Origin of the sequence: Janthinobacterium goodfellowi (genome assembly GCF_051380695.1) — a bacterium.
GTDB lineage: Bacteria > Pseudomonadota > Gammaproteobacteria > Burkholderiales > Burkholderiaceae_D > Janthinobacterium.
The window spans coordinates 767753-823772 of the sequence record NZ_JBNYXN010000001.1 but is presented as its reverse complement, the minus strand read 5'-3'; the positions used below and the strand labels follow the sequence as shown (position 1 = coordinate 823772).

The following is a 56020-nucleotide window of genomic DNA, read 5'->3' as shown; positions in this document are numbered from 1 at the left end:
TCCCAGCTCGGGTCGCTGATGTAGACCTGGGCACCCGGCGCGAAGCGCTGCAGGAAGTCGGCACCGATCTTCAGTGCGCCCGTGCCGCCGATGGCTTGCACGGTGATGGCGCGGCGCTCTTGAATTACGGCGCTGTCGGCGCCAAATACGAGTTCTTGCACGGCCTTGTCGTAGGCAGCGAGGCCTTCGATCGGCAGATAGGTGCGTGGGGCGGCCTGTTCGATCAGGATGGCTTCCGCCTTGCGTACGCAAGCTAACAGAGGCACCTTGCCGTTGTCGTCATAATAGACGCCAACGCCCAGATTGATTTTGGCGGGATTCTGGTCCGCGTTAAATGCTTCGGTGATGCCCAGGATCGGGTCGCGTGGGGCCATCTCGATGGCGCTAAACAGACTGGCAGAAACAGTTGGGTTCGTCATGATAAGATTGGATTCGATTGGAAGCAGGTTCACAGCGGAGTTGTAGACAGCGCCCCAAAATACAACGCCAGGGCCGCCAGCAGAGCACTATTCTAACAAAGGTCTGATTCACATGCCCGAATTATCTACCGCCAGCGAGGCGGAAAGCGCAATTATCTCTTTCCCGGACTCCCCCTTCAAGCTGCACCAGCCCTTCCCTCCGGCCGGCGATCAGCCCACGGCGATCGCCCAGCTGTCCGAGGGGATTGCCGACGGACTTGCCTTCCAGACCCTGCTGGGCGTGACCGGTTCGGGCAAGACCTATACCATGGCCAACGTCATCGCGCGCATGGGCCGGCCCGCCATCGTCTTCGCGCCGAACAAGACCTTGGCGGCGCAGCTGTACAGCGAGTTCCGCGACTTTTTCCCGCAAAACGCCGTCGAGTACTTCGTCAGCTACTACGATTACTACCAGCCGGAAGCCTACGTGCCGCAGCGCGACCTGTTCATCGAAAAGGACTCGTCGATCAACGAGCATATCGAACAGATGCGCCTGTCGTGCACCAAGTCGCTGATGGAGCGGCGCGACGTCATCATCGTCGCCACTGTCTCGGCCATCTACGGTATCGGCAATCCGAACGAATACCACCAGATGATATTGACCCTGCGCGTCAAGGACAGGGTCGCCCAGCGCGACGTCATCGCGCGCCTGATCCAGATGCAGTACACGCGCAACGAGGTCGATTTCGGCCGCGGCACCTTCCGCGTGCGCGGCGACACCATCGACATCTTCCCCGCCGAGCATGCGGAGCTGGCCGTGCGCCTGGAAATGTTCGACGACGAGATCGAATCGATCCAGCTGTTCGACCCGCTGACGGGCCGCGTACGGCAAAAGATCCCCCGCTTCACCGTGTACCCGGGCTCGCACTACGTGACGCCCCGCTCCACCGTGCTGCGCGCCGTCGAGACCATCAAGGACGAGCTGCGCGAGCGCCTCGAGTTCTTCCGCAAGGAGAATAAGCTGATCGAAGAGCAGCGGCTCGAGCAGCGCACGCGCTTCGACCTGGAAATGATGGCGGAGATCGGTTTCACCAAGGGCATCGAGAACTACTCGCGCCATCTGAGCGGCGCGCTGCCGGGCGAACCGCCGCCGACCCTGGTCGATTATCTGCCGCCCGACGCATTGATGTTCCTCGACGAGTCGCACGTGCTGACGGGCCAGCTGAGCGCCATGTACAACGGCGACCGCTCGCGCAAGACGAACCTGGTCGATTATGGCTTCCGCCTGCCGTCGGCGCTCGACAACCGGCCCTTGAAATTCGAGGAATTCGAACAGAAGATGCGCCAGACCGTGTTCGTCTCGGCCACGCCGGCCGAATACGAAAAGACCCATTCGGACCAGGTGGTCGAACAGGTCGTGCGCCCGACCGGCCTGGTCGACCCGCAGATCATCGTGCGCCCGGCCAGCAGCCAGGTGGACGACCTGATGTCGGAAATCGTCGAGCGCATCAAGAAGGATGAGCGCGTGCTGGTGACCACGCTCACCAAGCGCATGTCCGAGCAATTGACGGAATACCTGGGCGACCATGGCATCAAGGTGCGCTATCTGCACAGCGATATCGAAACGGTGGAGCGCGTGGAAATCCTGCGCGACCTGCGCCTGGGCACCTTCGACGTGCTGGTGGGGATCAACCTGCTGCGCGAAGGCCTGGACTTGCCGGAAGTGTCGCTGGTCGCCATCCTCGACGCGGACAAGGAAGGCTTCTTGCGCTCCGAGCGCAGCCTCATCCAGACCATCGGCCGCGCCGCGCGCAACCTGAACGGCACGGCGATCCTGTACGGCGACCGCATCACGGACTCCATGCGCCGCGCCATCGACGAGACGGAACGCCGCCGCGCCAAGCAGATCGCCTTCAATACGGCCAACAACATCATCCCGATCGGCGTAAAGAAATCGATCCGTGAAATGATCGACGGCGTCTACAGCCCGCAGGAAGCGCGCGAGACCCTGCAGGTGGCGCAGGAAGCGGCGAAGTTCGAGGCCATGAGCGAAAAGCAGGTCAGCAAGGAGATCAAGCGCCTGGAAAAACTGATGGTCGACCACGCCAAGAACCTCGAGTTCGAAAAGGCGGCGCAGGTGCGCGACCAGCTGCACATCCTCAAGCAGCAGCTGTTCGGCGCGCCCGGCACCGACAATGTGGCGTCGATACTGGGCAAATGAATACCACGCCATGCGTAGGTCGGATTACGCGGCCTTGCCGCTAATCCGACCTACTTGAAAAGCCGCTCGGCACGAAGTCCTGGGCTGTGGCTTGACCGTACCAGCGAGTACAGGATTTCCGCCCATGGGTTTGCCCTACTCCGGCAGCGAATAGTCGATGTCGTAGAAATGCTGACCGTTTTCAATGCGAATGGCCAGGGTGCCGCTGATGCCCGTCAGCTGCCCCGTGCCGGAATGGGGCACGATCACGATGGACAGCTGCTGCTGGCCATCGGCCATGGTACCCGCATGCTGGGCCACGAAACTGCCCTCTTTTCCCTGCAGGACGCCCGTGATGGCTTCCATGGCCACATAACCGGCCGCGCCCTTGGTGTCGGTCACGGCGCTGAGCATCTCCCCCTTGGCCGTGGCGACCAGGTCGCCGGCATAGACTTTGTCCAGCAGTACCTTGCCCAAGGTCGTGCGCCCCGCGCGCTGCGGCGCGGCGGACGGCGTCATGGTGATGCTGAAACTTCCCGTAGCGTGCATAGGCATGCGATGATCCCCCTCTGTAGACGAAGCGGCGCCGGCTGGCGCCACCGATAGACAACATGCGGCCAGCACCAGGCCCGCCAGGCTGCGTGATTTCATGATTCCCTTTCCATCGATGCGAGAGTACCAGCTTAAGGCCGCGCAGGAGACAAATATTGGATAAAGCCGACAGCACGACAAATCTGCTCAAGACACCTGGGCAGGCGCCGAAAGGCATCGTCGACCCGCAGGCGGCGGCGCGCCGCATACGGCTGGCGACCTACCCGCCGGCTGGCGCGCTGGCGCCATTCGTCGAGTATTTCTGGGTGGTGGAATGGGACAGGCGGGGCTGCGCGCCGGAGACGCAGCGCGTGCTGCCGTATCCGAATGCCCACCTGGTGTTCGACCCTGGCCGCACCGCCATCCATGGCGTGGTGCGCGGCGCCTTCGACCGGCCTTTGCTTGGCGCGGGCAAGGTATTGGGCGTGCGTTTCGCGCCGGGCGGCCTGCGCCCGTTCATCACCCAGCCCCTGTCCACCTTCACCGACACAACCATCGCCGCCGATGGACTGCTGGGCATGCCCGCCGCGCAAGCCGAGGCGCTGGTGCTGCAGCAAGCCGGCGATGCGGCCATGGTGGCGCAGGCGCAGGCACTGCTGCTGGCCAGGCTGCCGCAGGTCGATGAGACCGCCTTGCTGGCCGCCAGGCTCACTGCCGCAGTGGCGGCCCACCACGGCCCGGCGAACGTGGCGCAGCTGTGCGCAAAAATGGCCATCGGCGAACGCCGGCTGCAGCGCCTGTTCAGCGATTACGTGGGCGTGCCGCCGAAATGGGTGATCCAGCGCTACCGCCTGCAGGAAGCGATCTGGCGCCTGGCGCAGCCCGATGCGCCCGACCTGGCCAGCCTGGCGCAGGAACTGGGTTTTTTTGACCAGGCCCATTTCAGCCGCAGTTTTACGGAACTGGTGGGCAGCACGCCGCTCGACTATCGCCGCTCGCAGCTACCCCCACCCGCCTAAGCGGCCGCCTTCGCGTCGTCCATGTAGGCGCGGATGATGCTGGCGAAATCCGCATCGGCCGTCAAGCCCAGCGCTTCGGCGCGGGCCGTGTCCCAGGCGCCGGGCCAGCTCTTGACGATGCGCTCGACGGCAGGATCGGGCGCATAGCTGATGCGGGCAACGACGTCCGCGCCAGCGACTTGTTCCAGCGCGGCGATCATCTCGCCCACGCTCACGCTCAAGCCCGGCAAGTTCACCGTGCGGCTGGCGCCAAAGGCCTCGCCCGCCAGTTCGTGGCCGGCGATCAGCGAGGCAATGGCGCCGCGCGGCGACAGCAACCACAATCGCAAATCGGTGGACACGGGGCAGACGGCCGCCTCGCCATTCAACGGTTCGCGGATGATGCCGCTGGCGAAGGACGACGCCGCCTTGTTCGGTTTGCCGGGACGCACGCTGATGGTGGGCAGGCGCAGCACGCGGCCATCGACAAAACCGCGGCGGCTGTAATCGTTGAGCAGCAATTCGCCGATGGCCTTTTGTGCGCCGTATGAAGACTGGGGATTCAAGGCCGTCGTATCCTGCACCACGTCCGGCAGCTTGCCGCCATAGACGGCCACGGAGCTGGTGAAGACCACTTTCGGCTTGTGCCCCAGTTCGCGGCAGATATCGAGCAGCAAACGCGAGGCATCGAGATTGATGCGCATGCCCAGCTCGAAATCGGCTTCCGCCTGGCCGCTGACGATGGCGGCCAGGTGGAAGATCGACGTGGTCTGCGCGTCGATGGTGGCGCGCATCAGGGCGCCGTCGGCGATGTCGCCCGTGACCACGTTGACGCGCGCATCGTTGAAGTCATGTGCGGCCACCACGTCGACCAGTACCAGCTCGCTGATGGTCTGCAACTGGCCGTGGCTGTCCGTCAGCTGGCCTTGCGCCAGCAACTGGCGCGCCAGGCGCTGTCCCAGGAAACCGGCACCGCCGGTAATCAGTACTTTCATTTCAATTCTCCTTGCGTGTTGTGGTAAGCGGCAAGCCAGCCCAGGCCATCCTCGGTGCGCCCGCGCGGACGGTATTCGCAGCCGATCCAGCCCTCGTAGCCCAGCTCGTCGAGCAGGGTGTACAGGTATGGGTAATTGACTTCGCCATCGTCCGGTTCGTTGCGGGCGGGGACGCTGGCGATCTGCACGTGGCCGATGCCGTCGAAGTTATTCTTGAACGTCATGGCGATATCGCCCTCGACGATCTGCGTGTGATAAAAATCCATCTGCACCTTGACGTTGGGCGCGCCCGATTCCAGGCGCAGCGCATGGCCCTGCGCCTGCGTGACGAGGAAGTAGCCGGGCATGTCGCGCCCGTTGATCGGTTCGATCAAGAGCTCGATGCCATGCTCGCCCACGGCTTTCGCGGCGTACCGCAGGTTGGCCAGGTAGGTGGCGCGGTGCAGGGCGAGGTCGGCGCCCACGGGCAGCAAGCCCGCCATCATGTGCACGCGCGGGGTGCCCAGCGCCAGCGCATATTCGATGGCGCGCGCCACGCCGGCACGGAATTCCGCTTCGCGGCCCGGCAGCGAGGCGATGCCCCGCTCACCTGCCGCCCAGTCGCCCGGCGGCAGGTTGAACAGCACGTTCTGCAGCTTGTTTTCGCGCAGCCAGCCGGCCACTTCCTGCGGCGCGTGATCGTAGGGGAACAAAAATTCGACGCCCTGGAAACCCGCTTGCGCGGCGGCGGCAAAGCGCTGCGGGAAAGGCACTTCATTGAACATCATGGTCAGGTTGGCGGCAAAACGGGGCATGCGGTATCTCCTTGAATCTTATATGTCGAGTTTGAACGTGTGCTTCAGGTCCGCGATCTGCGCCGCGTCGAGCGGGCGCGTGGGCACGTCGCGCAACAGCAGGAACAGCTTGGCCGTCTCTTCCAGTTCCTCGGCCGCATACACGGCCGCTTCCAGGCTGGAACCCGACACGACGGGACCGTGATTGGCCAGCAGCACGGCCGAGTGCTTGCGCGCCATGGCGCCGATCGCGCCGGCCAGCGCCGGGTCGCCCGGACGGTGATACGGAACCAGGGGCAAGCGCCCCACCTTCATCACAAAATATGGCGTGAGCGGCGGAATGCAGTCGTCATGGTTCAAGCCGCACATGCACGACACGGCGGCCGAATGCGTCGAGTGCAGGTGCACGATGGCGCCCGCGCTGCTCCGCTCTTCGTACATGGCGCGGTGCAGGAACGCCTCCTTGGACGGCGGCGCCCCGCTGATCAGCTTGCCGTTCCAATCGAGCTTGGACAATTGCGCGGGATCGAGCCGGCCCAGGCTGGCGTTGGTCGGCGTCAGCAGCCAGCCGTCGGACAGGCGCACGCTCAGGTTGCCGCTGCTGCCGGCCGTCAAGCCCCGTTCGAACAGCGACTTGCCGAAGTCGACGATCAGCTCGCGCTGGCGCGATTCGGTGGTGCTCATGCCAGCACCTGCCAGGCCTTGCTGAAGAAATCCACAGTACCGAAATTGCCGGACTTGAGCGCCAGCGCCAAAGGCGCCCTGCCTTCGTCGCCCGGCGCGGCCAAGGCTAGCGTCCACGGCACGCCGGGGTCGATCTCGGGGCCGATGCGCAAGCCCGCCACGCCCAGCGCTTTCACCACGGCGCCCGAGGTTTCGCCGCCGGCGACGATCAGCTGGCCGACGCCGAGGCGCACGAGCCCCTGCGCGATGGCGGCCAGGGTTTCCTCGACGAGGGCGCCGGCACGCTCCACGCCCAGCTGCGCCTGCACGGCGCGCACGGCGTCCGGCGTGGCCGTGGCATAGATCAAAATGGGGCCTTGCGCCAGGTGCTGATTCGCCCAGGCCAGCGCCTGCTCCAGCACGGCGTCCACCACCTCGCCGCCCGCGGCCAGCTGCAAAGGGTCGACGTGGAAGGACGGCGCCAGTTCGCGCAGGTGCGCCACTTGCTGCTGCGTGGCCACGGAGCAGCTGCCCGAGATCACGGCGCGCAATCCGGACGCAGGCGGCAAGCGCCCTGCCTGGCCCGCAGGCGATGGCGACAACTGGCCCCGCTGGCGGAAATTCTGCGGCAATCCCAGCGCGATGCCGGAGCCGCCCGTGATCAGCTTCAAGTCCGCGCAAGCGGCGCCGATGGCTTCCAGATCGCGGTTCGACACGGCATCGACGACGGCAAAATGGCAGCCCTGGCCGCGCAAGTCCGTGAAGCGCTGGGCGATGGCGGCCGCGCCCTTCTCCACCACAGCGTAATCGGCCAGACCGACCTTGGCCTGCACCTGCCGCTGCAGCACGCGCACCAGATTCGAATCCGTCATCGGCGTCAGGGGATGGTCGCGCATGCCCGACTCGGCCAGCGGCACGTCGCCGACGAACAGGTTGCCCTTGTAGATGGTGCGGCCATTCGCGGGAAACGCGGGACAGGCGATCGTAAAATCCGTGTCCAGCGCCCGCATCAGCGCTTCGGCCACGGGGCCGATATTGCCGCGCGGCGTGGAGTCGAACGTGGAGCAGTACTTGAAGTAGAACTGGCGGCATCCGGCTTGCTGCAGCCAGGCCAGCGCGGCCAGCGATTCGGCCACCGCCTCTTCCGGCGCATTCGTGCGCGACTTGAGCGCGATGACGACGGCATCGACGTCGGCTGGCGGCGGACCTTGCGGCACGCCGATCAGCTGCACCGTGCGCATGCCGGCCTTGACCAGCATGCCGGCCAGGTCGGTGCCACCCGTGAAATCGTCGGCGATACATCCCAGTAATACAGTCATGATGGTTCCTTTTGATTCAGTGACGCTTTCGCCGGCAGATCGATACCGGGGAAAGTTTTAATCACGGCCGAGTCGTCCTCGCCGCCAAAGCCGGCGGCCGACGCCTGCATGAACATCTGGTGCGCCGTGGCCGACAGCGGCAGTGGAAAGATGCTCTTTTTCGCGTAATCGAGCACGATGCCGAGGTCTTTCACGAAAATGTTCACGCTTGATAACGGCGTGTAGTCGCCCTTCAAAATGTGCGGCACCCGGTTCTGGAACATCCAGGAACTGCCGGCGCTGTTCGAAATCACCTCATACAGGGCCTCCGGATCGCAGCCGGCGCGCAAGCCCAGCGCCATCGCTTCGGCGGCGGCGGCGATATGCACGCCGGCCAGCAGCTGGTTGATCATCTTGACTTTCGAGCCCTGCCCCGGCTGCTCGCCCAGGCGGTACAGCTTTGCACAGATGGCGTCAAAAATGCCGGCGCAAGCGTCGAACGCATCGGGCGCGCCGGCCGCCATCACCGACATCTCGCCCGCTTGCGCCTTGGCTGCACCGCCGGAAATGGGTGCGTCGATGAAGCGCAGTCCCATGGCCGCCAGGCGAGCACCGAGCGCTTCGGCAAATTCGGGCGCCACGGTGGCGCAGGCGATGACGACGCTGCCCGGCGCCAGGGCGCCGGCCGCGCCGTGCTCGCCAAACAGCACGGTTTCCGTCTGCTGCGCATTGACGACGACGATCAGCAAGGCCTGCACCTGCGCCGCCAGCGCGGCCGGCGATTGTGCCGCATGGGCGCCCTTGTCGACCAGCGTTTGCACGGCTTCCGGGCGCACGTCGCAGGCATGCACTTCAAAGCCCGCGCGCAGCAACGATTGCGCGATGCCCATGCCCATGGCGCCCAGGCCAATTACTCCCACTGCGCCCACTTTTTTCATTTCTACGTTCATCTGCTACTCCAGTCTTATTTGTTCACCAGCTTGGCCGGCACGCGCATGATGATGAATGCGCCGATCACCAGGATGCCGGCCAGCAGGTAGATGGCGATGTCGGTCGATTGCGTCAGGTCCTTGATCGAACCGATCATGTACGGCGCCGCGAAGCCGGCCAGGTTGCCCACCGAATTGATGGCGGCGATGCCCGCGGCGGCCGAGACGCCACCGAGGAACGCCGTCGGCAGGCTCCAGAACATGGGCGAAGCGGCCAGGATGCCGCCGGCGGCGATCGTCAGGAAGAAGATGGCCCAGCCCGTGTTGTGGGCGCCGGCCAGCGCGCTGCAGACGATGGCGGCGGCGCCGACCACCAGCGGGATGGCCATGTGCCAGCGGCGTTCGCGGTATTTGTCCGAGCTTCGGCCCAGCAGGATCATCGACGCCACGGCCACCGAATACGGGATCGCCGTGAACAAGCCAATATTGAGCACGCCCGTCACGCCGGCCGCCTTGATCAGGCTGGGCAGCCAGAAGGTCAGCGAATACTGGCCCATCACGCAGCAGAAATAAATCAGGGCCATGACCCAGATGCGCGGGTCGGCGAACATGGCGCGGATCGACGGGTGCGATACCTTGCCCTGCGCTTCCGTGGCGATGCGCTGCTCGAGGATGACTTTCTCTTCTTCCGTCAGCCACTTCGCGGCGCGGATGCTGTTGTCGAGGTAGAGCAGCACGGCCACGCCCATCATCGCGGCGGGTATCGCTTCGAGCACGAACATCCACTGCCAGCCCGCATAACCGTGCCAGCCGGCGAAGGTTTCCATGATCCAGCCCGACAGGGGGCCGCCGATCAGGCCCGCCACGGGAATGGCGGCCATGAAGGTGCACACCATGCGCGCGCGGCGCTCGGATGGATACCAGTAGGTCAAATACAGGATGATGCCCGGGAAGAAGCCCGCCTCGGCGATGCCGAGCAGGAAGCGCATCACGTAGAACTGGGTCGGCGTGGTGACGAACATGAAGGCGCCCGAGATGATGGCCCACGTGGTCATGATGCGGGCGATCCACACGCGCGCGCCGATCTTGTGCAGCATCACGTTGCTGGGCACTTCGAACAGGAAGTAGCCGAGGAAGAACACGCCGGCGCCCAGGCCGTACACGGTTTCGGAAAACTGCAGGTCGGCCAGCATTTGCAGCTTGGCGAAGCCCACGTTGACACGGTCGAGGTAAGCGACGATGTAGCACAGCATGAGGAAAGGGATGATGCGCCAGGTCACCTTGCGATAGACGGCGTCGTCGATGGTTTTCTGGCTGGCGGCGGCGCCGGCCGCCTGCCCGGGCAATGCTTGTGATACATCCATGCTTGTCTCCTGATCGCTGGGGGATCGACCGTGCCGGGTTTTTATGGTCCACCGGAGGTGGCTGGCAACTTGTCTAAAATTTGTATGGATGTATATTATGTGTGTGTTTTGTGTGTGTCAAGCTGTATATTCCATATAATGGCAAGCAGGCAAGCCCGCATAAAAACCGCTAGCACAAGGATGCACCCGATGGACCGCACGTTCCGCTTTACCCTTCCCCCGCCGGAGCCCGACGCAGGCAGTTTCACCACCGGCACCCTGGGTGCGCGGGTGGCGGCACGGCTGCGCCAGCAGATTCACAACGATGGCCTGGCCGGCGGCACGCGTCTGCCGTCGGAGCAAGCCATGGCCAGCCACTTTGGCGTCAGCCGCACGGTGCTGCGCGAGGCCATCGCCCTGCTGCAGGCGGACGGCATCGTCGCCACGCGCAAGGGCAGCGGCACGTTCGTGTGCGCGCAGGATGGCGCGAAGACGGGCGAACGGGGCGACGAGCTGACGGAGCAGTCCGTGCAGTCGCTGCTGAACCTGATCGAGGTGCGCCAGGGACTGGAAGCGGAAATCGCCGCGCTGGCGGCCGTGCGGCGCACGCCGGGCCAGCTGGCCGACATCGAACACGCGCTGCGCCGCATCGAGGAAGCCGTGGCGGCCGGCGTCGACGGCGTGGAAGAAGACGTGCGCCTGCACCTGTGCATCGCCGAAGCGACGGGCAACCCCTATTGGCCGAAATTCGTCGCCATGTTCGCCGACCCGATCCGCGCAGCCGTGAAGGTGACGCGCGCGAACGAAGCGCGGCGCACGGACTTTTCCATCGAGGTGCGGCGCGAACATGAAAAGATCGTGCAGGCGATCGCCGACGGCGACCCGCAGCGGGCGCGCCAGGCGGCCATGGAACACATGCAGCACGCGGCCGAGCGCGTGCGCCTGGCCGACCGCGAATTCTGGCGCGGCGACGGCGGCGCGCTGGCGCGCACGCTGGGGCGCGATCCCATCATGCAAAAATAAGGTCCGGGCCCTCGACTCTCCTGCGCCGCACTGCAGCGCTCATGCCCGCCGCCCCTGCTTTCCTATGCTCGCGCTCATCATCTCGAACAGAGTGCGTGACGCGGGCGGCATCGCGTGCTGATGCCGGCTGATCAAGCCCAGCGTGCGCTTGACGGCGGGATTGACGAGCGGCACGCCGACCACCGTGCCTTGCCGCTCCGGCAGAATCGACAGGCCCGGCACCGCCGCCACGCCCAGGCCCGACTCCACCAGCGCCAAGATGCCTGACACGTGGTTGATCTCGCACGAGATCCACGGGTGCTTTTCCACACCGGCCAGCGCCGCGTCGAGCACGCTGCGGTTGCCGCTCGACTTGGCCACCGAGATATAGCGTTCGTCGACGGTATCCTTCCAGCTCAGCTTCTTGCGTTTGGCCAGCCGGTGATCGGCCCGCATCGCCAGCACGTAGGTCTCGACGTAGATGGGCTGGAAATGAATCTCCGGATTTTCCGCGCCCGTAAAGCTGATGCCGAAATCCGCCTCGCCGGCCAGCACGAGGTTAAGCACGTCCTGCGCGCTTTCGTCATGCACGCGCACGCGAATTTTCGGAAACTGCGCGCTGAAGCGCTTGAGCACGTCCGGCAGGAAATGCCACACGGCCGAAGGCACGCAGGCAAACGTCACCGTCCCGGTGCGGTGCGCGGCCAGGTCGGCCACTCCCAGCACGGCATCTTCCAGGCCGTTGAGCGCATCGCGCACGTTTACCAGGAACACCTGCCCGACGTTGGTCAGCTGCACGCGCCGTGTGGTGCGCTCAAACAGCTTGACCCCCAGCGCATCCTCGAGTTTTTCGATGCGGCGGCTGAGCGCCGGCTGCGACAGGAACAGGTCGGCCGCGGCCTGGCGAAAGCTGTTGCGCTCCGCCACAGCCACGAAGGCCTGCAAATCATGAAGCTCGTAATTGATGCGCTGCATGCATTAATCCTCGGAAAAATTGCAATTATCAAATTATGCCATTTCAACGATGATGGGGTCTGAATGCTGAGCCTCGCCAAGAAGGCCTGACCTGAAAAAGGAGACATGATGCGACACTATTCCACGTTCGCGCTTTTACCGGCGGCCGGCGGCGCAACGCTGCCGGCGTCACGGAAACACACCTCAACAACCGCCACGGCACGGGCTTGACACCCGGCCTCATGAAAAAATCTTAACATCAGGAGAACCATCATGCCTCAGCATATTCTGCTGCAAACCTCGCGCCCGCTGCTCGCGGCGCTGGTGCTGCTCGCCGCCGGCGCGGCGCATGCCGCCGACATCCGCGTGGTCAGCTCGGGCGGTTTCGCCCAGGCCTACAAAAACCTGGCCCCCGCCTACGAACGCGCCAGCGGCGACCATCTGCTGTCCGAATGGGGTCCGTCGATGGGCACCACCAGGAATGCGATCCCGGCGCGCCTGGCGCGCGGCGAGCCGATCGACGTCGTCATCATGGTGGGCGACGCGCTCGACAAGCTGATGCAGGAAGGCCGCCTGGTCCCCGGCAGCAAGGTGGTCCTGGCCAATTCGCCGATCGCCTGCGCCGTGCGCCACGGCGCGGCAAAGCCCGACATCAGCACCACCGAGGGCTTGCGCAGCGCTTTCCTGCAGGCGCACAAGGTGGCCTATTCGGACAGCGCCAGCGGCGAATACATCGAGAAGCAACTGATGCAGACACTGCACATCGCGGAGCAGATGCAGGGCAAGGCCGCGAAAATTCCCGCCACCCCCGTCGGCGAAATCATCGCGCACGGCGAGGCCGATTTCGGCTGCCAGCAGCGCAGCGAGCTGCTGCCGGTCGCGGGCATCGACATCGTCGGCCTGCTGCCGCCGGAAGTGCAGCGGATGACGCAGTTTTCGGCGGCGCTGGCCCCGGGCGGCAAGGAACCGGAAGCCGGACGCGCCCTGCTGCGCTTCCTCGCCGCCCCTGCCAACACCGGCGCGATCGAAGCGACCGGGCTGCAGCCGGCATCGGCGCCAGCGACAGCAACGCACTAGGCGACGTCACTCATCTTTCATCAATAGGTAAATCATGGCCACTCCATCGACCGCCGCACCCCTCGCCGAGCCGACAGCGCCGCGCGCACAGGCACGCCCTCCCTCGCGCATCGCCACCGTCATCCGGGTGACGAGCGGGAACTTCATCGAAATGTACGATTTTTTCCTGTTCGGCTTTTACGCGACGTATATTGCCAAGGCCTTCTTCCCCGCCACCAGCGAATACGCGGCCCTGATGATGACCTTCGCCACCTTCGGCGCGGGATTTTTCATGCGGCCGCTGGGCGCCATCATCCTCGGCAGCTATATCGACCGCATCGGCCGGCGCAAGGGACTGGTGCTGACCCTGGCCATCATGGCTTCCGGCACGGCGCTGATCGCCTTCGTGCCCGGCTATGCGACCATCGGCTTGCTGGCGCCGCTCCTCGTGCTGATCGGGCGCTTGCTGCAAGGTTTCTCCGCCGGCGTGGAGCTGGGCGGCGTGTCGGTCTACCTGTCCGAGATGGCGACACCCGGCAACAAGGGCTATTACGTCAGCTGGCAATCGGCCAGCCAGCAAGTCGCCATCATCTTTTCCGCGGCGCTCGGTTACTATCTCAACGAAACCTTGAGCAAGGAATTCATCGCGGACTGGGGCTGGCGCATTCCGTTCTTCATCGGCTGCTCCATCATCCCCGTGGTGTTCTACATCCGCCGTTCGCTGCAGGAGACCGAGGCCTATCTGACGCGCAAGTCGCATCCGACGTTCCGGCAAATGCTGGGGACCATCAGCCTCAACTGGCCGCTGGTCGTCAGCGGCGCGATGCTGATCGTGCTGACGACGGTGGCGTTCTATCTGATCACCGTCTACACGCCGACCTTCGGCAAGAGCGTGCTCAAACTGAGCACCGAAGACAGCCTGCTCGTCACCTTGTGCATCGGCCTGTCGAACTTCCTCTGGCTGCCGGTGATGGGGGCGCTGTCGGACCGCATCGGGCGCTGGCCCATCATGGCCGCGTGCGCGGCGCTGACGATGCTGACCGCCTACCCGGCCCTGTCCTGGCTGGTCGCCCATCCCAGTTTCAACCACATGCTGATGGTCGAGCTGTGGCTGTCCTTCCTGTACGGCAGCTACAACGGCGCCACCATCGTCGCGCTGACGGAAATCATCCCGGCCAGCGTGCGGACCACAGGCTTTTCGCTGGCCTACAGCCTGGCCACCGCGCTGTTCGGCGGCCTGACGCCGCTGGTGTCGACCCTGCTGATCGAGAGCACCGGCGACAAGGCGGCGCCAGGCTACTGGATGGCGGGCGCCGGCGCCATCAGCCTGCTGGCGACGTGGCTGATCTATCGCGGCATCGTCAGGGAGCGCCATCCCGTCCCGGCGTGAACCAGTCCGGCCTGGACGGACATCGCGTCATGGCCAGGCAGGCCGGCGCATCCGGAACAGGCTGTCGGGTCCGATCTCGAAATAATCGGCCGGACCGCCGCCGCGCAATATCGGCGCAGCGGCGGCCGTGTCGTACACGCCATCGGTCAACAGATGGCGCGCGATGTGCACGCCCACCACTTCCCCGAGCACCAGCCAGCTGCCGACACCGTCGCCATTGACGCCTTGCAGCTCGATGATCTGCGTGCGCCGGCATTCGAAGGACACGGGGCTTTCCGCCACGCGCGGCACGTTGACGATGCGCGAGGCGGCAGGCGTCAGGCCGGCCAGCGCGAATTCGTCGACTTCGGGCGGCGCCGGTGCGCAGCTGATATTCATCGCCTCGGCCAGCGGACGGGTCGCCAAATTCCACACGAATTCGCCCGTCTGTTCGATATTGCGCAAGGTATCCTTGCGGCCGATGCTGGAAAAGCCGATCAGCGGCGGATGGTAATTGAAGGCATTGAAAAAGCTGTACGGCGCCAGATTGAGCACGCCCTCGCTGCTGCGCGAGGCGATCCAGCCGATGGGACGCGGTCCGACAATCGCGTTGAACGGGTCATGCGGCAGGCCGTGGCCCTGCGCAGGTTCATAAAAGTGTATGGGGTCAAGCACGCGGATTCCTGAAGTCAAAGGAAGTCAAGGGCGCCCGGGATCGAACGCCTGGAACGACAGCTTACTGGAATTGCCGCCGTCGCGTTGCCAGCCCGCCGACGCGCCAGGTGCGCTCGCGCACGCAGCGCGACAATTGTATGGCGCGCCGCACCACGCCTCGCTTATGATGGGCCAACTCAACCCTTATCATTGCGCTACCGCCCATGCCTATCCTTACGCTGCACCAGAAAGTGTTCCTGCTCCTCCTGAGCATCGTCACCATCGGCTTCGGCTGGATATTGGCGCCGTATGCGGGCGCCATCTTCTGGGGCGTCATCCTGGCGATCCTGTTCGCGCCCGTCTACCGCTGGCTGCTGGCCAAAACCAGGGGCCGCGCCGGCCTGGCTTCGCTGCTGACCTTGCTGTTGATCATCGTCATCGTGATCCTGCCGCTGTCGCTCATTTCCGTGTCGCTCGTGAACCAGGCGGCCAGCGTCGTGGAAATGGTGCGTTCGGGCGAAATCACGGTCGCCATGTTCTTCGATAAAATCATGGCGGTGCTGCCGCACTGGCTGATCAACCTGCTCGAGCGCTTCCACCTGACCAGCCTGGCCAGCCTGCAGGACAAGCTGGCCGAGGGCGCCACGCAGGTAAGCCAGGTGGTGGCCGTCAAAGCCATCAATGTGGGCCTGTACACCTTCGAATTCCTCACCAGCCTGTGCATCATGCTATACCTGCTGTTTTTCCTCATGCGCGATGGCTCGACCCTGTCGGCCCGCATCAAGAACGCCGTGCCGCTGAGCCGCAAGTACAAGCAGCGCCTGTTCACCAATTTCACCACGGTGATCCGCGCCACGGTGAAGGGCAACATTCTCGTGGCGATCGCCCAGGGCGCCCTCGGCGGCCTGGCGTTCTGGTTCCTCGACGTGCCGGCGCCGCTGCTGTGGGCCGTGCTGATGGCTTTCCTGTCGCTGCTGCCGGCCGTCGGCGCCGCCCTCGTCTGGGCGCCCGTGGCCGCCTACTTCCTGGCCACGGGCGCCATCTGGCAAGGCGCGGGCCTGGCCGCTTTCGGCGTCTTCGTCATCGGCCTCGTCGACAACGTGCTGCGCCCCATCCTGGTGGGCAAGGACACCAAGATGCCCGACTACGTGGTGCTGCTGTCGACTGTGGGCGGCATGGCCCTGTTCGGCCTGAACGGCTTTGTCATCGGCCCCGTGGTGGCGGCCCTGTTCATCGCCTCGTGGGACCTGTTCGTCTCGGCCAGCGAATTCCAGGCCGAGGATTGATATCTGCCACACGATGGCGTTGAACGGGCCATGCGGCAGGCCGGAGCCCTGCGCGGGTCATAAAAATGCATACCGTCTGCCATGCGTCTTCCTGCCATCACGACGCTCACAGCAGCGCGCCTGGAATGACGGCTTAACAAATCATCGTACAGGCGCATTTTTCAGTACCTTGGGGAGCACAATCTGCGTTCTGCCCGAAACCTGTTTACAGCGCTGTTGCAAATTTGCATACTGGTGCCACCTTCATCACGAGGATCGTGGAACAGATGAGCATCGACCTTGCGCTACACGAGCATGATTTTTCTCTCGTCCGGCGCCCCCAGGGCCCGTACATCGCCGCGATTATCGTGCTGCACCTGGTGCTGTTCTGGATGGCGACACGACCCGTGCACACAAGGATGGAGCACGATGACCGGGTCTGGCTGCAACTGATGCCACCCCTGCCGACTATGAGAGGGTTCATTCCACCCGCCGGGCCCGCTCGAGCGCCTGCACGCCTGCCAGCCCTCCCCCCCCTTCCCGCTGGTGCGGCAAGCGCGTCGCCACCGAAGGAGGCGGCGCCCCCGACGCAAGACCGGCCGCAAGACAATGCACTGCTGGATGAACCGGCGCCTGCCGCAGGCAAGGCCGGCACCCTCACCTTGGCGCAACAGGCGCTGCAGGCAGCCGGCGCCATCGACCGCCAGCTGCGTGCCGAGCATCCGCAGGAATTTGTAGCGCCGCCCGATACGCCGCAGACGCGTCTGGCAAAAGGATTTGCGGAAGCGCATGCGGCGGTCAAGCCGAAGTGGTTCGAAGCGGCCCGCATCGAATTGTGGAGCGCGCCGAACGACCCCAAACGCATCTATCGCGTCATCACGGCGACAGGAGAATATTGCATCTATATGCCTGACAAGGGCAACATGACGCTGAACCTCAGCGCGCGATCCGGCTACGCCGGCTTCGGCGAAGGCACTGCAGCGCCTTGCCCCATCCGGTTTTAACAACGGGCGATGGTGTCTAACGGAAGGCGGCTCGTACCCGAGGGCATGCATCGTGTCGCCGTCCCATCGTGCAGAAATGAATCCTCCAGAACCTGGCGTGCCGTCGTTGCCACTTGCGCTTCCAGAAACAGACTGCGCAGCGTCATCACGCGGGGCGGCGTGTATTGCTTTTTCCCCAGCATCACGGGATTGCGCCATCTGACGCACCTCGGCTAGGCGGCGGGCGAGCCTCAGATGCAAGCGGGAACGGCCCGTGCCGCTTGCATTGATCCTGTCATTGCACTATCGTTGGCAACACGCGCGTGTTGCCAACCTTGCACAGGAGATCCTACCGTGTCGCTCAAACTCTACGGCCATCCCTTTTCCTCGTACACGCAAAAGGTGCTGATCGCCCTGTACGAAAACGCCCTGCCGTTCAACTTCCTCTGCCTGGCGCCGGACATGCCCGAGCACCTGCAGCAGTGGCTGGAGCGCTGGCCGCTGCGCAAATTCCCGCTGCTGGTGGATGGGGAGCGCAACGTCGCCGAAACCAGCATCATCATCGAATACCTGCAACTGGCCCATCCCGGCCCGCTGCGCCTGCTGCCGGACGACGCCATGCAGGCGCTGGACGTGCGCTTTCTCGACCGCTATTTCGACCTGCACGTCATGACACCGGTGCAGCATGCCGTCGGCGCCGCCCTGACGGGCGACCCGGCAAAGGCCGAGGAAGGCCGCGCGTTTGCCGCCAACAAGCTGGACCTCGCCTACGCCTGGCTGGAAACCCGCCTGGCCGGCAAGACGTGGGCGACGGGCGAAGACTTTACCCTGGCCGACTGCGCCGCCGCTCCCTCGCTGTTCTATGCGGACTGGACGCAGCCGATTCCCGCCACGCTGCCCCTGCTGCGCGCCTACCGCGCGCGCCTGCTGGCCCGTCCATCGTTCGCCCGCGCGGTGGAAGAGGCACGTCCGTACCGCCACCTCTTCCCCCTGGGGGCGCCGCAGCGCGATTGATCCTGTTCAGGCAAACACGGGGCGGAAAAAACTGCGCTCGTAGCTGACGATGCAACGCGTCTCCTCGGCATAGCGGAAGGCGGCCTGGCATTCGGCGTCCTGCATCGAATCGCTGCGGTACTGCTCGTACAAGGCCAGGCTGGGGAACGAGAACATGGCCAGGGCCACGTTGCTGGCGCCTTCCGATGGCAAAAAGTAGCCGTGGTGCTGGCCGCCGAAGCGCTCGACGAGCGGTATCCACAGCTTACCGTAGGCTTCGAATTCCCGCAATTTGTACGGGTCGATGATGTAACGCAAATAACAGGTAATCATGCGATTTCCTTGTGAATGTTCAACTCCATCAGCATGCCCGATTCCCAGGAACCGATGGCGGCCAGTGGCGAGCCAGGCAAAAAATCCAGCGCGCACGGATACGTAACATTTTCCTGCGCCAGCACGCCGAGACCGGGCCAGGCGTAGAACAGCAGCTTGCCCTTGCCGATGCGTCCCAGCGCGCTGCCGTCGGGCAGCCAGCGCAAGGCATTGTCCGTGCCGCCGCCCGCTTCCACGGGCACCATGGCCAGCAAGCGGCCATCGGCCAGCGCATATACCGACAGGAACTCCTCGCCGCCCGCGTGATGCAGTGCGGCCAGGGATGCTCCGTCCGGCGATGGCGCGCACGACCTCAGGCCTGGCAGCGACAGCACCTTGCGCCCGCCGCCCGCTTGCAAGGGCCAGTCCCATACGCTGCAGTAGTCAGGCGGCTGCTCCTGCCCCTCGTCCACCGATTTGACGCCATGCAGGACCAGCAAGCGCCGCCCGCCATCGATGGCGTAGACACCGCGCAGCATCTCGCCCGGGTGCTCCTGCATGAAGCGCACCTCGCCCGTCTGCGCGTCGCGCACCCGCAGGCGGCCATCCCAGCCGCCGTCGGCAAGATACTGCCCGCACGGCGACCACGCGGGGCCGCAGCCTTCGCCATCCTTCTTGTTCTGGAAATTGAACAGTAATTGTCCCGCCTGGGCATCCACCACGGCCAGCTGGCCCGTCGTGCTCTTGATGGCCAGCCGGTTGCCGTCGGGCGAAAATGCCATGCCCGACATATGCGCGATGAATTTGCCGCGCCACAGTTTCTGGCGTGCCGCCACGTCCCACAGGACCAGGTCGCGCCCCAGCACGGCCAGGCGCGTGCCATCGGGCGAAAACCGCACGCCGTAGCTGCAGCCCAGCTTCAGGGGTTTGCGCGTTACCGTCATGGGCGCGCCAGGCGATAGACGACGCTATCGATATCGTAATGGCGTTCCATGCCCGCGTACTGCATGCCCAGGCGCGTCATGACCTTGATCGAGGCGGCGTTGTCCGGGTGCGCTACGGCCACCACTTCCGGTGCGCCGACGACGTCGAACGCATGCGCGACGATGGCGGCCGCCGCTTCGCTGGCATAGCCCTGTCCCCAGCCCGTACGCGCCAGGCGCCAGCCGATTTCATGCGGCTTGTTTTTGTCGCCATCGAGATGTTGCAGGCAGGCCATGCCCACCATCTCGCCATCATCGAGGCGGATCAGCGCCCACCACGAATAGCCCCACTCGGCCCAGCGGCCCGTGATGCGCGTGACAGCCGCGCGTGTGTTTTCTTCCGTCTCGGGCTGGCCCGCGTTCAGGTAGGTCATCACTTCGGGATCGGTGTTGAGCGTGCGCATGCGCTCGTAGTGCTGCTCGGTGATCGGTTCCAGGCGCAGGCGCGCCGTCGTCAGTATGGTCATCGCATTTCCTTGGACGAAAAAAAAGACGATACACGATCGTCTTTTTTTTGCAAGCGTGCACGCAATTACTTGCCTGCTTCGCCCTTCTTGATCCACGCCGCCAGCTGGTGCGGACGCAGGCCGTCGTAGTCTTCGAACGGCTGATGGATCCACGGATTGTGCGGCAGTTCGTCGAGGAAGTAGTCGGGACGCACGACGGAGCAGCCCTTGAGCCAGATCACGGCCGATTTGACTTCGGTCACGTCGGGGAAGTTTTCCTTCAGGTGACGCGTGACCTTGTCCAGGGTGACGCCCGAATCGGCCAGGTCGTCGACCAGCAGGATGCGGCCGGCCAGCGGGCCCTTGGTCATGGTCATGTACTTGGCGATATCGAGGTCGCCGCGCACCGTGCCCGCGTCTTCGCGGTAGGAGCTGGTCGACAGGATGGCCAACGGCAAATCAAAGATGCGCGAGAACACGTCGCCAGGACGCACGCCGCCGCGCGCCAGGCACAATACCTGGTCGAATTTCCAGCCCGATTCGTAGACCTTGAGCGCCAGGCGCTCGATCAGGCGGTGGTATTCTTCCCAGTTGACCCAGAGGTGTTGATCGTTCGATTGTGGGGTAGTCATGATAGTGGAATCTTATTATTAGCGTGATTAAAAAAATCCGCCTTGCGGCGGATTGTGTCCAGCAGCTTACTCGAATGGGTGGCGCAGCACGATCGTTTCTTCACGATCCGGACCGGTCGAAACCATGTCCACCGGTACGCCGACCAGTTCTTCGATGCGCTTGATGTAAGCGCGCGCCGTTGCAGGCAGGGCCGCCAGCGATTTCGCGCCGACCGTGCTTTCCGTCCAGCCCGGCATTTCTTCGTACACGGGTACGCAACGGGCGGCTTCTTCAGCGCCCGATGGGAAGATGTCCGTGGCCACGCCGTCGATGGTGTAGCCGGTGCACAGTTTCAGCGTTTCGATACCGTCCAGCACGTCCAGCTTGGTCAGGCACATGCCCGTCACGCCGTTGATCTGCACGGAGCGGCGCAGCAAGGCGGCGTCGAACCAGCCGCAGCGGCGGGCACGGCCCGTCACGGTGCCGAATTCATGGCCGACTTGCGCCAGATGGTGGCCGACGCCCGCATCCGTTGGCAGTTCCGAAGGGAACGGGCCGGAACCGACGCGCGTCGTGTAAGCCTTGGTGATGCCCATGATGTAGTGCAGCATTCCCGGGCCCACGCCCGAACCGGCGGCGGCATTGCCGGCCACGCAGTTCGACGAGGTGACAAACGGATAGGTGCCGTGGTCGACGTCGAGCAGGGAACCCTGCGCGCCTTCGAACAGCAGATTCGCGCCGGCCTTGTGCGCCTTGTACAGCGCGCTCGACACGTCGGTGACCATCGGACGCAGACGCGGCACATAGGCCAGCGCGTCGTCGAGGGTCTTCTGATAGTCGACTTTCGGCGCCTTCAGGTAGTTTTCCAGCACGAAGTTGTGGTAATCGAGGTTTTCGGCCAGCTTTTCGGCAAAGCGCTTCTCGTTGAGCAGGTCGGCGATACGGATCGCGCGGCGCGCCACTTTGTCTTCATAGGCCGGGCCGATGCCCTTGCCGGTGGTGCCGATCTTCGCATCGCCACGCTTGGCTTCACGCGCCAGGTCGATCGCGGTGTGGTAAGGCAGGATCACGGGCGCCGCGTCCGACACTTTCAGGCGCGAGGCAACTTCGACGCCGACAGCTTCGAGCTTGTCGATTTCGCGCAGCACGTCCGGCACGGAAACGACCACGCCGTTACCGATGTAGCAGGCGACGCCTGGACGCATGATGCCCGACGGGATCAGCTGCAGCGCGGTTTTGACGCCGCCGATGACCAGCGTGTGGCCTGCATTGTGGCCGCCCTGGAAGCGCACCACGCCCTGGGCGTGATCGGTCAACCAATCGACGATCTTGCCTTTACCTTCATCGCCCCATTGGGTGCCGATGACAACAACGTTCTTTGCCATAATTTTCTTTGACATCACTCAACCTAAGTTTTTAAGAATCCAGCTACTACCATTATCGGCAAGTACCAGCACGCGATCGCACTCGAACTCGTCTTGTTCATTACTGTGACCCGGCATACTCTGGATCACGACCTCGCCCGCCTTGCGCAACTCGGCGATTTTTTCCTTCAATTCTGGCGCGCTGCCCCACGGCGCGCGGATCGAATGCTTCCGTTCCGCGGTCGGCAACAGGCGCGCCAGTTCGCGCAAATCGAGCGAGAAGCCGGTCGCGGGACGTGCCCGGCCGAACGCTTCGCCGACGTGGTCATAACGGCCGCCGCGCGCAACCGCGTTCGGCAAGCCTGGTACATACAGCGCAAACATCGCGCCGCTTTCATATTGGTAGCCGCGCAGGTCGGCCAGGTCGATCGCCACTTCGGCGCGGCCCAGGGCGGATCCTGCCAGCGCGGCCAGTTCGGCCAGCGCCTTGAGCACGCCCGGCAGCGGCGGCAGCACTTCGCGCGCACGCGCCAGCACATCGATGTCACCGTACAGGTTCGGCAAGGCCAGCAGCGCATCGCGCGTGACGGCATCGTAGGATGCGGTCAGGGCGCGCAGGCCCGGCGCATCTTTCGCGCGCAGCAAGGCATACAGCGCAGCTTCGTCGCGTCCGGCGGCGGCGTCTTGCGCAATGATAGCGCGCAACAGGCCGACGTGCGACAAATCCAGGCGGACCGCATCGAAACCGGCCAGTGCCAGCGAAGCGAGCGCCAGTTCCTGGATCTCGGCATCCGCTTCCAGGCCGGCGTGGCCATAGATTTCGGCGCCGATCTGCAGCGGTTCGCGGGTGGCGTGCAGGCCCGACGGACGGGTATGCAGCACGCTGCCGGCGTAGCACAGGCGGGTGACGGTGGCACGGTTGAGCAGGTGGGCGTCGATGCGCGCCACTTGCGTCGTCATGTCGGCGCGCAGGCCGAGCATGCGGCCCGACAGCTGGTCGACCAGTTTGAACGTGCGCAGGTCGGTATCCTTGCCAGCGCCGGTCATCAGCGATTCCAGATACTCGAGCAGCGGCGGCATTACCAGTTCATATCCGTACAGACGGAAATTATCCAGCATGAGGCGGCGCAGCTCTTCGATCTTGCGCGCTTCCGACGGCAGAACATCGGCAATATTTTCGGGCAAAAGCCAATTCGGCATGAGGGAGCGAGATACGGAAGAAAGTTGAAAAAATGCATCATGCGAGGCAGCGGCGGGCGCGCCAGGCAAGAGGCCGAACCTGATATTTTACGCGAAAACACGGGCCTTTAGGGATAAGTTGTCCGAAACGCTGCCGCACGGCCCCAAAAACACCGCATTTTACGCCTTCCCGCAACAGCTAGACGGGCACAAAAAAACGGGGCCGGCATCGATGCCGGCCCCGCTGCTGCCGCACCCGTCCTTGCGGCCGGGTGCAGTGTCGATGCTGCCTTACTTCTTGGCCGAACCGGCTGCGCCGCCGCCCTTGAAGTACTTGAAGAATTCCGAGCTCGGATCGACCACCATCACGTCGCCCTTGTCCTTGAACGTGGCGCGGTAGGCTTCCAGGCTGCGGTAGAACTTGTAGAACTCCGGATTCTTGCCAAACGCTTCCGCGTAGATCTGCGATGCCTTGGCGTCGCCCTCGCCGCGGATCTTCTCGGCTTCGCGGTACGCTTCGGCCAGGATCACCGTGCGCTGCTTGTCGGCGTCGGCGCGGATTTTCTCGGAGTCGGCCGAACCGGTCGAACGCAGCTCGTTGGCCACGCGCACGCGCTCGGACTTCATGCGCTCGTACACGGAGTTGTTGATCTGCTCGACGTAATCGACGCGCTTCAGGCGCACGTCGACGATTTCCACGCCGATGGCCTTGGCTTCCGCCGAGACCTTCGCCAGGATCGCTTCCATCACCTTGCCGCGCTGGCCCGAGATCACTTCGCGCACCGTGCGCTTGGTGATTTCATCGTTCAGCGCCGCCTTGACGATTTGCGACATGCGGTTGCGGGCCGGCTTTTCATCGCCGCCAAAGCTGCGGAAATACAGGCGCGGGTCGGCGATGCGCCACTTCACATACGCGTCGACGAGGATGTTCTTCTTCTCGGCCGTGATGAAGCGCTCCGGCTCCGGCGTGTCCAGGGTCAGGATGCGCTTGTCCAGGTACAGCACGTTCTGGAACGGCGGCGGCAGCTTGAAATACAGGCCCGGCGTGCTGATGACTTCCTTGACTTCGCCGAGGGCGAAGACCACCGCATACTTACGCTGGTCGACCACGAACACGGTCGAGGACAAGAGCATGATCGCGATAAAGCCCGCGATCAGGGCGGCTACGATACGGTTCATTAGCGGCTCTCCCGTTCACGCGAAGAGCGGCTGTCGCGGCGCTGATTGACTTCAACTGTCTGCATGGCTTCCTGTGGCAAAACGGTGTTGGCTGCGGGTGTCGCGGCAGCACGGGCGGCGGCAGCGGCGGCATCGGTGGCGGCCGTCTGGGCGATCAGCTTGTCGAGCGGCAGGTACAGCAGATTGCTGCCCGTCTTCGCGTCGACCATGACCTTGCTGGCACTGCTGAACACTTGCTGCATCGTTTCGAGGTACATGCGGTCGCGCGTGACGACCGGCGCCTTCTGATACTCGACCAGCACCTGCTTGAAGCGCGACGCGTTACCGGCGGCGTTCTCGGTCACCATCGCGCTGTACGCGGCGGCTTCTTCCATCAGGCGGAATGCGGCGCCGCGGGCTTTCGGAATGACGTCGTTGGCGTAAGCCTGGCCTTCATTCTTCTGGCGTTCGCGGTCCTGGCCTGCCTTGACGGCATCGTCGAAGGCGGCTTGCACCTGCTCCGGCGGCTGCACGGCCTGCATCGTCACGTTGGTGATGACGGCGCCGACCTTGTAGCGGTCGAGGATCTGCTGCATCAGCTGCTGCGTATCGTAGGCGACCTTTTCGCGGCCTTCGTACAAGACGAAGTCCATCTTGCTGCGGCCGACCACTTCGCGGATCGCCGTTTCGGCGACCTGGCGCAGGGTGTCTTCCTGGTCGCGCGTGTTGAACAGCCACGCGACGGGATCTTTCAGCGTGTATTGCACCGCGAACTGGATGTCGATGATGTTTTCATCGTCCGTCAGCATCAGCGATTCGCTGGCCTGCTTGTTGCGCAGCGACTGGCGGTAACCCACTTCCACCGTGCGCACCTGCGACACGTTGACGGTTTCGTCGGTCTGGAACGGGTACGGCCAGCGCCAGTTGAAACCGGCCGGCGTGGTGTGGCTGTATTTGCCGAACGTGAGCACGACGCCGTTCTGGCCCTCTTGCACGATAAAGGCGCCGCTGGCGAGCCAGATGAAGACGGCGATCACGCCAACGACGCCGGCGGTGATGCCGGCGCCCTTCATGTCGGGACGCGGGCCGCTGCCGCCGCCGTTGTTATTGCCGCCGTTGTCGGGACGGTTCTTCTGTCCGAAAAAGGCGTTCAGGCGCTGATTGAAATCGCGCCACAACTGATCGAGGTCCGGCGGACCTTCGCCGGGCTTTTTGCCTTCTTGGGCTTTCTTGCCGTCGTCCTTGCGATTGCCCCAGCGGGGATCGTTCAGGGACAACTTCAAGCCTGTTTTTTTGAGTAGGGAGACAAGCATAACTATCGTGTTCCGACTTGGGAGTGGGTGGAAATCCTATCGTCCTCGCCAGGCTCTTCGTCCTGGTCCGGGGCGGCGCCATCGTGCTGGTCGTACTGACCGTCAAACTGATCTTCCTGCGGTGCTTCGTCGTTCTGATACAGGTGCGCCGAACGGGGCGCCTTCCTGGCCATTTCGACGATCGCATCGCGCAACAGGTCGAGCCCGCTGCCCTTCTGCGCACTGACGAACACGCGACTGATCGTAGCATATTCGTCGCGTTCCACCGAAGGCTCCAGCCCGGCCGCATCGATCTTGTTCCACACGAGGATTTGCGGAATATGATCGGCGCCGATCTCTTTCAAGACCAGGTTAACCTGCTCGATCTGCTCCATGCGTACCGGCGACGCGGCGTCGACGACGTGCAGCAGCAAATCGGCATGGATGGTTTCTTCGAGCGTGGCGCGGAAGGCGGCCACCAGCTGGTGCGGCAATTCGCGCACGAAGCCGACCGTGTCGGAGATCACCACATTGCCCACTTCCTGGCCCAGGTAAACCCGGCGCGAGGTGGTGTCGAGGGTGGCGAACAGCTGGTCGGCCACATACACGCCGGCCTTGGTCACGGCATTGAACAGGGTCGACTTGCCGGCATTGGTATAGCCGACGAGGGACACCGAGAATGTGTGATTGCGGCCGCGCGCGCGGCGCTGCGTTTCGCGCTGCTTATGCAGCTTTTCCAGGCGCGCGCGCAAGGCCTTGACGCGGTCGCCGATCAGCCGGCGGTCGGTCTCGAGCTGCGTCTCGCCGGGACCGCGCAAGCCGATACCGCCCTTTTGCCGTTCCAGGTGGGCCCAGCCGCGAATCAGGCGCGTGGCCAGATGCTGCAGCTGGGCCAGCTCGACTTGCAGCTTGCCCTCGTGGCTCTTGGCGCGCTGCGCGAAGATGTCGAGGATCAGGCTGGTACGGTCGAGCACGCGCACATTCAGGCGCTTTTCCAGATTGCGCTGCTGGGCGGGCGAGAGGGCGTGATTGAAGATGACAATTTCCAGGCCATCGTTGACGACGACGTCGCCAATTTCATCGGCCTTGCCGCTGCCGACGAAATACGCGGAATCGGGGCTGGAACGCTTGGCCGTGATGGTGGAAATCGGGTCCGCGCCAGCCGAACGCGACAACAGCATGAGTTCCTCCATGCTGGCGGCGAAGTCGCTGTGACCGAAGTCAACCCCGACTAGTGCCGCGCGCATGATGGCATCTGATGAGTTGGTGCGAACGCCGACGACGATGCAAACGCATCAGCGCCGCTGGCGCGGACGGGGGCGATGGACGGTGAAAGGCGCTGGGCCGTCAAGCTCAACGCTTTACTCCGCTTCAGATTCAATATTGAGATTGACGGCACGGGCCGGCACCACTGTCGAGATGGCATGCTTGTACACCATCTGTGTCACCGTATTGCGCAGCAATACGACATATTGATCGAACGATTCGATATGGCCCTGCAATTTAATGCCATTGACCAGGTAGATCGAGACAGGAACATGCTCTTTGCGTAATGCATTGAGGAATGGGTCTTGTAACAGTTGCCCTTTGTTGCTCATAACAGCTCCGTTGTTTATGTTGTTGTGTAAGAATTGGAGGCGACTCGCTTGATTTCAAGTGCTCTCACACCTTTCAAAGAAAGAAAGATGCGTCATAGCTACTGTAACCTGTTTTCGCGATCGCTGTCGCGCATGGCGCATTAACACTTTATTATTTCCGTGCAAAAGCCATTGAATTGGCTATCGGCGCCGCATTATCTCTGCGGCGCCTTAATATGCACTTAATTTTACTTGCTTGGCGTGCGTGCAAACGGATTTTTACCCGTGCGCAGTTCAATGCGCAACGGCGTGCCAACCAGGGCAAACGTATCGCGGAAATGTTTTTCCAGATAACGCTTGTACGGATCGCCAACGGCGTCGAGCGCATTGCCGTGAATAACGATCACAGGCGGGTTCATGCCGCCCTGGTGGGCATAGCGCAGCTTCGGACGAATCGAGCCCTTGCGGCGCGGTTCCTGCTTCTCCACGGCCTCGATCAGGGCGCGCGTCAGCTTCGGCGTCGACAGGTCGCACATGGCGGCCGCATACGCGGCGTTGAGCGACTTCATCAATGGACCGATGTTGGTACCCTTCAGCGCCGAAATGAAATGCATCTGCGCGAACGACAGGAAATCGAGCTTGCGGTCGATATCGATCTTGATTTCATCGCGCTGGTGCGATTGCAAACCATCCCATTTATTCACGGCCACCACCAGCGCGCGGCCCGATTCCAGGATAAAGCCGGCGATATGCGCGTCCTGCTCCGAGATATCCTGCTGCGCGTCGAGCATCAGCACGACCACGTTGGCTTCGGAAATCGACTGCAGCGTTTTCACCACCGAGAATTTCTCGATCGCTTCAAACACCTTGCCGCGGCGGCGGATACCGGCCGTGTCGATCAGGGTGTATTGCTGGCCATCGCGCTCGAACGGGATTTCGATCGAATCGCGCGTCGTGCCCGGCATGTCGAAGGCGATCACGCGCTCTTCGCCCAGCAGGGTGTTGATCAAGGTCGACTTGCCCACGTTCGGACGGCCGACGAGGGCGATCTTGATGCCGCGGTCGGTCTTTTCCAGCTCTTCAGGCTCGTCCGGACGCTGCGCGAACGCCAGGTCCAGCATCACTTCGACGAGGTCGTTGACGCCGTCGCCGTGCGCCGACGAGATCGCATACGGATCGCCCATGCCCAATTCATAGAATTCGGACACGACGGCCGTGTAGCGCATGCCTTCGCTTTTGTTGACCACCAGCAAGACCGGGCGACCGCTCTTGCGCAGGAAGTCGACGATGGTCTTGTCATGCGGAGTCAGGCCTTGACGGCCGTCCACGATGAACACCACCACGTCGGCCTCGGCCACGGCCTGCTTGGTCTGCAGTGCCATCTGGTGCATGATGCCTTCCTTGGCGACGGGTTCGAAACCACCCGTATCGATGACCAGGAAGGGACGTTCGCCGACACGGCCTTCGCCATAGTGACGATCGCGCGTCAACCCAGGCAAATCCGCCACCAGCGCATCGCGCGAGCGGGTCAGACGATTGAATAAAGTCGATTTCCCGACATTGGGTCGACCTACTAGTGCAATTACCGGCTTCATTGTATTACTCGACCGCGAGAGCGGTCACTGTCCCTGATTGGGTTTGAAAAATCAAATTCGAACCGGCAACGACGGGAGCCGAAACAATCGGGCTACCGTCGGTGCTGACACGACCTATTAATGCGCCATCTTCCCGTGACAGGAAGTGGATATAACCTTGATAGTCGCCGACGGCGACGCTGCGGCCGTAGGAGGCCGGCGTCGACAGGCGGCGGCGCGCCAGCGCCTCATTCTTCCAGGCGCTCTGGCCGCCTTCGCGGCTGAACGCCACCACGGCGCCCTGGTCATCGGCAACAAACACGAAACGCTGGTCGACGGCCACGCCCACATCGGACGAGATCGGCTTGGTCCAGCGCGGCACGCCCGTGACGGCATCGAAGCAGCCCGCCTTGCCCTGGTAGGTGACGGCGCACACTTCGCCTTCGAACACCACCGGCGTGCCGGCGATATCGGAGACGCGCTCCAGTTCGGTGGCGCCGCGCGGTTCGCTGACGACGATCTCCCAGCGTACCACACCGGTCGCCGCCGTCAGTGCCAGCAGCTTGCCGCCCGGCTGGGCCACGTAGATGTTCGCGCCGCCCAGCACCATGCCCGGCGCATTGCGCAAGGTCAGTGCCGGCGTGGCGCGCTGCACCGTCCATTTGCGTTCGCCCGTCTTGGCGTCGAAGCCGACGATGCGGTTGTCCACGCTGCGCACCACGACCACGCCCTGCCCCACGACGGGCGCCGTCAATACTTCGCTGGACGCCTGCGCCTTCCACAGCTGCTTGCCATCGGCGTCAAACGCCAGCACGGCGCCCTTGGCGGCGCCCACGGCGACAACCGTGCCATCGCTGCCGGCGCCGGAGGTGATGTCGCTGCCGGCCTTGATGCGCCACGTTTCACGGCCGCTGGCCGCATCCAGGCGCGCCAGCGCGCCATCGGCGCTGACCACGTACAGGCTGTTGCCAGCGAGCGCAGGCGTAAACGCGTACACGCCGGCCTTGCCGATCGAATACTTCCAGGCGTCGCGCACGGCAATGCTCGATTTTAACTCGACCAGCTTGGCCGGTTCGACTTTCGGATCTTTCGAGGCGAACGGGTTCCAGGACGAGCAACCGGCCATCAGGGCCAACAGACTTGCAGCTACCAGCTTTTCAGTGACACGCATAAGTGTTATCCAACCTTTTTCTTGTACTTGTAAGGGCAAGGCAGGCGGCGCAAACGCCGCGCGGCCGCACCATCAGTGTTCCTGTCAGGCGGCGGCCTTGTCAGCCTTGGCCTTGTCTTCCGGTACCGTACCGCCGATCGCTTCCAGTTTGACCTGAATCAGTTGACGGCCTGGATTGTTCTTGTCCGTCGCGGCTATCGCGGCCAGGTAGGCCGTGCGGGCATCGGCCAGCTTGTTTTGCGCCACCAGGATGTCGCCCTTGCGGTCTGCCACGGCGCCGGCAAATTGCGCCACGGTGGCCGTCGCCAGCACTTTCAATGCTTCATCGTAGGCTTTTTCGTCCAGCAGGACGCCTGCCAGGCGCAGCTTGGCGATGGCCTTGTACTCTTCCGTGCCGTGCTCGGCCACCCATTGCAGCTGGGTCTTCGCCGTTTTCAGGTCGTTCGCGTCGAATGCCACCTTGGCCGCGGCCAGGGCGCTCATCTGCGCATATGCCGTGCCGCTGAAACGCGACTGCATGTCGCCGGCCGCGCGCATCACCTTGGCCGTGTCCTTGGCGGCGATGGCGTTTTGCAGTTCGTCGTACAGCTGGCCCGCTTGCGCAGCCTGCGTACGCTGGTAGTACTGCCAGCCAGCCCAGCCGCTGTAGCCGGCCAGCGCCACGATCAGGACCCAGGAGGTCAGATTGCCATTGCGCTGCCACCAGGCCTTGAGGGTTGCCAGTTGTTCTTGTTCTTCGTGATCGTATGCCATGGGTCGTCAGTTTGAATGAGTAGTTGATCGAGGGTACAACGGTCTTGCTGCAAATTAATGGTGATGATGCACGTGGCCGCCAGGACCGTGGTCGTGGCCGCAATCGTGGTCGCCGATGATCTGGTCCACCACGTAATCGACGACATCGTCGAACGGCACCGTGTTCTGCTGCGCGCCAGCATCGGCTTCGCGCATGGCTTTCACCGTCGCGACATTGTTGGCAATTTCATCGTCGCCCAGGATCACGGCAAACGCCGCGCCGCTGGCATCGGCCTTTTTCATTTGCGTCTTGAAGCTGCCGCCGCCGTTGCTCGCTGCGCAATGTAGCACAACGTCCAGGCCCGCATCGCGAATCCGCTCGGCCAGCACGAAAGCTTGCAAGCCTGCCTGCTCGCCCTGGTGCACCAGGTAGACGTCGCACTGGGCCGGCGCTTCCGGCTCGGCCGCATCCTTCATCAGCAGCACCAGGCGCTCGACGCCCATGCCGAAACCGACGGCGGGCGTCGATTTGCCGCCGAACATTTCCACCATGCCGTCATAACGGCCGCCGGCGCAGACCGTGCCTTGCGCGCCCAGCTTGTCGCTGACCCACTCGAACACCGTGCGGTTGTAGTAATCGAGGCCGCGCACCAGGCGTGGATTGATGGTGAACGGGATATTGTTGTGGTTCAAGATCTTCTGCACGCCGTGGAAATGGGCCAGCGATTCCTCGCCCAGGTAGTCCAGCAGCTTCGGCGCGCCATTGACCAGGTCCTGCATGGCAGGGTTCTTGGTGTCGAGGATGCGCAGCGGATTGCTGTGCAGGCGGCGCTTGGCTTCTTCGTCGAGCAGCTCGCTGTGGCTTTCCAGGTAGGCGATCAGGTCGGCGCGGTGGCGCAGGCGCTCGGCCGCGTCGCCGATCGAGTTCAGTTCCAGGCGGATGCCTTCCAGGCCCAGGTCGTCCCACAGGCGGCGCGACAGCATGATGATCTCGGCGTCGATATCCGGGCCCGTGAAACCGATGGCTTCCACGCCGAACTGGTGGAACTGGCGGTAGCGGCCCTTTTGCGGGCGCTCATGGCGGAACATCTGGCCCTTGTACCACAGGCGTTTCGGGCCTTCGTAGACGAGGTTGTGCTCGACGACGGCGCGCACCACGCCGGCCGTGCCTTCAGGGCGCAGGGTCAGATTGTCGCCGTTCATCGAATCGGTGAACGAATACATTTCCTTTTCCACGATATCGGTCACGGCGCCGATGGCGCGCGCGAACAATTTCGTCTCTTCCACGATCGGCGTGCGGATCTGCTGGAAGCCGTAGCTTTGCAGCACGGATTGGGCCGTATTTTCAAACAATTCCCACAGCGGGGCGTCGGCGGGCAGGATATCGTTCATGCCTTTGACGGCGGTGATTTTATCGAGCTTTTTATTTTCGGACATAGTGTTCTTCTTTGCTTTAACTTGATTGTCGGATTACGCGCGTAGCGCCTCGGCGGCCCCGCTAATCCGACCTACGCTGCTGCGCCGTAATGGCTTTTAACATAATTGAGGACGATGTCCTGGAATTCCTCGACGATGCGTTCGCCGCGCAGAGTGACGACTTTTTCGCCGTCGACAAACACGGGGGCGGCTGGCGACTCGCCCGTGCCGGGCAGGCTGATGCCGATGTTCGCATGCTTCGATTCGCCGGGACCGTTGACGATGCAGCCCATGACGGCCACGTTCATCGCTTCCACGCCCGGATACGATTTCTTCCATTCCGGCATCTGCTCGCGCAGATACGTCTGGATGTTGTCGGCCAGCTCCTGGAAGGTGGTCGACGTCGTGCGCCCGCAGCCGGGGCAGGCGATGACCATGGGCGCGAACTTGCGCAAGCCCATGGTTTGCAGGATTTCCTGGCCGACGATGACTTCGCGCGTGCGGTCGCCGCCCGGTTCCGGCGTGAGCGAAATGCGGATGGTATCGCCGATGCCTTCCTGCAGCAGCACGGCCAGGGCCGCCGTCGAGGCGACGATGCCCTTGCTGCCCATGCCCGCTTCCGTCAGGCCCAGGTGCAGCGGATAGTCGCAGCGCTGCGCCAGTTCGCGGTACACGGCGATCAAATCCTGCACACCCGAGACCTTGCACGACAGAATGATCTTGTCGCGGCCCAGGCCCAGTTCTTCGGCGCGCACGGCGTTTTCAATCGCCGACGTCACCAGCGCCTCGTACATGACGGCTTGCGCCGGCCATGGCTCGGCGCGGCCCGCGTTTTCATCCATGATGCGCGCCAGCAAGGCCTGATCGAGGCTGCCCCAGTTCACGCCGATGCGCACCGGCTTGTCGTAGCGGCACGCCGCTTCGATCATTTGCGCGAATTGCGTATCGCGCTTGGCGCCCTTGCCCACGTTGCCCGGATTGATGCGGTACTTCGACAGCGCGCGCGCGCAATCGGGGTAGTCGTTGAGCAGGGTATGGCCGTTATAGTGAAAATCGCCCACCAGCGGCACGTCGATGTCCATCTTGTCGAGCTGCTCGCGGATGTAGGGCACGGCCGCAGCCGCTTCCGGACGGTCCACCGTCAGGCGCACCAGCTCCGACCCGGCACGCGCCAGTTCCTTGATCTGGATCGCCGTGCCGATGGCATCGGCCGTATCCGTGTTCGTCATCGACTGCACCACCACGGGGGCGTCGCCGCCCACCCAGATCTGGCGCTGGCCGTGCGCGATCAGCACCTTGCGGCTGTCGCGGCGGCCGGATGGGCCGGAGCCGATCGCTGTTTTCGAGGTAGCCATAATATTATCTTCTGAGTTTGCTTGAACGATTACTGCAATTATTTGATGCTGACACGGGAAATCGTGCCACCGGCCACGGTCGGCAGATCCAGCTTGGCGCCGCGCAAGGTTGCCTGCACGACACCCGGCTTGCCCACCACCAAAGTGGCCGGACCCGTGATATCGAACGTTTCCGTGCTGCCCGCCTTGACCATGCGCGAAATCAGCGGAGAAGCGCCGGGACGGCGGATCTCGACCCAGGAATCCTGCTCCACCTTCAGCACCAGCGCATTCGCGCCCACGGCAGGGACAGCGGCAGCGGCGGGCGGCGTGACGGCGGCCGTCGTCGCTGTCGCCGGAGCTGGAACGGCGGCTGACGGCACTGCGGCGGCGGCCGGCGCCGAAGCGGCGGTAGCGGCAGGCGCCCCCGTCTGCGTATCGTTGCCTGGCGGCGGCGGCACGGAAATCAGCGGCACGGACGGCGACTGCACGGGCGTCAAGTCCTGGCCCGGCTTGATCAGGGTCGTTTCCACGGGGCCCACTTCCGCATGCGCCGTTTCCTTCTCCGCGTGCGAGGACAGCAGGCTCGCCGGCACATAGCCGAGTTTATAGGCGCCAAAGGCGGCGGCCACGACGACAGCCACGGCGCCGGCGATCCAGAGCGGAGTCTGGTTCGACGAGCGCTGCGTCATCGACGGGAAGCGCGATTCGGAAAACGTGGCGGAAATCTCGCGCCGCACGGGCGCGGCCGGGTCTTGCGCCGGCGCCGGGTGGACTTCGATCATGGCCACCAGCGGCGCCGCGTCCAGACGCACCACCTTGGCATAGGCGCGCACGAAACCGCGCACCACGGCCAGGTTCGGCAAAGCCGCCATGTCGCCCTCTTCCAGCGCGATCACCTGGCGCGGCGCCAGCTTGAGCTGGTCGGCCACCTGTTCCACGGGCCAGCCCAGCGCTTCGCGCTGCGCCTTTAATTGTGCACCTGCCAACGCAAGATTGCCCTGGGGCTGCTGCTGAGGCGTTTCTGCCCACTCTGAATTCATTGGTATCCCTGTCTCACTCATCAAACGCCCCATTTTGATAAGCAGCATATTCGGGGGAGCCGGAATGGTGGTTGCGCAAATGCGCACCCAGGCCAGCTTCCGCACCCGCATCCCCGAGCTTATGCTGCACCTTGATCCCGAGCCACAGCACATCGGCCGTCTGGCTCTCCATTGTCGCTACTTTACCGAGCCGCTCAAGGTAATGAGCCGCTTGCCGGTAGTCTTGCTGTTGGTAATACACGCGCACCAGGCCGGCATACGTGATTGCCGCGCCAGGTGCGATGCGCTCCGCCTTGAGCCAGTAGTCAGCGGCGCGCGGGTAATCTTTCATGACCAGGCTGCACGCCGCCGCATTATGCAGCGCCAGTTCAGGCGTGCCATAGGCGGCATCTTGCAATGCGGCATCGAAATACGCCAGCGACTGCGCCGCGCGCCCGGTCTGGCACAGAAACTGGCCATAATTATTGCTCAACTCGGGATTGTGGGGCGCGAGGCGCAATGCGTAAAGAAAATCTTTTTCAGCAGCCCCAGGTTGGCGCAGGGCGGCAAGAATCAGGGCCCGCATGCCGCGCGCCTGGACATTGTCCGGCACCAGCTGCACCGCCTGCTCTGCCTCGGCCAACGCCACCACAAACTGGTCCTGCATATAATAGGCGCTGGCCAACTGCAAGCGCAAGGCGGCGCGCTGCTCGACAGATGCAGCTTGCTCCTTGTCCGCGGTGGAAGCACAGCCGACCAGCAGCACAGCCAGGCAAACAGCGGCCACAGCAAGCGAGCGTTGGTAAGCCATGCTTTCCCTCATCAGGAGCGGATCTCCACGATCTTGCCGAAATTGGCGCCAAATTTCTGTTGATACTCAGTCATCTTTTTCATCCGTTCCTGCACCCGCGTGCGGTCCTTGACTTCGCCGGCCAGCTGGCCGCAGGCCGCATCGATATCATCGCCGCGCGTCTTGCGCACGGTGGTGATGATGCCGCCATCCATCAGCACCTGGGCAAAGGCCTTGATGCGCGGGTTTTTCGAGCGGAACAGGCCCGACTCGGGGAACGGGTTGAACGGGATAAGGTTGAACTTGCAGTTCACGCCGAACTCGCGGTCCTGCACCAGCGCCAGCAGTTCGCGCGCATGCTCGTCGCTGTCGTTGACGCCGTCGAGCATGCAGTATTCGAAGGTAATGAAATCGCGCGGGGCGAATTCCAGGTAGCGCTTGCACGCCGCCATCAGTTCCTTCAGCGGGTATTTCTTGTTCAGTGGAATCAAACCGTCGCGCAAGGCATCGTTCGAGGCGTGCAGCGAGACGGCCAGGGCCACCGGCACTTCCTGCGACAGCTTGTCCATCATCGGCACCACGCCCGACGTCGACAGGGTCACGCGGCGGCGCGACAGGCCGTAGGCGTTGTCGTCGAGCATTAATTTCAGGGCCGTGACGGTCGGCTCAAAGTTCAGCAGGGGCTCGCCCATGCCCATCATCACCACGTTGGTGATCTGGCGCTCGCCTTTCGGGCCCGGTTCGATGCCCTTGGTGCGACGCAATTCGAATTCCGCCATCCACAGCTGGCCGATGATTTCGCCAACGCTGAGGTTGCGGTTGAAGCCTTGCTTGCCCGTCGAGCAGAAACGGCAGTTCACGGCGCAGCCGGCCTGGGTCGAGATGCACAGGGTGCCGCGATTTTCTTCCGGAATGAACACGGTTTCCACGGCATTGCCATTGCCCACGTCGACCAACCACTTGCGCGTGCCGTCCGTCGACGTATGGTCGCTGATGATGGCCGGGGCGCGCACTTCGGCGCGCGTGGCCAGCTTGTCGCGCAGCGACTTGGCCAGGTCCGTCATGGCGTCGAAGTCGGAGGCGCCGAACTGGTGTATCCAACGTTGCAATTGTTTCGCACGAAACGGCTTCTCTCCCAACTCGGCGCAGTAGGCGATGAGTTGCGCGGGATCGAGGTCCAGCAAGTTGGTGAGGGTCGTCGTATTCATGATCTTGTCTATTCTAAAAATCCGTCCCCGCGCGCATCAGGGGCAAAGCACCACAGCGCAGCGGGAACAGGGGGTGATAAGTTATTTCACAGATAACGCCAGGAAATAACGTTATCTAAGGCAATTAAGCCTTCAGTTCTGGGAAGAAGTAAGCGATTTCTACTTTAGCAGCTTCGACAGCGTCGGAACCGTGTACGGCGTTAGCGTCGATCGAATCGGCGAAATCGGCGCGGATCGTGCCTTTTTCTGCTTTCTTCGGATCGGTCGCGCCCATCAGGTCACGGTGGGCCAGAACGGCGTTTTCGCCTTCCAGGGCTTGGATCATGACTGGACCGGAAACCATGAAGTCGACCAGGTCTTTGAAGAAACCGCGCTCTTTGTGCGCTGCGTAGAAGCCTTCAGCTTGTTCGCGCGACAGTTGGGTCATGCGTGCTGCAACGATTTTCAGGCCAGCGTTTTCAAAACGGGTGTAGATTTGACCGATTACGTTTTTTGCAACTGCGTCTGGTTTGATGATCGACAGGGTGCGTTCGATTGCCATGTGTGAAAACTCCAATAAAAAGAAAGGTTTAAAACGGTAAATTGATAACTCAATCAACCTTTGATTTTACCATACTCCACCCCATATCACCCAGACAGGCAGGTGGGCACCTTCCGCCCTTGCCTGAGTTTAATGAAATCTTAAGCTGGTTTTTTTGTAAAAACCGGGGTCCATGCTATCCTTGGGCAAAGTAGTAATTTGAATTGACAACACGGAGGCACTATGAATCAGAACATGCAACGCACCTTTGACCTGTCGGGGGGCATGCAGCAAGTCCGCCACCAGGTCTTGCGCAACACTTACTGGCTGCTGGCACTGTCCATGATACCGACCGTGCTGGGCGCCTTCATCGGCGTGCAAATGCATTTGCCGATGCTGACCGGCGGCATGGGCTTCATCATCTTCATGGCCGTCGCTTTCGGCTTCATGTACGCGATCGAGAAAACCAAGAACTCGGGCCTCGGCGTTGCCGTCCTGCTGGGCTTTACCTTCTTCATGGGCCTGATGCTCACGCCTATCCTGACGCGCACGCTCGGCTACTCGAACGGCGGCATGCTGATCATGACGGCATTCGGCGGCACGGCCACCATCCTGGCCGTGATGGCGACGATCGCCACGGTCTCGAAGCGCGACTTCTCGGCCATGGGCAAATGGCTGTTCGCCGGCGTGATCGTGCTGATCCTGGCATCGGTGGCGAACATCTTCCTGGGCCTGTCGGCACTGTCGATCGTGATCTCCATGGTCGCCATCGCCATCTTCTCGGCCTACATCCTGTATGACGTGCAGCAAATCATCAACGGCGGCGAGACCAACTACATCTCGGCCACCCTGCGCATCTACCTGGACGTGTACAACATCTTCACCAGCCTGCTCTCTTTGCTGGGCTTCGCTGGCGGCAGCCGCGACTAAGCGCTGCGATTGAAACAGCAAAAAGCCGACCCACGGGTCGGCTTTTTTACGTCTGTCGAGCTTACTTGATCTTCTCCGCCACCTCGAGCAGGCAGGCGCGGGCGCGGTCCAGGGTCGGGTTGTCGCGCTGGGCCGCATACACGGCGTAGGCGGAATGGGAGAATTCGGGCGCATCGCGCACGCGGTACAGCAAGCCCCCATCGAGATACGGCTGCGCGCTGCCGATGCGAAAGTAGCTGGCGCCGCCCACTTCCAGCAGGTACACGAGGGCCAGCGGCCCCAGGGAAATGGAGATGGGCGGGCTGCTCAGCTCAGGATACGCCGCCTGGTGGTTGGCCGCGAAGCTGGGTCCCCAGTCGACATATACATAGGTATCGGCATGCATCTGCCCGTCGGCGCGCGTGGTGACCATCACCAGCTTTTCCTCGGCCAGCAGTTCGCTGGCCAGGCCCGGGCGCTGCGGCGGGTTGTACAGGACGGCCAGGTCGAGCGAGCCGTCGTGCACGGCGTCGAGCAGGCGCGCGGAACTGTCGACTTCGGCCCGCAAGGCGATCTCGGGACAGTCGCGGCTCATGCGTATCAGCCAGTCGCCGAGCAGCGGCTGCCACAGGCTCAGTTCGCAGCCGATGCTGACGGCGTCGTCGCGTCCCGGCGGCAAGGCCACCTGATGGCGCGCCCGCTCCCACACCTGCACCATGGTGGCCGCATGGCGCATGAAGCGCTCGCCGGCCGAGGTCAGGCGCGCGCCAGCCTTGTTGCGCACGAACAGCTGGCGGCCCAGCTGCTGCTCCAGGGTGCGGATGCGGGCGCTGACGGCCGTCTGCGTCACGTGCATGCGTTCGGCCGCCATGATGAAGCTGCCGCAGGAAGCTACTTCGAGGAAGGTACGCGCTTGATTGATATCCATCAAGCCATGATATCAGCTGACCCGCGCATAGCCACCCAATACGCCCTGCTTCGACAGGACCCACTGCCACAGCTGCAGGTCGCGCGCGCGGAAGGCGCCGGCGCAGGACAGCAAATAGTAGGACCACATGCGGTGGAAGCGCTCGCCCAGCTGGGCCGCAAACTGCGGCCAGGCCTGCTCAAAGTTCGCGTGCCAGGCCATCAGAGTCTTGTCGTAGTCGGCGCCGAAGTTGTGCAAGTCCTCGGCGACAAACAGATCATCGATGGCGTCGCCGATCTGGCCGATGGAGGGCAAGTCGCCATTCGGAAAGATGTATTTGTCGATCCACGGATCGCACGCGGAATCGCGCTTGTTCTTGCCGATCGTGTGCAGCAGGAACAGGCCGTCGTCTTCCAGGCAGCGGTGCGCCACCTCCATGAAGGTGCGGTGGTTCTTGTGCCCCACGTGCTCGAACATGCCGATGCTGACGATGCGGTCGAATTTTTCATTGGTGTCACGGTAATCCTGCAGGCGGAAGTCCAGGTTTTCTCCGCCCGGCATGCCGCGCGCGTAGGCGACCTGCTCTTGCGAAATCGTCACGCCCACGCACTGCACCCCGTATTTTTCCGCCGCATAACGCATGAAACTGCCCCAGCCGCAGCCGATGTCGAGCACGCGCATGCCCGGTTCCAGCCTGAGCTTGCGGCAGATCAGATCGAGCTTGGCTTCCTGCGCCTCGGCCAGGTTGCTGGCGTCCTTCCAGTAGCCACAGGTATAGGTCATGCGCGGATCGAGCATGGCCGCATAGAAGGCGTTGCCCAGGTCATAGTGCTCCTTGCCCACCATCCACGCGCGGCGCTCCGTCTGCAGGTTGAACAGGCGCGCATACAGCGCGTGGAAAGCCAGGCGCATGGGGCGCACGTCGTCGGCCACCCTGGCGCGCAACAAATGGCAAAAGAATTCGTCGAGCTGCTGCGCATCCCAGTCGCCATCCATGTAGGCCTCGCCCAGGCCCAGGTTGCCGCTGGCGAAAGCCCGTTCGGGCACGCCCGGTTTGCGCAGCTGCATGTCCCAGGCGGCGCGGCCATTCAGGTGGATGTCGGCGCGGGCCAGCAATTCGGCCGCTTCGCGGGTCAGCCGCGTGTCGAGCTGGAGTTCAGTACTACTTGCCGGTGCTTGCTGTAACTGTGTCATTTGCTGCGTGTTCATGCCCTGCCGCCTCCAGATGGTTGTCGGTGCTGGCGCGCCGGCAAGTCATTCAGGTGTCCGGCGGCGCACCAGCCATAAAATTATCCGCCCGCCATGACCATCTGGATAATGAAACATCATGGTCATTCATATCAAAATAATTGCTGCAAAATGATTTCAATCAATTATTCTATGGAAATATCTTATACAGGAAGCGCACCGTGGCATGAAAAAAGCCGCCTGTTCGGCGGCTGTTCCCTGCGCGTTCGCGGCAATGCGCAGACCAATCAAAAGTCGTGATTCGGCGGATACTTGCTGTAAAAATCGTTATCCCATTTGAAGTTGGTAAACGCCACCGTCATCGATACGTCGAGCGCTTCGACGAAATGCCAGCAGCCGACGGGCAAAAACAGGATTTCGCCCGGCGCCAGCACGCATTCGCGCACCTGCACGTCGGCCATCAGCGGATAGCGCTGCAGGTCGATGGCGCGCCCGTCGACGGGCGTAAAACAGTGGCGCTGGTTGTACACGCGCGCGACCTCGCAGGCGGCCATGATGCGCAGCCGCTTGCGCCCCTTGACCTGCGCCATGAAGTTGTTCGTCAGGTCGTGGTGGAACGGCGTCACCGTGCCGGCCGGGCCGAACCACAGGAAGCCCGTGCGACCGCCACTCTGCTCCAGGTACTCGGGCAGCTGGCCGATATCATCCCACAGCTCGCGCAAGGCTTGCCGGTTCTGCGAATCGTTATTCGCCGTCATGTAGAAATCGTTGGTCGCGCCGCTGCCCTCGACCAGGCTGGCGTACTCGCCGAACGCCATCTTGCGCTTGTGCGCCACGCTGTTCATTTCGTACTGGGCATCCGCTTCGCGGCCGAACTGCACTTCCACCTCGCGCTGCCCGAAATGTTCGCGGAAGTAGGCCGGGCTCCACTTGGCCAGGGCGGGCCAGTCATCCATCATGCCCGTGATGATGACGGGCTGGTTGGTCGAATAGTATTCATCCAGGAATTCCTGCGCGGACAGCTTGTCGCGGCGCGGAATCTCGGGCGGGCGCAACTGATTCAGCTTGCGCTGGATATCGATCACCCAGTCGCGCTTGGCCAGGCGGTTCGACAGGCGCACGGCGCCGGCCAGGTAGGGACTCTGCAGCGCCAGCTCCACTTCGCGGCGCGCCAGGGCTTCCGTGATGCCGGCCTTTTGCAGCACCGGCATCAGCGCCGACGGATGGCTGCCCAGCATGAGGTTTTCCGCGATCCAGCTGCGCCACTCGCGGCTCAATTCCTGTTCCGGATGGTTTACTCCCAATGTCGATACTGCCGCCATCACCCGTCTCCTCTTTTTTTATGTGAACAAGCGGCCGGGCAGCAATGCCGCCCGGCCGCATCCTGCTACGCTAGCACACGGTTAGCGTACCTTCCACACCTCGGTCGCCAGCACGCCATTCGCGTCGCCATCGAGTTCCCACGAGAACGCGCCGCGCAAGCCCTGGTCCTTGACGTATTTCACCTTGGTGCCGATGACGGTCGGATCGTCATAGCTCCACCACTGGCCGCCCGCACCCGTGTACAGGTACAGCTGCTTGGTCACGGGATGGTAGTAGCGCGTGCCGGACTTGGCGACGAGGATTTTATAGTCCTCGATGCCCGACTCGTAGGTGCCCGGCGCCGTGCCCGTGGCCGCCTGGTACAGGCCATCGCCGTTCGGTCCCGGCGCCACGCCCGTCCAGCCGCGGCCATAGAACGGTATGCCCAGCAGCAGCTTGTCGCGCGGCACGCCGGCGGCAATCATGTACTGCACCGCCTTGTCGCCCACGTATTCGCGCGCCATGCCCGTCGATGGATCGGCAGGGTCGGCAAACAGCTGGGCGTTGAAGTTGGTGCTCGTTTCCCAGCCGCCGTGGAAGTCGTACGTCATCAGATTGATCCAGTCCATGTACTGCGAGTACAGGGCCGGTTCCGTGTTGTCGATCTTGTCCTTGCCGGCACCGACGGCGGCCGTCAACAGGTAGCGCTTGCCGTTGGCGGCGCCGAGCGCATCGAGCTGGCTGCGGAATTCCGCCATCAACAAGGTGAAATTGCGCTTGTCGTTGGGGCTGACGGTGTTGTACGGCTGGCCGCCGCCGACCGGGTATTCCCAGTCGATATCGATGCCGTCAAAGATGTTGGCCGCCGCACCCGCACCGCCGCGACCGCCCTGCACCGGCAGGTTGCCCTTGATGTAGATATCGATACACGAACGCACCATCTGCTTGCGCAGCGCATCGGTGGCCGAACCGACGGAGAAGTTCTTCGACCAGCTCCAGCCGCCCAGGGAAATGAACAACTTGAGGTTCGGATGTGCCGCCTTCAGCTTTTTCAACTGCAGGAAGTTGCCCGACAACGGTGCGTCCCACGGAATGGCCTGGCCATCGACGGTGCGCTTCGGCGTGCGGATGTAGTCGGCCTCGGCATCGCCGCCCGTGCCCGCGTCCGGCGAATTCGGATTCGTCGCGCCCGGCTCGGCCTTGGTGATCATGCCGCACTCGTAGCCGCCGTTTTTCGGATAGATATTGCCGAAAGCGTAGTTGATGAAGGTCAGCTTGTCGGCCACGCCGCTCGAATGCACGTTCGCCACCTCATAGTCGCGGCCATACACGCCCCACTGCGCGAAATAGGAACCGACTTCGCGGCCCGTCGGCGTCGGGGTTGGCGTCGGCGTCGGCGTTGGAGTAGGTGTCGGTGTCGGAGTGGGCGTTGGTGTTGGCGTGGTGCTGCAGATCTCCAGGCTGGTCCATGGCTTGCCCGTGCCGGCGGCGCCGCTGCTGGTCGACGGGTTGTCGCCCTGCGTCCAGTAGTTGGCGCGGTAATTCGTGCCCGCATAGCTGACGGTGGCGCCCGCGCTGTAAGCCGTGCCGGCCGCCCACGCCAGTGCGCAGGTACCGCCGGTCGGAGTCGGCGTTGGCGTTGGCGTTGGCGTGGGTGTCGGGGTTGGATTCGGCGTCGGTGTCGGCGTCGGGGTTGGCGTGGGAGTCGGTGTCGGGGTCGGCGTGGTGCCGCCGTCGCAGGTGCCGCCCGCGCTCCACAGGCTAGGCGTGGAAACGGGGTTCCAGCCCGAGCCCACGTGGTCGGTCTGCGTCACCAGGGCCGTGTAATTGGCGCCCAGGTAAGTGACCACCGTGCCCGCGTTGTACGTGCCGCCCTCCTGCCATGGCACGCAGGCGACGACCGTGCTGGCCGCCAGCAATTGCGAGCCACCCGGTGCGCTGGCGTCGCCGCCACCGCCGCATGCCGCCAGCACGCCACCGCTGGCCAGACATACCATCATGTTCCTGATCGTTTTTTTGAGTATTAAATTTTCCACGCTGTCTCCTGTTCAGGTTTGCGGAAATACCACTCTGCTTCAATAAAAAGCTACCCTGTGATTTTGTTTTTTGCAGTTGCAAGAACAGCATGCTGCTGAAAAAATAGGCGGTCAAGTGGTTTTAAAGTGGCCTCAAAGTGGGCAATACCACTTCGTACAGAAAACGCAGCGGCATATGCGAATGGCGTGTTGTCCTACTGGACAATCAAAAAACGACAGAGGGAAGATGGAAAAAGACGCTGGCTCGGGGAAAGACAGACCAGTTGTTTAATGCCGTGCAAGTGGTATTGCGCCAGCTTGCCGCCCCCCTGAACGGGGCAACGGCGGGTGCCTGCCTGCCCACCCGCCGCGTCAGGCAGACTTATTGAGGTAAATCAAATACCGCCATCGACTCCACGTGCGACGTGTGGGGGAACATGTTCACCACCCCCGCCTTGCTCAGCACATAACCCGCTTCCAGCGCCAGGATGCCGGCGTCGCGCGCCAGGGTCGACGGGCTGCACGAGACGTACACGATGCGTTTGGGCAGCATGTCCGGACGCACTTGCGACAGGCCCACCAGCGCCTGGCACAGGGCCATGGCACCATCGCGGGGCGGGTCGACGAGGATGCGATCAAAACGGCCCAAGGCGATCAGGTCGTCCGTCGTCACTTCGAACAGGTTGCGCGTCGAGAACGAGGTTTTTTCCGCCAGGCCATTGGCCAGCGCGTTTTCCAGCGCCCGCTCCGTCAGGGTGGTGCTTCCTTCGATGCCCACCACTTCGCTGCCCTGCGTGGCCAGCGGCAGGGTGAAATTGCCGAGGCCGCAGAACAGGTCGGCCACGCGGTCCGTCGGCTGCACTTCCAGCAAACGCAGGGCTTTCGATACCAGCACGCGGTTGATGTGGTGGTTCACTTGCGTGAAATCGACGGGTTTGAACGGCATCTTGACGCCGAATTCCGGCAGCAGATAATGCAATTGCTTGTCGAGCGGATAGAACGGCACGGCCGTTTCCGGGCCTTTCACCTGCAGCCACCATTGCACGCCGTACTCGTCGGCAAAAGCCTTCAATTTCGTCTCGTCATCCGCCGTCAACGGCGCCATGATGCGCAAGACCATGGCCGTGACGTCTTCACCGACGGCAAGTTCGATCTGCGGCATCTGGTCGAAGATGGACAGCGAAGCAATCAAGCCACGCAGCGGCAGCAGCATGGCCGAGATATGCGGCGGCAAAATTTCGCAGCTATCCATGTCGGCGACAAACGCCGATTTCTTTTCGTGGAAGCCCACCAGCACGGCATCTTTCTTCTTGACGTGGCGCACGGACAGGCGGGCGCGGTAGCGGTAGCCCCACGTCGGGCCATACATGGGGCGCATGATGCTTTGCGGACGCACCTTGCCGATATGCCACAGATTGTCTTCCAGCACGCGCTGCTTGATCGCCACCTGCGCCGACGGCTCCAGGTGCTGCATCGAGCAGCCGCCGCAATTGTCGAAATGCTTGCACTTGGGCGTCACGCGCATGGACGATTCGCGGTGCAGCGCCGTCATGCGGGCCATCTCCCAGTTCTTCTTTTTCTTGAACGTCACAAAGCTGACGCGCTCGCCCGGCAATGCGCCTTCGACAAACACGACCTTGCCCGGAGAGCCGTCTTCGTTCTCGATATGGCCAACGCCACGGGCGTCCATGTCGAGCGATTTGATTTCGATGATATTTTCTTGCATAGCGATCAATAGGTAAGAGTGGGCCAGGACGCAGGGCCGCGCTGGAACTTGAAAGAATGGGGGAAAGGTCAGGCGCCGCGAGCGGGGCGTATGATAGCAGATGCGGCCCCGGAAATACCGGGACCGGGCGTCCTAGAGCAGAGAGTCGCGCACGACGCCGCGCGCGGCCATGGCCCGTTTGAGCTTGATCAAGGCTTCCTGCTGGATCTGGCGCACGCGCTCGCGCGTCACGCCCATTTCCTCGGCCAGGGTTTCCAGGGTGGCCGGATCGTCATTGTCGAGGCCGAAACGGCGCATGATGACGACGCGCTGCTTGTCGGGCAGCTTGGTCAGCCAGTCGCGCACCAGCACCGTCATTTCATGGTGTTCCGCGCGCGCGTCGGGGCTGTCTTCGCTGGCGCCGGGCAGCATGTCCATCAGCGACGACTGCGGGTCGTTGTCGAGCGGCGCGTCGAGCGAGGTGGCGTGCTCGGACAGGGCCAGGATATCCTGCACCTCTTCCACGGGACGGCCCACGAGGTGGGCGATGTCTTCCGCGGTGGCATCCTTGCCGTCGTGGTGCTGGGCTTCCAGGTGATATTTGCCGCGCAGTATCTGGTTCAGTTCGCGCACCATGTGCACGGGCAGGCGCACCGTGCGCGCCTGGTTCATGATGGCGCGCTCGATGCTCTGGCGTATCCACCAGGTGGCGTAAGTGGAAAAGCGGAAACCGCGCTCGGGCTCGAACTTGTCGATGGCCCGCATCAGGCCGATGTTGCCCTCCTCGATCATGTCAAGCAGGACCACGCCGCGGTTGATGTAATGCTTGGCGATCGACACGACCAGGCGCAGATTGTGCTCGATCATGGTTTGCCGGGCTTCGAAATTGCCCTGCTTGGCCAGGGTGGCGTAATGCACCTCTTGCGCGGCCGTCAGCAGGGGCCGCGTGCCGATCTGGTTCAGATAGTGCTGCGTGGTATCGGTCGACAGCTCGGCCGCCAATACTTTTTTCAATTCATCGACACTTTCGACCAGCACGCTGACGCTGGCCACCTCGCCGCCCTCGCCCGCCTCGACGGCGTCAATGCCGTCGAGTTCGCCGGTATCGTCCGTCACGACTTCGTCTGCCCCGTCTTCCGGCAGTTCCGGGTCATCGTCCAGCTGATCGTGCGGCGCGTGTGTCATTGCTTTACCTAACGGTTAGGCAGGAATTTCGAAGGATCGACAGGCTTGCCCTGCTGGCGGATTTCAAAGTGCAGCTTCACGCGGTCGGCATCGGAATCGCCCATTTCAGCGATGGCCTGGCCTTTGTTGACGTTCTGCCCTTCCTTCACCAGGATGCTGCGGTTATGCGCATATGCCGACAACAAACTATTACTGTGCTTCACGATGACAAGATTACCATAACCACGGATTCCGCTCCCGGCATACATGACTTTTCCCGCGCCGGCGGCCACCACCTGCTGGCCCGCCTTGCCGGCGATGTCGACGCCCTTGTTCTTGCCTTCGTCGAAAGTGCCGATGACCTTGCCTTCGGAAGGCCACATCCAGCTGATCTTCTCGTCGCCAGGCGCCGATGCCGCAGGGGCTGCCGCCGCGGCGGCCGGTGCGGCGGCGACAGCCGCTGCCGGCGCCGGCGCCGGCTTGGCGTCGCTGCTGCCGCCATCGGCGCGCAGCTCGGCCAGGGTGGCGTCCGAATACGCGCGCTTCTCGCCGCGCGGCCCCGTTTTCTTCGGTACGACAGGCGCGGCCGGCTTGACTTCCGTCACCGGCGGCATGACGATGGCCGACGTCTGCGCGCCGCCCGCGTCGCCAGTCGGCGGCAGCACGCGCAATACCTGATCGACCTTGATGTCGTTCGGGTTGCTCAAGTCGTTCCAGGCCACCAGGTCGCGGTAATTCTGGCCGTGTTCCAGGGCGATGCGCAACAGGGTATCGCCGCGCTTGACCGTGTAATAGGCCGGGTCGCGGTCGCGCGGATCGCTGGCGGCGGCGCTGCTGCTCGATGGCTGGCGTTCCACCACCGGCGCCTGCACGCCCGTGGTGCCGCAACCGCTCAACAGGGCGGCCAGCGTGACGCTGCATATCAGTATGTTACTTTTCTTAATCATTCGCATGTAATTGTATGTCCTGCTTGCTAGCTGATCCGGGGATCATATGGTGCCCGGGCGCAAAGGCACGAAATGGCAATCTTCCAGGGTTTGGCTGGTCCATTCCGTTTTCCCCACCCGGGTAATGAGTTGTAAGTGTTGCAATTTAGCCCCCACCGGCGCAACCAGACGCCCGCCGGGCGCCAGCTGTTCCAGCAAGGCTTGCGGGACTTCCAGGCCGGCGGCGGCAAGGATGATCCCGTCGAAGGGCGCCGCCTGCGGCAGGCCAAGCATACCATCTCCGTACTGCAAGCGCAGATTCGACACGCGCAGCGGACGCAAATTGGCCTTCGCCAGCTCGTGCAAGGGCCGGATGCGCTCGATCGAATACACTTCTTTCGCCACCAGCGACAGCACCGCCGCCTGATAGCCGCAACCCGTGCCGATTTCCAGCACGCGCTGCAGGCTGCCGCCCTGGCGCATCACCTCGATCATGCGCGCGACGATATACGGCTGCGAGATGGTCTGGTGGTGGCCGATCGGCAAGGAGGCATCGATGTACGCCTGCGACGCCAGCGCCTCGTCCATGAACATGTGGCGCGGCACGGCTTGCAGGGCGTCGAGCACCACCTGGTCCTTGACGCCCTGTTTCGCCACGCGCGCCACCATGGCCCGGCGCACGGCCTCCGAGACGAGCGGGTTTTGCCGCGGCGGCGACACCACGGCCGGCTGCGCCCGCTCGTTGGCGATGGCCTGGGCGCGCGACGGCGCGATGGCCGCGTGCGCGCCATACGGCTGCGCCACGCCGCGCGCCGCGTTTTGCGCCGCATTCTGCGTGGCCGTCTGCGGCGTGGCGATCCTGGACTGGGCCAGCGACTGCCCCCCGCCCTGCCTGGCGGGCTTGCCGGCCAGCGAATCGAGGGAAAGGGGGAAGGTGCGCGGCTTGTCAGTCATAGTGAGAGGTCATGCCAGGCCTTTCGCCAGTGCATCGAGTTGGGTGGTATGGGTCAGGTCGATCTGCAGCGGCGTGATCGATACTTGTCCATGTTCAACAGCGTAAAAGTCCGTGCCCGGGCCGCCTTCCTTGGCGGCGCCGGCGGGGCCGATCCAGAAGATTTCACGGCCACGCGGGTCGAGGGCGCGGATCACGGGCTCGGCCGAATGGCGCTTGCCCAGGCGCGTGGCCGCCATGCCTTGCAATTGCGCGTAAGGGATGGCGGGAATGTTCACGTTCAGCAAATACGGTTTCTGCAGGGCGTCGAACTGGCGCTCGACGATTTCCCGCGCCACGCGGGCGGCCGCATCCAGGTTGGCCCAGCCGAACTGCGACTGGGAAAAGGCGATGGCGGGAATGCCGAACAGATAGCCTTCCGTGGCGGCGGCCACGGTGCCCGAATACAGGGTGTCGTCACCCATGTTGGGACCGTTGTTGATGCCCGAAACCACCAGGTCGGGGCGCTCGATGAGCATGCCCGTCAACGCCACGTGCACGCAGTCGGTGGGCGTGCCGTTGACAAAATAAAAGCCGTTGGCAGCCTTGTGCACGGACAAGGGCCGGTCCAGCGACAGCGAATTGGACGCGCCCGAACGGTTGCTGTCGGGCGCCACCACCACGATGTCGGCAATGGGCGCGAGCGCGTCGGCCAGGGCCGCCAGGCCTGGCGCCAGGTAACCGTCGTCGTTACTGATAAGGATTCTCATAACGAGATTTTACCTGAAGCAATGCCAACACTGCGCGTGCCGCACGCCGATAGCCAGCATTTTTTGTGCCGCCGCACGGACATCGCGCGCCGCCTCAGCGCTGCTCGATGCGCGCTTCGGACAAGGCCCCCTCCAGCGCCTGCACTTCATCCTCCTGCAAGGCCAGCAAGGCATTCAGGTCGCCTTGCAACTTATACATTCTTTTCAGCTGCGCCATGCCGCGCCTGCGCAGCTTGCCCGGCACGCCCGGGCGCAGCAGGCAGGACTTCAAATGTTCAGCCAGTTCGCCCGCCTGCGCATACTGTTCGCGCTCGATCATGCCTTGCAACATCGAGATCATGCTGACCAGGGTGTCCGGCTCGGCCGCATCCTGTTCGTTGGCGCGGCCGGCCAGGATGGTTTCCTGCAAATGCCGCGCACCGTCGAGCACGCTATCCGCATGCCCCGTGACGGGCGCATTCAAGAGCCGGTCGCTGCCGCTGAGCACGGCGTCTTCCAGCAGGCGCGCCGCCTCGCTGTCGCCCTGCTGCTGCAGGGTGCCGGCCAGCTGCTTCTTGCTGTGCAAGGTATCGAGGTGGTCTTCGCCCAGCAGGCGCGCATGCACTTCCAGCACCTGCTCCTGCACGCTGCGCGCCGCATCGAGTTCGCCGCGCCGCAGCAGCGCCTCGGCCAGCTTGCGCTGGCTCATCAAGGTTTCCGGATGATCGAGCCCGTGCGTACGCTCGCGCGCCGCCACCTGGTCTTCATGCAGCTGGCGCGCGCCGGCCCAGTCGCCCTGCCCGGCCACGATATCGGCCAGCAAGTCGCGCGTGGACAGGGTAGTCGCATGGTCGCTGCCCAGGCGCCGCTCCTGCACCTGCAGCACGGCAGAGAGCAGGCGCCGCGCGCCCTCCAGGTCGCCTTCGCGTCCCAGCGACTGCGCCAGGGCCAGCTTGCTGCGCAAAGTGTCGCCATGCTCGGCGCCAAACAGGCGCTCGCGCGCCGCCACCACCGTGCCCAGCACTTGCCGCGCCTGCGCCAGCCTGCCCATGCGCAGCAAGGTGGCGGCGCGGCCATCCATCGCTTCCAGGGTCAGCGGATGCTCGCCGCCCAGCTGGCGCACGTAGGTGGCCAGCACCGTATCCTGCAGCAGCAGCGCCGCCGCCAGTTCGCCCTGCAGCAGCAGGGTTTTTGCCAGGCAAGCCCGGGCGGACAGGGTGTCGGGATGCTCGCTGCCCAGCACGCGCTCGCGCACGTCGAGCACGTCTTCTTCCAGAAAGCGCGCTTCATCGAGCTTGCCCAGCTGGCGCAGCAGGCGCGCCATGCCGCTCTTGCACGCCAGGCTGTCGGGATGCTCCTCGCCCAGCAGGCGCACGCGGATCTCGACGCTCTGGCGGAAGGCGTCGAGCGCCTGCGCGCTGCGTCCATCCTTGCGGTACAGCTCGCCCAGACGGGCCAGATCGCGCGCCAGCGGCAGGGCCACGGCGCGGCCCGGTTCCAGCTGCAAGGCCTGGCGCGCTTCGCTGATGGCGCCCAGCAAGGCGATTTCGCGGCTCGATTGCCAGGGAAAGTACCCGCCCGTCAGCCAGTGCAAAAAGGCTTCGAAGGTGCGCGTGAGGGAAAAGCGGTCGCCGCCCTGGTCGATGCGCACGGCCAGCTGTTCGCCATAGGCAAAGGTTTTCGTCTGCTGCAGCTGGACTTCGTCGAAATAGCTGTCGAGAGCGATCTGCGGCAAGCCGTAGGACGTGCGCAGCAGGCGCTCGAACATGGGCTGGAACCCGGCGATGCCCTTGTGCGCGTCGCCGCGGCGCCACTCGGCGCGCTGCGCGCCATCGCCCATTTCTATGCGCGAAGGCAAGGGATACACAAGCAGCGGACGCTGTTCGTCTTCATGGCTGCGGCGGTACTCGATGGCCCGCGTGACGAGCGCATCGACGCCTTCCAGGCTTTGCCGGTTCGGCGTGAAGACCACCACGAGCTTTTTCGGCAGCAAGGTGGTGCAGATGCCGGCGCTGTCCGTGCGCCCCGTGCGCGAATCGACGAGCACGTAGCGGAAATGCTGGGCCAGGGTATCGGCGAAGCAGCGGAACAGGGCCGGGCAGGTATCGAACAGCTGATCCCAGCGCATCTGCGCCAGGCGCTCGCTGTAGCTGGCGTCGAAGCGCCCCGCCCGCATCAGGTACAGCGGACTGCCCTGGTCGACGCGCACCACGTACTGCTGCCAGTCGATGGCGTCGAGCACGCGCTGGGCCAGCGCCGCATCCTCGCGGCCGGCGCCCTGCCCGCTGGCGCGCGCGCCCGCCGTTTCCAGGCTGATGCGCTCGAGCTGCTGGCGGCACGCCTCGAAGAACTCGAGCACGCCCGGCCGCTCCTCGTGCTGCTCGAAATAATGGTGCAGGCCCGGCGCCTCCATGTCCCAGTCCAGCATCAGCACGGGCACGCTGGCGTTTTCACGGCGCGCCAGCAGCACGGCGATGTTCGACAGGGCCATGGTGCGGCCGGTACCGCCCTTGTAGGAATAGAAGGTGACGACTTCGCCAGGGGCGCTCAAAGGTGGCAGGGAGAGGCGTTGGCATTCCATGACGGGACCTTTTACGTGATTAACGTGGAAAGTGGGGAGGCGGAATGGCACGCCATTCCGGTGGAATATCGGGCAACACGAAACGGCTGCAATCGTGGCCGGGCGGTGTTGACCGCTTGAGCAAGTGGTAATGCGTGGCGATGCGCTGCACGATGCGTTCGATATCGGGCAGGTATTGGGGATTCGACTTCAGGTCGCCGCTGGCCAGCGTGTAGCCGGAAAAATCGACGTACAGACCCGATTCCGTGATTTGCGGCGGCAAGCCGTCCGGATGGCGCGTCATGATGATGGGAATGATCAGGTGACTGGGCAGTTCATACCAGGCGCGCCGCTCCTGCTCGATCAGTTGCATGGCGGCAAATTCGCGCCGCGTGTAGCCGTGCGCTTCATATTTGGGTGTGTACAGCACGATCATGCAGACGCTCTGGCACATGGCGCGCGCCACGCGCAGGTCGATATCGTCGCCTCCGCCCAGTTGCTCGCTGTCGATGAACAGGACTTCCTCGCGGTCCAGGTGCGGCTCCAGATAGCACGCCAGCGCCTCGATGAGGTCATTCTTGAACTTGTTCATGAACGCATATTGGCCGTGTGCATAACTCAAGAAACAGCCGTAGCGGATCTCCATGGCATCCCCCTGTTCCCCGTGCGGCCCTGCCATCGCCGCGCCTTCATCCTGCAAGGCATGAGCTCACTGTAGACCGCTCGACAACAAGACTGTTTGCGCTGGCGCAAAGATGTGTCTGGCGTCCTGGACATGCGTCACAATGCCAGAAAATGGCGCGATCGCGCCGCTTTCTGGCATGCCGGGCGCGCAGGCAGGCGCCGCGCAGAAAACGCTACTCGCTTGATAACAAAGGGAAATATGCCGGCGCGCGGACGGCGCCGGCAAGCAGGACTTAAGCGCCCTTGGCGGGCAGGTTGCGGAAGAACTCCACGACTTCGGCGGTATCGCGCGTGCGCTTGAACGGCGGCAGGCTTTGCCAGATGCGCTTGCCATACGGCTTGGAAATGAGGCGCGGATCGCAGATCATCAGCACGCCCCGGTCGCCCTCGTCGCGGATCAGCCGGCCGGCGCCCTGCTTCAGGTTGATGATGGCTTCCGGCAGCGAATGGTGCATGAAGCCGTTCTTGCCCTGCTTTTCCATCACTTCGATGCGCGCGGCCAGCACCGGGTCGTCCGGCGGCGCGAACGGCAGCTTGTCGATGATGACGAGGGACAAGGCATCGCCGCGCACGTCGACGCCTTCCCAGAAGCTCTGGCTGCCGATCAGCACGCCATTGCCGGCGGCGCGGAACTGGTCGAGCAATTCCGTGCGGCCCTTTTCTCCCTGCACGAACAGGGGGAAGTTCAGGCCGCGCTGCTTGAATTCGTCAGCCAGGCGCTCGGCCGCGCGCTTGACGGCGCGCAAGGTGGTGCACAGGAAGAAGGTGCGCCCGCCCGCCGCCTCGATGATGGGCAGGGCGCAGTCGATGACGGCATCCGTGTAGCCCAGCGAGTTCGGCTGCGGCAGGTTTTGCGGCACGAACAGCAAGCCCTGCTGGCCATAGTCGAACGGGCTCGGCCACGTATGCGACGGTTCGCCCGTCAAGCCCATCTGTTCGGAAAAATGCTTGAAGTCGTTTTTCACGGCCAGGGTGGCCGACGTAAAAATCCAGCTGCGCGGCGTGCCTTCGCGCTGGTTGTTGAAGATCGGCGCGATCGACAATGGCGTTTTGTGCAACTGCAGGGAACTGGAAAACGCTTCCACCCAGAACACGGCTTCTTCGCCGGCCGCCACTTTCGCCTTCGGGTCGAACTTCCAGCCGCTCAGCTGCTGCGCCAGCTCGACGCCGCGCACCCTGCACTGTTCCAGCGTTTCCGCCCGTTCCGCCTGGGTTTCCAGCACGGCCACCATGCCGTCAAGCTCATCCTTGAGGGTGTCGAGCGCGGGAAAGAAGTCGCTCGACGGGGCGATCTGCGGCAAGGACAGGCGCACGATATCCTGCGGGAACGTCAAGCGCAGGTCGCGCGCCGCCTTTTCCACCACCGTGACCGTCTTGGCCCAGTCGATGCCGCGCGCATGGGCCAGGCCCTCGGCCAGCACGTCGCGGCACAGTTCCAGGATTTGCGAGGTCGACACCGTGTTACCGAAGAACAAGGTGGCCGTATCGGGCAACTGGTGCGCTTCGTCGAAGATGATGGTATTGGCCGAAGGCAGCAATTCCGCCACGCCCGTGTCCTTCAGGGCCACGTCGGCAAAGAACAAATGGTGGTTGACCACCACCACGTCGGCCTGCTGCGCTTCCTTGCGGGCCTTCATGACGAAGCAATCCTGGTAATACTGGCATTCTGCGCCCATGCAGGTGTCGCGCGTGGACGTCACCAGGTTCCAGATCATGGCGTTTTCCGGCACCTTGGTCAGCTCGGCCTTGTCGCCGGAACTGGTCATCTTGATGAAACGCGAAATTTCGCGCAGATGGCCCACGTCGTCGCGCGAGGTCATGCGGCCGTTCTGCAGGGTGCGTTCCAGGTGATAGTGGCAGACGTAGTTCGAGCGGCCCTTCAGCAGGGCGACGGAAACGGGCGCCTGCAGCGCGGCGCGCACGGTGGGGATATCGCGCAGGAACAATTGATCCTGCAAGTTCTTCGTGCCGGTAGACACGATGGTCTTGCCGCCCCACATCAGGGCCGGCACCAGATAGGCGAAGGTCTTGCCGGTGCCCGTGCCCGCCTCGGCGATCAGGGTCGTCTGGCTGTCGATGGCGCTGGCGATGGCCTTGGCCATTTCCGTTTGCGAACGGCGCGGCTTGTAGCTGCCCACGGCCGGACCGAGCGGGCCGCCAGCGCCAAACAGGCGCTCGATGTCGGCATCATGCTTGCCAGGCGCCGCCTGCGGTTCGGCGGGCAGACGGGCCTGCAGATCGGCAGGCTGGCCGTCCGGGTTGACTGGCAATAAATTGTGATCGGTCAAAATATACTTAGGTGAAGGCTGGACTGGACGCTACTGGCGCCCCTCAGGCGGGAACGTCGGGCACCAACTGCATTTTCAGCAAGGTGATGTGATCCTTCAATTGCAATTTGCGCTTTTTCAGGCGGCGCAGCTGCAGCTCGTCATGGTGACCATCGAGTATCAGCAACTCGATGACGGCATCGAGGTCGCGGTGTTCCACGTTGAGTTCAATCAGGCGCCGCTCTATTTGCTGTGCATCGCTCATGTGTTGCGTTCCAGGCAGTGTTGGTAACAATGGTGCTAAACCGGCGCGCGCAGCGTGCGCAGGCAGCCATAGTGCATAGTTTAACCTGCCGCGCGGCTTAGGGCACGCCATTTCCGGCGCCCCCCCTGCACGGCGCAGTTATTTGACCGGCGGCACAGGCACGGCAACGGCCGGCGTGCTGGCGGCGGCGGCCGCCTTGGCGGCCTTGGCATCGGCTTCGGCCTGGCGTTCGGCCAGGCGCTGGGCCACGCGTTTCTGGCGCGCCACGGCGTCGGCCTGTTTTTTCGCATAGGCTGCTTCGCGGGCGGCGCGGCGCGGCGCCTCGACCGCATCGTCGGCGGCCTGTTTCGCCACTTTCGCCGCTTGCTCGGCCTCGCGCTCGGCAACGCTCTTGCCTTGCGGCTTGGGCGGCGCCGGCTCGGGCATGACCACTTTCACGGGCTTGGGCACGGCCGCGGCCCGCTGCTCGGCGTCGAGGCGCGCACTTTCCTGCGTCCGGGCCAGGTCGATATCGCGCAGGCGCACGGACTCGGCGCGCTTGAAGTAATTCGCTTCGGCATCGACGGCGCGCAGGCGCACGAGGATCAGGCGGCGCTTTTCCTTGGCCTTGTCGAGACAGTTATTCACGAAAAACTTGTTATAGCACTCCAGTTCGCGCGCGGCAAACTCGTTTTCCGCCGCTTCGCGCTCGCTGGCCGACTGCTTCAGCTTGGCGTCCGCCTCTTCCACGGACAAGGTGGCGGGCACCTGCGGTGCGCCGACCTCATCCAACGCCGCGGCACCCTGGTGCGCGCAGGCGGTCAACGCCAGGACCAGGCCCAGCGCCGCACCCAGCTTGTATAGTGTATTTGCCATCATGTTCCTTATCCCTGCCTCAAACGATCGCGTCGGCCGCGCCGCGCTGTTCTTTTTCCATGTATTCGCGCGATTGCATCTCGATGATACGCGAAACGGTGCGGTGAAACTCGTTGGCCAGCATGCCGTTCGTGTACAGCTGGTCCGGCGGCACTTCGGCCGACATGATCAGCTTGACCTTCTGGTCGTAAAACACGTCGATCAGCCAGGTAAAGCGGCGCGCCTCGGACGACTGCGCCGCCGACATGGCCGGTATGCCGGACAATATCACCGTATGGAAGCGGCTGGCGATTTCCAGGTAGTCATTTTGCGAGCGGGGCCCGCCGCACAAGGTGGCGAAATCGAACCAGATGATGCCGCCGGCGCGGCGCAGGCAGTGGATTTCGCGGCTCTCGATGCGGATGCGCGCGTCTTCGTCGGCCGTCTCGGCGATGCGCGTGTAGGCGTCGCGCAGGGCCCGGTCCGTGTCCGCGCCCAGCGGCGTATAGTAGCTTTCCAC

The 56020-nt window shown here is 63.5% G+C and carries 53 protein-coding genes (2 of these 53 cut by a window edge); 9 read left to right on the top strand and 44 right to left on the bottom strand.

All coding sequences use genetic code 11. The annotated features are described in order from the left end of the window. A protein-coding gene (locus tag ACQ4WQ_RS03665; protein WP_326458431.1) for an amino acid aminotransferase crosses the window boundary here: on the bottom strand, positions 1-419 show its 5' end (the start). 796 nt of this gene lie to the left of the window's left edge; the window shows 419 of its 1215 coding nt (coding positions 1-419); its start codon is at positions 417-419; the stop codon falls past the left edge of the window. Positions 420-531: 112 nt separating this feature from the next. Here ACQ4WQ_RS03665 and uvrB point away from each other — a divergent pair, with 112 nt between their 5' ends. Continuing rightward, the gene (gene uvrB / locus ACQ4WQ_RS03660; RefSeq protein WP_099667101.1) at positions 532-2619 is read left to right on the top strand and encodes an excinuclease ABC subunit UvrB; all 2088 of its coding nucleotides are present in this window, start codon (positions 532-534) and stop codon (positions 2617-2619) included. A 135-nt stretch (positions 2620-2754) separates the two neighbouring features. On the opposite strand, the gene ACQ4WQ_RS03655 is transcribed toward uvrB, so the two are convergent. Then, positions 2755-3249, bottom strand: coding sequence for a DUF3224 domain-containing protein (locus tag ACQ4WQ_RS03655; RefSeq protein ID WP_436494745.1), 495 nt, complete (start codon positions 3247-3249; stop codon positions 2755-2757). Between the two features lie 56 nt (positions 3250-3305). Between ACQ4WQ_RS03655 and ACQ4WQ_RS03650 the strand changes: the two genes are divergently transcribed. Next, positions 3306-4148 carry a DUF6597 domain-containing transcriptional factor gene (locus ACQ4WQ_RS03650; RefSeq protein WP_436494743.1) on the top strand — a complete coding sequence of 281 codons (843 nt, stop codon included), beginning with the start codon at positions 3306-3308 and terminating at the stop codon, positions 4146-4148. On the opposite strand, the gene denD is transcribed toward ACQ4WQ_RS03650, so the two are convergent. From denD to ACQ4WQ_RS03620, 6 genes are read right to left on the bottom strand one after another with little or no spacing between them, the layout of a single operon-like run. After that, entirely contained in the window at positions 4145-5122 is a 978-nt protein-coding gene (gene denD / locus ACQ4WQ_RS03645; RefSeq protein WP_436494741.1) for a D-erythronate dehydrogenase, read from the bottom strand. The genes ACQ4WQ_RS03650 and denD overlap by 4 nt on opposite strands. Continuing rightward, the gene (gene otnI / locus ACQ4WQ_RS03640; protein WP_436494739.1) at positions 5119-5916 is read right to left on the bottom strand and encodes a 2-oxo-tetronate isomerase; all 798 of its coding nucleotides are present in this window, start codon (positions 5914-5916) and stop codon (positions 5119-5121) included. The genes denD and otnI overlap by 4 nt, the downstream gene beginning before the upstream one ends. An 18-nt stretch (positions 5917-5934) precedes the next feature. Beyond that, positions 5935-6579: a 3-oxo-tetronate 4-phosphate decarboxylase gene (gene otnC, locus ACQ4WQ_RS03635; RefSeq protein ID WP_436494737.1), complete on the bottom strand. Its 645-nt coding sequence runs from the start codon at positions 6577-6579 to the stop codon at positions 5935-5937. Further along, a complete protein-coding gene (gene otnK, locus ACQ4WQ_RS03630) occupies positions 6576-7877 on the bottom strand; it encodes a 3-oxo-tetronate kinase (RefSeq protein ID WP_436494735.1) in 1302 nt (433 codons plus the stop codon). Before otnK ends, otnC begins: the two co-directional genes overlap by 4 nt. Beyond that, complete coding sequence (ltnD, locus tag ACQ4WQ_RS03625; protein ID WP_436494733.1) at positions 7874-8806, bottom strand: L-threonate dehydrogenase; 933 nt, start codon at positions 8804-8806, stop codon at positions 7874-7876. The genes otnK and ltnD overlap by 4 nt, the downstream gene beginning before the upstream one ends. Before the next feature lie 14 nt (positions 8807-8820). Continuing rightward, positions 8821-10149, bottom strand: coding sequence for an MFS transporter (locus ACQ4WQ_RS03620; protein ID WP_436494731.1), 1329 nt, complete (start codon positions 10147-10149; stop codon positions 8821-8823). A 189-nt stretch (positions 10150-10338) separates the two neighbouring features. Between ACQ4WQ_RS03620 and ACQ4WQ_RS03615 the strand changes: the two genes are divergently transcribed. Then, a complete protein-coding gene (locus tag ACQ4WQ_RS03615; protein WP_436494729.1) occupies positions 10339-11151 on the top strand; it encodes a FadR/GntR family transcriptional regulator in 813 nt (270 codons plus the stop codon). A gap of 39 nt (positions 11152-11190) precedes the next feature. On the opposite strand, the gene ACQ4WQ_RS03610 is transcribed toward ACQ4WQ_RS03615, so the two are convergent. After that, on the bottom strand, positions 11191-12105 hold the full coding sequence (locus ACQ4WQ_RS03610; protein ID WP_326458421.1) for a LysR family transcriptional regulator: 915 nt from the start codon (positions 12103-12105) through the stop codon (positions 11191-11193). Positions 12106-12357: 252 nt separating this feature from the next. Here ACQ4WQ_RS03610 and ACQ4WQ_RS03605 point away from each other — a divergent pair, with 252 nt between their 5' ends. Both ACQ4WQ_RS03605 and ACQ4WQ_RS03600 read left to right on the top strand, forming a co-directional pair. Then, positions 12358-13161, top strand: a complete 804-nt coding sequence (locus tag ACQ4WQ_RS03605) for a substrate-binding domain-containing protein (RefSeq protein WP_436494727.1) — start codon at positions 12358-12360, stop codon at positions 13159-13161. A gap of 34 nt (positions 13162-13195) precedes the next feature. Then, positions 13196-14530: an MFS transporter gene (locus tag ACQ4WQ_RS03600; RefSeq protein WP_436494725.1), complete on the top strand. Its 1335-nt coding sequence runs from the start codon at positions 13196-13198 to the stop codon at positions 14528-14530. Positions 14531-14557: 27 nt separating this feature from the next. Here ACQ4WQ_RS03600 and ACQ4WQ_RS03595 read toward each other — a convergent pair whose 3' ends face one another. Then, positions 14558-15184, bottom strand: coding sequence for a flavin reductase family protein (locus ACQ4WQ_RS03595; protein ID WP_436494723.1), 627 nt, complete (start codon positions 15182-15184; stop codon positions 14558-14560). A 203-nt stretch (positions 15185-15387) separates the two neighbouring features. Here ACQ4WQ_RS03595 and ACQ4WQ_RS03590 point away from each other — a divergent pair, with 203 nt between their 5' ends. The 3 genes from ACQ4WQ_RS03590 (at position 15388) to ACQ4WQ_RS03580 (ending at position 18425) form a co-directional block, all read left to right on the top strand. Beyond that, positions 15388-16449, top strand: a complete 1062-nt coding sequence (locus tag ACQ4WQ_RS03590; RefSeq protein ID WP_326458417.1) for an AI-2E family transporter — start codon at positions 15388-15390, stop codon at positions 16447-16449. A 266-nt stretch (positions 16450-16715) separates the two neighbouring features. Beyond that, positions 16716-17432, top strand: coding sequence for a hypothetical protein (locus tag ACQ4WQ_RS03585; RefSeq protein WP_436494721.1), 717 nt, complete (start codon positions 16716-16718; stop codon positions 17430-17432). A 333-nt stretch (positions 17433-17765) separates the two neighbouring features. Then, on the top strand, positions 17766-18425 hold the full coding sequence (locus tag ACQ4WQ_RS03580) for a glutathione S-transferase family protein (RefSeq protein WP_436494719.1): 660 nt from the start codon (positions 17766-17768) through the stop codon (positions 18423-18425). A gap of 6 nt (positions 18426-18431) precedes the next feature. On the opposite strand, the gene ACQ4WQ_RS03575 is transcribed toward ACQ4WQ_RS03580, so the two are convergent. The 19 genes from ACQ4WQ_RS03575 to ndk form a co-directional block, all read right to left on the bottom strand. Beyond that, complete coding sequence (locus ACQ4WQ_RS03575) at positions 18432-18737, bottom strand: NIPSNAP family protein (protein WP_034752016.1); 306 nt, start codon at positions 18735-18737, stop codon at positions 18432-18434. Then, positions 18734-19660: a WD40 repeat domain-containing protein gene (locus ACQ4WQ_RS03570; RefSeq protein WP_436494717.1), complete on the bottom strand. Its 927-nt coding sequence runs from the start codon at positions 19658-19660 to the stop codon at positions 18734-18736. Before ACQ4WQ_RS03570 ends, ACQ4WQ_RS03575 begins: the two co-directional genes overlap by 4 nt. Continuing rightward, positions 19657-20166: a GNAT family N-acetyltransferase gene (locus ACQ4WQ_RS03565; RefSeq protein WP_436494715.1), complete on the bottom strand. Its 510-nt coding sequence runs from the start codon at positions 20164-20166 to the stop codon at positions 19657-19659. The genes ACQ4WQ_RS03570 and ACQ4WQ_RS03565 overlap by 4 nt, the downstream gene beginning before the upstream one ends. Positions 20167-20231: 65 nt before the next feature. Further along, on the bottom strand, positions 20232-20777 hold the full coding sequence (locus ACQ4WQ_RS03560) for a phosphoribosyltransferase (protein WP_034752020.1): 546 nt from the start codon (positions 20775-20777) through the stop codon (positions 20232-20234). Positions 20778-20843: 66 nt separating this feature from the next. Next, positions 20844-22157: an adenylosuccinate synthase gene (locus ACQ4WQ_RS03555; protein ID WP_034752021.1), complete on the bottom strand. Its 1314-nt coding sequence runs from the start codon at positions 22155-22157 to the stop codon at positions 20844-20846. 3 nt (positions 22158-22160) lie between these two features. Then, positions 22161-23321 carry an ATP phosphoribosyltransferase regulatory subunit gene (locus ACQ4WQ_RS03550; protein ID WP_326459257.1) on the bottom strand — a complete coding sequence of 387 codons (1161 nt, stop codon included), beginning with the start codon at positions 23319-23321 and terminating at the stop codon, positions 22161-22163. Between the two features lie 270 nt (positions 23322-23591). Further along, the gene (gene hflC / locus ACQ4WQ_RS03545) at positions 23592-24479 is read right to left on the bottom strand and encodes a protease modulator HflC (RefSeq protein ID WP_034752023.1); all 888 of its coding nucleotides are present in this window, start codon (positions 24477-24479) and stop codon (positions 23592-23594) included. Continuing rightward, positions 24479-25771, bottom strand: coding sequence for an FtsH protease activity modulator HflK (hflK, locus tag ACQ4WQ_RS03540; RefSeq protein ID WP_436494712.1), 1293 nt, complete (start codon positions 25769-25771; stop codon positions 24479-24481). Before hflK ends, hflC begins: the two co-directional genes overlap by 1 nt. 2 nt (positions 25772-25773) lie before the next feature. After that, positions 25774-26997 carry a GTPase HflX gene (gene hflX / locus ACQ4WQ_RS03535; protein ID WP_436494710.1) on the bottom strand — a complete coding sequence of 408 codons (1224 nt, stop codon included), beginning with the start codon at positions 26995-26997 and terminating at the stop codon, positions 25774-25776. A 114-nt stretch (positions 26998-27111) separates the two neighbouring features. Then, positions 27112-27348, bottom strand: coding sequence for an RNA chaperone Hfq (gene hfq, locus ACQ4WQ_RS03530; protein WP_008450615.1), 237 nt, complete (start codon positions 27346-27348; stop codon positions 27112-27114). Positions 27349-27575: 227 nt separating this feature from the next. Next, positions 27576-28922 carry a ribosome biogenesis GTPase Der gene (der, locus tag ACQ4WQ_RS03525; RefSeq protein ID WP_070221915.1) on the bottom strand — a complete coding sequence of 449 codons (1347 nt, stop codon included), beginning with the start codon at positions 28920-28922 and terminating at the stop codon, positions 27576-27578. Between the two features lie 4 nt (positions 28923-28926). After that, positions 28927-30072: an outer membrane protein assembly factor BamB gene (gene bamB, locus ACQ4WQ_RS03520; protein WP_326459253.1), complete on the bottom strand. Its 1146-nt coding sequence runs from the start codon at positions 30070-30072 to the stop codon at positions 28927-28929. Positions 30073-30156: 84 nt separating this feature from the next. Then, positions 30157-30825, bottom strand: coding sequence for a tetratricopeptide repeat protein (locus tag ACQ4WQ_RS03515; protein ID WP_326459252.1), 669 nt, complete (start codon positions 30823-30825; stop codon positions 30157-30159). A 54-nt stretch (positions 30826-30879) separates the two neighbouring features. Beyond that, complete coding sequence (gene hisS / locus ACQ4WQ_RS03510) at positions 30880-32241, bottom strand: histidine--tRNA ligase (protein WP_076566952.1); 1362 nt, start codon at positions 32239-32241, stop codon at positions 30880-30882. Positions 32242-32312: 71 nt separating this feature from the next. Beyond that, the gene (gene ispG, locus ACQ4WQ_RS03505) at positions 32313-33575 is read right to left on the bottom strand and encodes a flavodoxin-dependent (E)-4-hydroxy-3-methylbut-2-enyl-diphosphate synthase (protein ID WP_326459251.1); all 1263 of its coding nucleotides are present in this window, start codon (positions 33573-33575) and stop codon (positions 32313-32315) included. A gap of 38 nt (positions 33576-33613) precedes the next feature. Beyond that, positions 33614-34543 carry a RodZ domain-containing protein gene (locus ACQ4WQ_RS03500; RefSeq protein WP_436494706.1) on the bottom strand — a complete coding sequence of 310 codons (930 nt, stop codon included), beginning with the start codon at positions 34541-34543 and terminating at the stop codon, positions 33614-33616. A gap of 67 nt (positions 34544-34610) precedes the next feature. Beyond that, entirely contained in the window at positions 34611-35387 is a 777-nt protein-coding gene (gene pilW / locus ACQ4WQ_RS03495) for a type IV pilus biogenesis/stability protein PilW (protein WP_070223384.1), read from the bottom strand. An 11-nt stretch (positions 35388-35398) separates the two neighbouring features. Then, positions 35399-36574: a dual-specificity RNA methyltransferase RlmN gene (gene rlmN / locus ACQ4WQ_RS03490; protein WP_436494704.1), complete on the bottom strand. Its 1176-nt coding sequence runs from the start codon at positions 36572-36574 to the stop codon at positions 35399-35401. A gap of 124 nt (positions 36575-36698) precedes the next feature. Next, positions 36699-37115 carry a nucleoside-diphosphate kinase gene (ndk, locus tag ACQ4WQ_RS03485; RefSeq protein WP_070223377.1) on the bottom strand — a complete coding sequence of 139 codons (417 nt, stop codon included), beginning with the start codon at positions 37113-37115 and terminating at the stop codon, positions 36699-36701. 222 nt (positions 37116-37337) lie between these two features. Between ndk and ACQ4WQ_RS03480 the strand changes: the two genes are divergently transcribed. Further along, positions 37338-38024 carry a Bax inhibitor-1/YccA family protein gene (locus tag ACQ4WQ_RS03480; RefSeq protein ID WP_034752039.1) on the top strand — a complete coding sequence of 229 codons (687 nt, stop codon included), beginning with the start codon at positions 37338-37340 and terminating at the stop codon, positions 38022-38024. Positions 38025-38085: 61 nt separating this feature from the next. On the opposite strand, the gene ACQ4WQ_RS03475 is transcribed toward ACQ4WQ_RS03480, so the two are convergent. From ACQ4WQ_RS03475 to zapE, 15 genes are all read right to left on the bottom strand, one after another. Continuing rightward, on the bottom strand, positions 38086-38931 hold the full coding sequence (locus tag ACQ4WQ_RS03475) for a LysR family transcriptional regulator (protein WP_436494702.1): 846 nt from the start codon (positions 38929-38931) through the stop codon (positions 38086-38088). A 12-nt stretch (positions 38932-38943) separates the two neighbouring features. Beyond that, entirely contained in the window at positions 38944-40104 is a 1161-nt protein-coding gene (gene cfa / locus ACQ4WQ_RS03470) for a cyclopropane fatty acyl phospholipid synthase (protein WP_436495950.1), read from the bottom strand. A 281-nt stretch (positions 40105-40385) separates the two neighbouring features. Continuing rightward, complete coding sequence (locus ACQ4WQ_RS03465; RefSeq protein ID WP_436494700.1) at positions 40386-41420, bottom strand: cupin-like domain-containing protein; 1035 nt, start codon at positions 41418-41420, stop codon at positions 40386-40388. Between the two features lie 81 nt (positions 41421-41501). Then, on the bottom strand, positions 41502-43400 hold the full coding sequence (locus ACQ4WQ_RS03460) for a glycosyl hydrolase family 18 protein (protein WP_436494698.1): 1899 nt from the start codon (positions 43398-43400) through the stop codon (positions 41502-41504). A gap of 397 nt (positions 43401-43797) precedes the next feature. After that, a complete protein-coding gene (rlmD, locus tag ACQ4WQ_RS03455; RefSeq protein ID WP_436494696.1) occupies positions 43798-45141 on the bottom strand; it encodes a 23S rRNA (uracil(1939)-C(5))-methyltransferase RlmD in 1344 nt (447 codons plus the stop codon). Positions 45142-45273: 132 nt separating this feature from the next. Further along, positions 45274-46305 carry an RNA polymerase sigma factor RpoS gene (rpoS, locus tag ACQ4WQ_RS03450; RefSeq protein WP_326458849.1) on the bottom strand — a complete coding sequence of 344 codons (1032 nt, stop codon included), beginning with the start codon at positions 46303-46305 and terminating at the stop codon, positions 45274-45276. An 8-nt stretch (positions 46306-46313) separates the two neighbouring features. Next, entirely contained in the window at positions 46314-47231 is a 918-nt protein-coding gene (locus ACQ4WQ_RS03445; protein ID WP_436494693.1) for a peptidoglycan DD-metalloendopeptidase family protein, read from the bottom strand. Positions 47232-47273: 42 nt separating this feature from the next. Continuing rightward, positions 47274-48164, bottom strand: coding sequence for a protein-L-isoaspartate(D-aspartate) O-methyltransferase (locus tag ACQ4WQ_RS03440; RefSeq protein ID WP_436494691.1), 891 nt, complete (start codon positions 48162-48164; stop codon positions 47274-47276). A gap of 9 nt (positions 48165-48173) precedes the next feature. Then, a complete protein-coding gene (surE, locus tag ACQ4WQ_RS03435) occupies positions 48174-48911 on the bottom strand; it encodes a 5'/3'-nucleotidase SurE (protein WP_326458847.1) in 738 nt (245 codons plus the stop codon). A gap of 94 nt (positions 48912-49005) precedes the next feature. Further along, positions 49006-51471 carry a tetratricopeptide repeat protein gene (locus ACQ4WQ_RS03430; protein WP_436494689.1) on the bottom strand — a complete coding sequence of 822 codons (2466 nt, stop codon included), beginning with the start codon at positions 51469-51471 and terminating at the stop codon, positions 49006-49008. A gap of 19 nt (positions 51472-51490) precedes the next feature. Beyond that, positions 51491-52096, bottom strand: a complete 606-nt coding sequence (locus ACQ4WQ_RS03425; protein ID WP_034752049.1) for a toll/interleukin-1 receptor domain-containing protein — start codon at positions 52094-52096, stop codon at positions 51491-51493. A 271-nt stretch (positions 52097-52367) separates the two neighbouring features. Beyond that, positions 52368-54422 carry a DNA repair helicase YoaA gene (gene yoaA / locus ACQ4WQ_RS03420; RefSeq protein WP_436494687.1) on the bottom strand — a complete coding sequence of 685 codons (2055 nt, stop codon included), beginning with the start codon at positions 54420-54422 and terminating at the stop codon, positions 52368-52370. Between the two features lie 43 nt (positions 54423-54465). After that, positions 54466-54666, bottom strand: a complete 201-nt coding sequence (locus ACQ4WQ_RS03415; protein WP_034752051.1) for a YdcH family protein — start codon at positions 54664-54666, stop codon at positions 54466-54468. A 138-nt stretch (positions 54667-54804) separates the two neighbouring features. Continuing rightward, positions 54805-55524 (bottom strand): hypothetical protein, encoded by a 720-nt coding sequence (locus ACQ4WQ_RS03410; protein WP_436494685.1) that lies wholly within the window; start codon positions 55522-55524, stop codon positions 54805-54807. A 16-nt stretch (positions 55525-55540) separates the two neighbouring features. Further along, positions 55541-56020, bottom strand: the final stretch of a protein-coding gene (gene zapE / locus ACQ4WQ_RS03405; RefSeq protein WP_436494683.1) for a cell division protein ZapE. It continues 618 nt past the right edge of the window; only the last 480 of its 1098 coding nucleotides appear in the window; its start codon lies beyond the right edge, outside the window; its stop codon occupies positions 55541-55543.

Excerpts from the sequence above, each read along its gene's own strand:
- ltnD (WP_436494733.1), bottom strand. The coding sequence starts at position 8,806 with ATGAACGTAGAAATGAAAAAAGTGGGCGCAGTGGGAGTAATTGGCCTG.
- ACQ4WQ_RS03430 (WP_436494689.1), bottom strand. The coding sequence starts at position 51,471 with ATGGAATGCCAACGCCTCTCCCTGCCACCTTTGAGCGCCCCTGGCGAA.
- ACQ4WQ_RS03610 (WP_326458421.1), bottom strand. The coding sequence starts at position 12,105 with ATGCAGCGCATCAATTACGAGCTTCATGATTTGCAGGCCTTCGTGGCT.
- ACQ4WQ_RS03515 (WP_326459252.1), bottom strand. The coding sequence starts at position 30,825 with ATGGCATACGATCACGAAGAACAAGAACAACTGGCAACCCTCAAGGCC.
- rpoS (WP_326458849.1), bottom strand. The coding sequence starts at position 46,305 with ATGACACACGCGCCGCACGATCAGCTGGACGATGACCCGGAACTGCCG.
- hflX (WP_436494710.1), bottom strand. The coding sequence starts at position 26,997 with ATGCGCGCGGCACTAGTCGGGGTTGACTTCGGTCACAGCGACTTCGCC.
- ACQ4WQ_RS03605 (WP_436494727.1), top strand. The coding sequence starts at position 12,358 with ATGCCTCAGCATATTCTGCTGCAAACCTCGCGCCCGCTGCTCGCGGCG.
- ACQ4WQ_RS03620 (WP_436494731.1), bottom strand. The coding sequence starts at position 10,149 with ATGGATGTATCACAAGCATTGCCCGGGCAGGCGGCCGGCGCCGCCGCC.
- surE (WP_326458847.1), bottom strand. The coding sequence starts at position 48,911 with ATGAGAATCCTTATCAGTAACGACGACGGTTACCTGGCGCCAGGCCTG.
- ACQ4WQ_RS03460 (WP_436494698.1), bottom strand. The coding sequence starts at position 43,400 with ATGATGGTATGTCTGGCCAGCGGTGGCGTGCTGGCGGCATGCGGCGGT.
- rlmN (WP_436494704.1), bottom strand. The coding sequence starts at position 36,574 with ATGAATACGACGACCCTCACCAACTTGCTGGACCTCGATCCCGCGCAA.
- ACQ4WQ_RS03550 (WP_326459257.1), bottom strand. The coding sequence starts at position 23,321 with ATGCCGAATTGGCTTTTGCCCGAAAATATTGCCGATGTTCTGCCGTCG.
- ACQ4WQ_RS03480 (WP_034752039.1), top strand. The coding sequence starts at position 37,338 with ATGAATCAGAACATGCAACGCACCTTTGACCTGTCGGGGGGCATGCAG.
- rlmD (WP_436494696.1), bottom strand. The coding sequence starts at position 45,141 with ATGCAAGAAAATATCATCGAAATCAAATCGCTCGACATGGACGCCCGT.
- hflK (WP_436494712.1), bottom strand. The coding sequence starts at position 25,771 with ATGCTTGTCTCCCTACTCAAAAAAACAGGCTTGAAGTTGTCCCTGAAC.
- hflC (WP_034752023.1), bottom strand. The coding sequence starts at position 24,479 with ATGAACCGTATCGTAGCCGCCCTGATCGCGGGCTTTATCGCGATCATG.
- ACQ4WQ_RS03445 (WP_436494693.1), bottom strand. The coding sequence starts at position 47,231 with ATGATTAAGAAAAGTAACATACTGATATGCAGCGTCACGCTGGCCGCC.
- pilW (WP_070223384.1), bottom strand. The coding sequence starts at position 35,387 with ATGGCTTACCAACGCTCGCTTGCTGTGGCCGCTGTTTGCCTGGCTGTG.
- ACQ4WQ_RS03555 (WP_034752021.1), bottom strand. The coding sequence starts at position 22,157 with ATGTCAAAGAAAATTATGGCAAAGAACGTTGTTGTCATCGGCACCCAA.
- ndk (WP_070223377.1), bottom strand. The coding sequence starts at position 37,115 with ATGGCAATCGAACGCACCCTGTCGATCATCAAACCAGACGCAGTTGCA.
- der (WP_070221915.1), bottom strand. The coding sequence starts at position 28,922 with ATGAAGCCGGTAATTGCACTAGTAGGTCGACCCAATGTCGGGAAATCG.
- bamB (WP_326459253.1), bottom strand. The coding sequence starts at position 30,072 with ATGCGTGTCACTGAAAAGCTGGTAGCTGCAAGTCTGTTGGCCCTGATG.
- ACQ4WQ_RS03415 (WP_034752051.1), bottom strand. The coding sequence starts at position 54,666 with ATGAGCGATGCACAGCAAATAGAGCGGCGCCTGATTGAACTCAACGTG.
- hfq (WP_008450615.1), bottom strand. The coding sequence starts at position 27,348 with ATGAGCAACAAAGGGCAACTGTTACAAGACCCATTCCTCAATGCATTA.
- ACQ4WQ_RS03570 (WP_436494717.1), bottom strand. The coding sequence starts at position 19,660 with ATGACGGTAACGCGCAAACCCCTGAAGCTGGGCTGCAGCTACGGCGTG.
- otnI (WP_436494739.1), bottom strand. The coding sequence starts at position 5,916 with ATGCCCCGTTTTGCCGCCAACCTGACCATGATGTTCAATGAAGTGCCT.
- ispG (WP_326459251.1), bottom strand. The coding sequence starts at position 33,575 with ATGGCTACCTCGAAAACAGCGATCGGCTCCGGCCCATCCGGCCGCCGC.
- ACQ4WQ_RS03600 (WP_436494725.1), top strand. The coding sequence starts at position 13,196 with ATGGCCACTCCATCGACCGCCGCACCCCTCGCCGAGCCGACAGCGCCG.
- ACQ4WQ_RS03440 (WP_436494691.1), bottom strand. The coding sequence starts at position 48,164 with ATGACTGACAAGCCGCGCACCTTCCCCCTTTCCCTCGATTCGCTGGCC.
- ACQ4WQ_RS03590 (WP_326458417.1), top strand. The coding sequence starts at position 15,388 with ATGCCTATCCTTACGCTGCACCAGAAAGTGTTCCTGCTCCTCCTGAGC.
- ACQ4WQ_RS03655 (WP_436494745.1), bottom strand. The coding sequence starts at position 3,249 with ATGAAATCACGCAGCCTGGCGGGCCTGGTGCTGGCCGCATGTTGTCTA.
- hisS (WP_076566952.1), bottom strand. The coding sequence starts at position 32,241 with ATGTCCGAAAATAAAAAGCTCGATAAAATCACCGCCGTCAAAGGCATG.
- ACQ4WQ_RS03575 (WP_034752016.1), bottom strand. The coding sequence starts at position 18,737 with ATGATTACCTGTTATTTGCGTTACATCATCGACCCGTACAAATTGCGG.
- ACQ4WQ_RS03465 (WP_436494700.1), bottom strand. The coding sequence starts at position 41,420 with ATGGCGGCAGTATCGACATTGGGAGTAAACCATCCGGAACAGGAATTG.
- ACQ4WQ_RS03615 (WP_436494729.1), top strand. The coding sequence starts at position 10,339 with ATGGACCGCACGTTCCGCTTTACCCTTCCCCCGCCGGAGCCCGACGCA.
- denD (WP_436494741.1), bottom strand. The coding sequence starts at position 5,122 with ATGAAAGTACTGATTACCGGCGGTGCCGGTTTCCTGGGACAGCGCCTG.
- ACQ4WQ_RS03585 (WP_436494721.1), top strand. The coding sequence starts at position 16,716 with ATGAGCATCGACCTTGCGCTACACGAGCATGATTTTTCTCTCGTCCGG.
- ACQ4WQ_RS03410 (WP_436494685.1), bottom strand. The coding sequence starts at position 55,524 with ATGATGGCAAATACACTATACAAGCTGGGTGCGGCGCTGGGCCTGGTC.
- ACQ4WQ_RS03565 (WP_436494715.1), bottom strand. The coding sequence starts at position 20,166 with ATGACCATACTGACGACGGCGCGCCTGCGCCTGGAACCGATCACCGAG.
- ACQ4WQ_RS03560 (WP_034752020.1), bottom strand. The coding sequence starts at position 20,777 with ATGACTACCCCACAATCGAACGATCAACACCTCTGGGTCAACTGGGAA.
- ACQ4WQ_RS03425 (WP_034752049.1), bottom strand. The coding sequence starts at position 52,096 with ATGGAGATCCGCTACGGCTGTTTCTTGAGTTATGCACACGGCCAATAT.
- ACQ4WQ_RS03475 (WP_436494702.1), bottom strand. The coding sequence starts at position 38,931 with ATGGATATCAATCAAGCGCGTACCTTCCTCGAAGTAGCTTCCTGCGGC.
- cfa (WP_436495950.1), bottom strand. The coding sequence starts at position 40,104 with ATGACACAGTTACAGCAAGCACCGGCAAGTAGTACTGAACTCCAGCTC.
- uvrB (WP_099667101.1), top strand. The coding sequence starts at position 532 with ATGCCCGAATTATCTACCGCCAGCGAGGCGGAAAGCGCAATTATCTCT.
- otnK (WP_436494735.1), bottom strand. The coding sequence starts at position 7,877 with ATGACTGTATTACTGGGATGTATCGCCGACGATTTCACGGGTGGCACC.
- otnC (WP_436494737.1), bottom strand. The coding sequence starts at position 6,579 with ATGAGCACCACCGAATCGCGCCAGCGCGAGCTGATCGTCGACTTCGGC.